Origin of the sequence: uncultured Polaribacter sp. (assembly GCF_947500975.1) — a bacterium.
Classification (GTDB): Bacteria; Bacteroidota; Bacteroidia; order Flavobacteriales; family Flavobacteriaceae; genus Polaribacter.
In genome coordinates this window covers 173,014-230,684 of sequence record NZ_CANMUE010000004.1, presented here as the reverse complement: position 1 = coordinate 230,684, position 57,671 = coordinate 173,014, and the positions used below count along the sequence as shown (strand labels likewise).

Genomic DNA, 57,671 nt, shown 5'->3' with positions numbered 1-57,671 from the left:
TAAAACCTAAACTAGAAGAAATTTTTGCTTACAGACAGAAAAAATTAATCGAACTTTTTGGAGTCTATAAATAATGAAAAAATCAATTAACGTTTTTTGGTTTCGTAGAGACTTACGATTAGATGATAATTGTGGGTTATTTCATGCGCTAAATTCCAGTAAAAAAGTATTACCAATTTTTATTTTTGATGAAGAAATTCTTGAACGACTACCAAAAGATGATGCACGTGTAACTTTTATACACCAAGAATTAAAAAAAATCCAAAATCAACTTTTAAAAATAGATAGTAGTATTAATGTCTTCATAGGAAAACCTTTAGATATTTTTAATCAATTATCTGAAAAATATAACATTGAAATTGTTTTTACAAATCATGATTATGAACCATTTGCAATCAAAAGGGACTTAGAGATAAAAGATTTTTTAGCATCCAAAAATATTAATTTTAAAACGTATAAAGACCAGGTAATTTTTGAAAGAAATGAAATTGTAAAAAAAGACGGAACTCCATATAAAGTATACACTCCTTATTCAAAAAAATGGTTAGAAGCATTTCATTATAGAGGCATTCAGTTATATCCTTCTGAAGAAAAACTAAATCATTTCATCAAAAATGATACACACACTTTTTTATCATTAGAAGATATTGGATTTAAAAAATCAACTATACAAATTGAATCTTATAAAGTAAATACTCAATTAATTGACATTTATGAAGAAACAAGAAATTTTCCAGCAAAAAATAGTACTTCTAAACTAGGAACTCACTTACGATTTGGCACTGTTAGTATTCGTAAAATGGTTGAAAAAGCTTCAAAAAGCAACAATATAACTTTTTTAAAAGAATTAATTTGGAGAGAGTTCTTTATGCAAATATTATGGCATTTTCCACACACAATAAAAGATAGTTTTAAACCTAAATACGACAGAATTATTTGGAGAAATAACGAGCAAGAATTTGATGCTTGGTGTAGAGGAAAAACTGGTTACCCATTGGTAGATGCAGGAATGAGACAGCTGAACCAAACAGGTTTTATGCATAATAGAGTTAGAATGTTGGTTGGGAGTTTTTTGTGTAAACATTTATTAATAGATTGGAGATGGGGTGAAGCTTATTTTGCAAAAAAACTGCACGACTACGAGCAATCTAGTAATATTGGAAATTGGCAATGGGTTGCTGGCTGTGGAGTTGATGCAGCCCCTTATTTTAGAATCTTTAATCCGACAACACAAATTCAAAAATTTGATAAAAATTTAGAATATATAAAAAAATGGGTTCCTAATTTTCAAGAACTTACCTACCCTACTCCAATTGTAGACCACAAAGTTGCAAGAGAGCGCTGTTTAAGCACTTACAAAAAAGCACTTTTAGACTTTTAATTTAAATAGAAATACACCTCAAAAAAAAGTTAAAAATGTTTAGGTAAATTTTAATTTTTGTATTTAATTTGCCAACTCTTAATTCAAAAAGCCGATGTAGCTCAGCTGGCTAGAGCAGCTGATTTGTAATCAGCAGGTCGTGGGTTCGAGTCCCTCCATTGGCTCTTTTAAAAAGTCTCAAAATTTATTTTTTGAGGCTTTTTTTTTATGGTAATATTATATTTATGAGAACAATAATTCGAGAGTTAATTCATTTTTCGAGAATAGTCGTATTACATTTATCCATGATTGTAAAACATAAAATTTAATACCAGTTTTAAAAATTAAATTTGTGTTTTATATTACTAGTTACTCTTAAACCACAAAACGTTTTGTATTTTTGTTAGATATATTCTTCATAGGCAAAAAAAGAAAAATATTTCTAAATTAGACATCTTAACATTGTGTATGAAATATAAACAGAACTTTTTTCGATTTATATAATTTAATATTCAATTTAAAAAGGAAATGAAAATTAACAATTTTATAAATTTGTAAAATCTTTACTATTTTAGTACAATAAATCACAAAAAAAATCAATTATATTTTATGTTAATTATAGGAATTGCAGGTGGTACAGGGAGTGGAAAAACTACTGTTGTCAATCAAATTGTAAAAGAATTGCCAACGGATGAAGTTTGTGTAATTTCTCAAGATTCTTATTACAAAGAAACTAATAGTCTCTCTTTTGAAGAAAGAACAAAAATTAATTTTGACCACCCAAGAGCTATTGATTTCGATCTATTAATAAAACACTTAAAAGATTTAAAAAAAGGAAAAATTGTACAACAGCCTGTGTATTCTTTTGTAACGCATAACAGAACAAAAGATACTATAAAAACACACCCTAGAAAAGTAGTTATTGTTGAGGGAATTTTAATTTTTAACAGTGAAAAGTTACGTGATTTATTTGATATCAAAATCTTTGTGCATGCAGAAACTGATGAACGTTTAATAAGAAGGGTTCGTAGAGATATTAAAGAAAGAGGAAGAGATATTGATGAAGTTTTAAACAGATATCAAACAACATTAAAACCTATGCACCAACAATTTATTGAACCTACAAAAAACTTTGCAGATATTATTATTCCTAATGATAGATATAATACGGTGGCAATTGATGTGGTAAGAAGTGTAATAAATGAGCGATTATAAATGGGGTTTTTAAAGAGATTAAAAAATAATTCATTCTTTAAAGTTCTTACAAATATTTTTGTAATTATTTTAGTTCCGTTTATAATTTGGATGCTTTTTTTTGATGAAAATTCTTATTTAGTACATAGAAAATTTAACAAAGAAATTGAAGGTTTAGAAAAAACAATTACCTTTTACGAAAAAAATATAGCTAAAGATAAAGAGACAATAAAAAAACTGCAAGACTCTCTAGAATTAGAAAAATTTGCGAGAGAAAAATATTTGATGAAAAAAGAAAACGAAGACATTTATATTATCGAATTTGATACAATACAATAATGAGTAATTTTATGTTTGATGAGTTTAATCCTATTACACCTGCTGCTTGGAAACAAAAAATTCAAGTAGATTTAAAAGGTGCAGATTATAATGAATCTTTACTTTGGCAAACTGATGAAGGTATTATTGTAAAACCTTTTTACACCAAAGAAGACAGCATAAGCTCTCAGATAAACTTACCTAAAAAAGGGTTTAACATTTGTCAAACTATTTATATTGGTAATGAAAAAATAGCAAACTCTTTAGCATTATCTGCATTAAAAAGAGGTGCAAACTCAATTCAATTTAAAGCTTCAAACCCTTTTGATTTTAAAACAGTTTTAAAAAATATTGATGTAAATAAATCAATAATTTATTTTCAGTTTTCATTTTTGAATGACAATTTTCAAATAGAACTTTCTAACTTCTGCAACTCTGATAAAGTATTTTTTCAAACAGATATTATTGGTAATTTAGCTGAAAATGGTAACTGGTTCACCAACCTAAGAGAAGACCATCAAAAATTAGAAAAAATTGTTTTAGCAACAAAAAATTGCATTTCTATTTCTGGTGATTTATACCAAAATGCTGGCGCAAATATTTCTCAACAGTTAGCCTATACTTTAGCACATGCTAATGAATATTTAAATCATTTTGGAAAAGATGTTGCTAAAAAAGTTCATTTTTCTTTTTCTGTTGGTAGTAATTACTTTTTTGAAATTGCAAAATTAAGAGCTTTTAGAGCTTTATGGGATGCTCTTTTAGAAGAATATAATATTAAAAATATAGATACTCAAATCTTTGTTCAGCCTAGTTTACGTAATAAAACTTTGTACGATTATAATGTAAATATGTTAAGAACAACATCAGAATGTATGAGCGCTATTTTAGGTGGCGCAAATACCGTTTCTAATATTTCTTATGATGCCATTTATCATAAATCAAACGAATTTGGAGAGCGAATTGCTAGAAATCAACTTTTAATTTTACAGCAAGAAAGTTATTTGCAAGAAGCTCAAAATTTTGCTGATGGAACTTATTATATTGAATCTATTACAAATCAATTAGCAGAAAAGGCATTAGTTATTTTTAAACAAATAGAAAAAGCTAACGGTTTTTTACATCAACTAAAAGCTGGGATTATTCAGAAAAAAATAGTAGAAAGCGCGTCAAAAGAAGAACAAAACTTTATTGATAAAAAAATTATTTTATTAGGTACAAATTTTCAACCTAATAAAAATGATACTATGAAGTCAGATTTAGAATTGTATCCTTTTTTAAAACAGCGACATAAAAAAACATTAATTATACCTATCAATAGAAAACGACTTTCAGAAACTGTTGAAAAAGAGAGACTAGAAAATGAGTAGAAAAGACGTTTCAAATATCACTTTAAGAAGTTCAAAGTCTAGAATTCTAAATTCTGATGAGCAGCTCATTGCTAATAACTCTTCATTTAAAAATAGACTAAAGCATGAAAATTTTATTGCAGGTATTGCTCCAAATTTAAGGGGACCATATTCAACTATGTATGTGAGAAGACCTTGGACAATTAGACAATATGCAGGTTTTTCTACTGCAGAAGAAAGCAATGCTTTTTACAGAAGAAATCTAGAAGCCGGTCAAAAAGGTTTATCTGTTGCTTTTGATTTAGCAACACATAGAGGTTATGATTCTGACCATGAGAGAGTGCAGGGTGATGTTGGTAAAGCTGGCGTTGCCATAGATTCTGTAGAAGACATGAAGGATTTGTTTGATCAAATCCCTTTAGACAAAATGTCTGTTTCTATGACCATGAATGGAGCCGTTTTACCCATTTTAGCTTTTTATATTGTAGCGGCAGAAGAGCAAGGTGTTTTGCCAGAACAACTTTCTGGAACTATTCAAAATGATATTTTAAAGGAGTTTATGGTTAGAAATACGTACATCTACCCACCTTCTCCATCCATGAAAATTATTGCTGATATTTTTAAATATACCAGCAAACTTATGCCTAAATTTAATTCTATTTCTATTTCTGGGTATCACATGCAAGAAGCAGGAGCTACAGCGGAAATTGAATTAGCGTACACACTTGCAGATGGTTTAGAATACATTAGAAAAGGAATTGAAGCTGGAATGGATATCGATTCTTTTGCCCCAAGATTGTCTTTCTTTTGGGCAATTGGTATGGATCATTTTACAGAAATTGCAAAGTTAAGGGCAGCAAGAATGTTGTGGGCAAAAATTGTAAAACAGTTCAATCCTAAAAATTCAAAATCTTTAGCTTTAAGAACACATTGCCAAACAAGTGGCTGGAGTTTAACTGAGCAAGACCCTTTTAATAATGTTGCAAGAACAACCATAGAAGCTTTGGCTGCAGCTTTTGGAGGTACACAAAGTTTGCACACAAATGCGTTGGATGAAGCAATTGCTTTACCTACAGATTTTTCTGCTAGAATTGCCAGAAATACACAAATATTTCTGCAACAAGAAACAAATATTACCAAAACAGTAGATCCTTGGGCAGGCAGTTATCATCTTGAAAAATTGACTGAAGATATTGCTAACCAAGCCTGGGAATTAATCAACGAAGTTGAAGAATTAGGTGGCATGACAAAAGCTATTGAGCAAGGAATTCCGAAAATGAGAATTGAAGAAGCTGCTGCCATTAAACAAGCAAAAATTGATTCTGGAAAAGATGTAATTGTTGGCGTTAATAAATATAAATTAAAAGAAGAAGACCCAATACATATATTAGAAGTTGATAATGAAGCCGTAAGAAAATCGCAGATTGAAAGATTACATCAACTAAAATTAAATAGAAATACTGAAAAAGTTAAAAAATCTTTAGTAGCTTTGACTGAGGCTTCAAAATCTGGAGAGGGAAATTTACTTGATTTAGCAGTAAAAGCTGCAAAAAATAGAGCTACTTTAGGCGAAATATCTGATGCTTTAGAAGTTGTTTTTGGCAGACATAAAGCCGTTACAAAAACCATATCTGGTGTGTATAGCAAAGAAATAAAAGATGATAAGTTATTTAAAAAAGCAGCAAATTTAACAAATAAATTTGCTGAACTAGAAGGAAGACGCCCAAGAATTATGATTGCCAAATTAGGGCAAGATGGTCATGATAGAGGTGCAAAAGTTGTAGCTACAGGTTATGCCGATTTAGGTTTTGATGTAGATATTGGCCCACTTTTTCAAACTCCAAAAGAAGCAACCAAACAGGCTGTTGAAAATGATGTACATATTTTAGGAATTTCTTCTTTAGCAGCCGGTCATAAAACGTTAGTACCTCAAGTTATTGCAGAGTTAAAAAAATACGGACGTGAAGATATTATGGTTATTGTAGGTGGTGTAATTCCTGCTCAAGATTACCAATTTTTATTTGATGCTGGTGCCGTTGGTGTTTTTGGTCCTGGAACAAAAATTGCTCAAGCAGCTATTGATTTAGTTACAATTTTAATTGATAGTGTTGCTGAATAATGATAAATAATTATGGGAAATATTTTTTTATCTGTTTACACTTTTAACGAATATAATAAACCTGAAAATATTATAAGAAAAACTGTTTTAAAAGATTCTTTTATTGACATTTTTTTAAACATTGATTGGAGTCAAGGTACCATACATACGTATCCCAATTACCCAAATGAACCACGACCTAAAAACCATTTATTCCTCTTTGATATCATAAAACAAACATCTTTAAGTTTTGATATTGAAGTAAGTAACGATTGGGCTTATGAATTTATATTAAGCTTTGGTAATTATCAAAAAGAAAGTAAATCAAAATATATTGGTAAAATAGAATCTTTTGAAACTTCCTGTTATGATGAAAATGAAATGTTAAATTATATTGAAGATTTTTTTAATAGAAAATACACAACTATTAAAAAATTAAAAAATGAAGCTGGTATTTATCACTCTCATAAATTCACTTTTGAATTGTAAAATATTGATTTTATCATTACATCAAAAATTTAATTAGTTTTCAAACAAAAGTACTTTTAATATTAAATGGAAAGTCAAAAATTACCTTAACAATAAGATTCTTAAAAAAAATCCAAATGCGGTTGTAAACGTAAAAACAGAATTTAAAGATGGTAAAGGTCTTAAAAATTTATAATTCACTTATCGCATAAAGATAAACTCCAATTCCTAAAAAATACTCATTAAATAAATAACACTAAAAAAAGAGCGGTTTAAAATCCGCTCTTTTTTACATATAATATTTTTCTCTTAATTCTTTATACTCTCTTTTTTTGCATTGATAGTATTTTTAAAATCTCCTGCATTTATAACTGACCAATTATTAAAAGTTTTAAAATATTTAGATATTGCTTTATTCACATCCTCAATAGTTAAACTACTCATTTTTGCCTCTAAATTTTTCTGAAAACTAATATCTCTTCCATAATATATATTATTATTTATTAAGCTAGAAATTTCATTGTCTTTTGCTCTAGAAACAGTTTGACTTTGTATCCAGCCATTTACTGCGTTTTTTAACTCTTCTTCTGTTATACCATCTTTAATAAAACGCTCTATTTCTTCTTTAAATCCTAATTGTACTTTAGCAGCATTTTGAGGTGCATAAATTGCATAAATTTGTGCAAAAGAGTTTTTATCTTCTTTTGTAGAATCTACTATTACACCACCACCTGCACCATAACTTACTCCGTCTTTTTGACGTAATCTATTGGCAATTCTAGAATTTAAAAAACCACCACCAAAAACTGAACCTGCAACAATTAATGCAGCATAATCTTCATCATATTGACTACATTCAAAACTTAGGGTACCTAAAGTAAATGCATTCTTTTTATCTGGGGTATTTATACTTTGATTTACATCTTTGTTAATTGCATATTTATCACTTATTGGTGTAAATGGTAAGTTTGATTTAAAATTAGCAAATTCTTTGTCGAAATAATTTTTCAATTTTTCTTCATCAATATTCCCAATTGAAACTAATGTTGCATTATTAGAAATACCATAAAAATCTTTATAATAAGATTTAATTTTATCAACGGTAACTTCTTTTACAGCTGCAATTTCTTCATCAAGAGTCATATTATATAATGGATGGCCTTTTTTATACTTTTGATTTACTTGTCTTAATTTTCTTGATGCTAAAAATGTTGGCTCAGTTTTATTTCGCTCTAAATTTGCTAAATCTTCAGTTTTTAGTTTTTCAAGTTCCGATTCATTAAAAACTGGGTTTTTAATAATATCATTCATTAAATCTAGTGTTTCTTGTAAGTTTTCTTGAGTGGTATTAATATTTACATAAGTTCTACCATTTGCACCTCTAAAATTTAGTGTAGATTTAATTGCACTAAGCTTATCTTCAATATCTTGTCTAGTTTTAGTTTTTGTGCCTTTATTTAACATTCTTGCAGTGTACCTGGCTACTAAACCTTTATTCATTAAATCATTTACTGTTCCATTTCTAAAAGCAAATGACAGAATTACTGTTTTACCACGATTATCTTTTTTAATAAACCCATAATCAATTTTACTTTTTTCTAACGTTCCAGAATCTAATCTGTTTTGTATATTATCATAAGAAACATCAAAAGCTTCACCTGAACTGAATCCTTTTTTACCTTTATAATTTTGAACTAAATCTTCTACACCTTCAGTATGAGGAATTCCAATTCTTACTGGTTTTTTTGTAGGTACAAAATTACCTACTGTCCTATTTGTTGGAATAAAATATTTTTGAATTGCAGCATTCACTTTATCAACTGTCATTGCTTCTATTCTATCTCTATGAATGTAAGACAGCCTCCAATCTCCAGCCCCAATAAATTCGCTCATATAAGTACCTAAATAAGATGAGTTTCTGTTTATTTGGTCTATCTGTTTTAAAATATTTGCTTTGGCTCTTTTTAATTCTTCAGATGTAATTGCTTTTGTAGCTGCTTCATCTAAAACTTTTAACAATACATCTTCTGCTTCTTTTAAAGGTTTATCTGAAGGCACATCAACATTAAAATACATAAATGAAGGTTCTTTAGTAAATGGTGAAAAAGACCACAAACTTGATGCTTTTTTTGCATCAATTAATGCTTTGTATAATCTTCCTGAAGGTTGGTCTGTTAAAATATTTTCTGCTACTGCTAATGCCGCATAATCTTCATGTGACCCTGCAGGAGTATGATACATCGTAGATAAAACTTGTAAATCCCCTACTCTATTTAACTCAACTCTTTTTTCTCCATCTTGAGCAGGTTCTATAGTTGGTACATCAACTAAAGGAGTTGCTGGATTTTTAATATTTGCAAACTTTTTTTCTATTAACGCTAAAGTTTTATCAATATTAAATTTACCCGTAACCATTAAAATGGCATTATCTGGACGGTAATATTTTTTATAAAATGCTTTTAAATTTTTAATTGGTACTCTTTCTATATCAGAACGATTTCCAATAGTAGATTGCCCATAATTATGCCAAACAAAAGCAGTACTAATAACGGTTTTCATCAACACACTTGTTGGCGAATTTTCACCAGACTCAAATTCATTTCTAACAACAGAAAATTCTGATTTTAAATCTTTTTCAGCTATATATGAATTTACCATTCTATCTGCTTCTAGGTCTAAGGCCCAATCTAAGTTTTCATCAGTAGCATTAAAAGTTTCAAAATAGTTTGTTCGATCATACCAAGTTGTTCCATTTGGTCTAGCTCCATGACTTGTTAATTCTTTTGGAATATCTGGATGATTTGGAGTTCCTTTAAATACTAAATGTTCAAGTAAATGTGCCATTCCTTTTTCTCCATAACCTTCATGTCTTGAACCAACTTTATAAGTAATATTAACTGTAATTGTTTGGGAAGAGTTATCAGGAAAAAGTAATACTTTTAGGCCATTATTAAGTTTATACTCTGTTATACCCTCTACACTAGCTGTTTTTGTAACCTGTGCATCTATTTTGTTACTAACAAATAATACTGCAAAGGTTAGCAGTAAAACTCGACTAATTAATTTTATTCTTTTCATTTAAGTTTGTTTATTATTAAATCAAATATAAGATTTTAAATTAATACTTAATACCCATTAATTATATTCTCTTTTTAAAATGAAATGACACCTTTTAATTAATGATTTATCCCTAAATTTGCATGACTTTTAAAAGTAACAAATTAGGATGAAAAATATTTTTAGTTTCCTCTACTCTACACGTTTAATGGCACTTTTGTTTTTTCTTTTTGCAACAGCAATGGGAATTGCCACTTTTATAGAAAACGATTTTGGCACGCAAACCTCAAAAGCACTAGTTTATAATACTTGGTGGTTTGAAGCAATTATGGTATTTTTTGTCATCAACTTTTTTGGTAATATTTTTAGATATCGTTTGTACAAAAAAGAAAAATGGGCGGTTTTAATGTTTCATTTATCATTTTTATTTATCATAATTGGTGCAGCAATTACAAGGTATGTTGGCTATGAAGGTATTATGTTGATAAATGAAGGTGAAACTACTAGTCAGTTTTTATCAGAAACCACTTATGTAAATGTTATTGTTGATAATAGTAAAGAGCAAAAAAAGATTCATAAACCGATTATGCTGTCTGCTTGGGGTAAAAATTCTTGGTCTTTTTCAGATAATTTTAGAGCAAAAGAATACCAAGTAAACTTAGTGGATTATATACCTTGGGCTGAGAAAAAACTAGTGGAAGATGAAAATGGGGTTGAACATTTATTTTTGGTAGAATCTTCTAGCGGGAATAGACATGAACACTATATAAAAGCAGGAACTGTACAAAACATTCATAACATTTTAGTTGGTTATGAAACAAAGGATAAAAATGCTACTATCAATATTTTTAAAAGAAATGATTCTTTAAAAATTGTTTCTAAATCCGAAGGTAATTTTCAAGTAATGGCAACTAGACAAACTGGAAATCTTAAAAAAGACAGCATTCAAGATTTTAAATTACGTTCATTATATAATATTGCTGGTTTGCCTTTTGTGGTTCCTCAATATCCTATCAAAGGAGCAATGAAAACTGTTAGTGGAGCTAAAGATGATAAAAAATTAGACGTTGTTGTTTTAGACGTTACAAGTGATAATGAAACTAAAAGAGTAGAACTTACCGGAGGAAAATTTAACAATGATAATTTTAAAAAATTCTCTATTAATGATTTAAATTTTAGAATGTGGTATGGCGCTAAAACTTTAGAAACACCTTTTAGTATAAAATTAAACGACTTTCAGTTAGAAAAATATCCGGGCTCCGAAAGTGCAGCCTCATATGCAAGTGAAGTTACTCTAATTGACGAAAACGAAAGTTTTGATTATCGCATTTATATGAACCATATTTTAGATCATAGAGGATATAAATTCTTCCAATCCAGTTATGATTTATCAGGCAAAGTAGAACAAACTCACCTTTCTGTGAATCATGATTTCTGGGGAACTTTTGTCACCTATTTAGGATACTCATTATTATACACAGGATTAATTTGTATATTATTTGCTAAGAACACTCGTTTTGACTATCTAAAGAAATCATTAAAAAAAATCAGAAAAAAGAAACTTACAATGTCTGTAATATTAGCGATTTTTTTATCGCCTTTTACTTACAGTCAGCATGCAAACATACATCAAGTTGATAAAGTTACAGACCAACAAATTGACTCCATTTTAAAAACTAATTTAGTATCTTTAGAACATGCGGAAAGTTTTAATAAATTAGTCATTCAAGATGCTGGTGGTCGTATGAAACCTGCTCATACTTTTGCTTCAGAACTGGTAAGAAAAGTTGCTCATACAGAAGCTTTCAAAGAAATGCAGCCTAGTCAAGTTTTACTTTCTATTATAGAGAACCCTAGATTATGGTATGAAGTACCTGTAATTTATTTAGAAAAAGGAAATAAAAAGATTCGTAAACAAATAGGCGTCTCAGATACTACTGTTTATGCTCGTTTATCAAATTTCTTTACAAATAGAGGAGAATATAAAATTAAAGAACAAATTTCTGAAGCACAAAAGAAAAAAATTCAAAATAAATTTGAGCAAGATTTAATTAAAATTGATAGACGTTTAGGCTTGCTATATAATGCTATTGGTGGTGGGATTTTTAATATATATCCAATACCAAATGACGAAAACAATAAATGGGTTTCTCAACCAGAAACCTCTACCACCAAAGGCTTTAAACCTGCTGACACTGTTTTTGTACAAAAATCTTTACCTCTTTATGTACAATTATTACAAAGTGCAAAAAAGACAAACGATTATTCAAAAGCAAATCAAATTTTAGATGGTATTAAAAAATACCAAAAAAAATACGGTGCAACTGTATACCCTTCTGAAAGTAAAATTAATTTAGAAATTTCTTATAATAAAATTCAACCTTTTTTGAAGCTTTCTAAATATTATGGTTATACTAGTTTACTTTTAATCTTTTTTGTGATTATTCAAATTTTTAATTCTAAAAAATGGATTAATTATGTTGTAAAAGGGTTAATTGGAGTTGTAATTGGATTATTTATTTTTCATATTTTAGGTTTAGCGTCGAGATGGTATATTAGTGGTAACGCACCATGGAGTAATGCTTATGAATCTTTAATTTTTGTTGCTTTTGCAGCAATGGGATTTGGTTTATTATTGGGTAAAAAATCTTCTTTAGTAATTTCTGCTGTTACCTTTATTTCTTCAGTTATTCTATTTTTTGCACATCAAAGTTGGTTAGATCCAGAAATTGCAAACTTGCAACCTGTTTTAAATTCTTGGTGGTTAAAAGTCCATGTATCAATTATTGTAGGTAGTTATGGACCTTTTGCAATTGGTCTAATTTTAGGAATTTTTTCACTTTTTTTAATGGTTTTTACTAATGAAAAAAATAAAAAGAAGATGGATTTAAATATAAAAGAGCTTACCATAATAAATGAAATGGCAATTACTGTTGGATTGGTAATGTTAGTAATTGGTACTTTTCTTGGTGGAATGTGGGCTAATGAAAGTTGGGGACGCTACTGGGGATGGGATCCAAAAGAAACTTGGGCGTTAATTTCTATTATGATTTATGCTTTTGTTTTACACATGCGATTAATACCTGGTTTAAGAGGAAGGTATACTTTTAACTTATGGTCAATAATTGCCTATTTTTCTATTATGATGACCTATTTTGGGGTAAACTTCTACCTTTCTGGATTACACTCTTACGCAAGTGGAGATAGAGTGATTACGCCAACATCTGTTTATTACTCTGTAGGTTTTGTTGTTATTCTAGGAACTTTAGCTTGGTTTAAACACAAAAAATATTATAAGAAATAACCTCAGATACTAAATTTCAAAAAAAACAAATTTCATACGAAGAAACCTTCTATTTTAAGAAGAAAATGTATTTTTGCTCTTCTTATTAATAACAAATAAAAAAATGTTTAATAAAAATATAAAATTAATTTTAGCAGGTTTAATAACCGCTTGGTCTGTATATCAATTTACTCAAGGAAATATTATGAACGGAATTTCTATATTGCTTTTGGCTGGAATTTTTGTGTTATTATATTTTAAAAATGAATTTATTTTATTGGCTTTTTTACAATTAAGAAAACAAAATTTTCCTGGTGCGCAAAAATGGTTAAACTACATAAAAAATCCTGAAACAGCTTTAATTACTAAACAACAAGGATATTATAACTATTTACATGGCATTATGATTAGTCAAACTAATATTACTCAAGCTGAAAAGTATTTAAGAAAAGCTATAAAATTAGGTTTGTCTATGGATCATGATTTGGCAATGGCAAAATTACAATTGGCTGGAATTGCAATGACAAAAAGACGTAAACGTGAAGCAACTAACTTAATGACAGAAGCTAAAAAATTAGATAAACACGGAATGTTAAAAGAACAAATGACAATGATGAAACAACAGATGAAAAAAATCTAACGTTTTTATTATTTATTTTCTGATACAAAAAAAATCCGCTAAAGCGGATTTTTTTTTGTATTAAATATCAATCTCTTTATTTCAACTTTGTAATTGTTAAGTCTTTATTATATTGTAATATAAATAAACCTTTATTTGAAGATACTTTGTTTTTTTTTGTATAATCAAATTTTGTTTCTACCCTAAAAGAAGCCCCTTCTTTAAACGTTGATTTTAAACTATTTCCTGATGCTAACCTTACTAAAATATCATAAGTTATATCAAATCCTTTTGTTGCGTAAAATGAAGGCAACGCATTGTTTTTATCTTTATATTGTCTAGAAAAAACTTTAGATACCAAAGAAGTTTCATCAACAAACTCATTACTCACAAAAGTAAATCCTACCCTTGCTAGTTTTTTATTATCAATTTCATCGTATACCTTTTCTTTATCCATTGCAAAAAGTTTTGCTGAAATATCGTTTGGTAAACCTATTAGACTATTTATAACATCTGCCACTATTACATTATTATCAGTTGCCATCACAACCCAATTTTTTTCATTAGGCTTTAAAACTTTTAAAAATCTACTTTTGTCTATAAAACCTTTTTCAGGACTTAATACGTGAATTTCATCAATATTACTACCAGCTAAAGAAGCTTGAAAACTACTGCTTTTTTCAATTGATTTATACTTATCATCAGTTATTATAATAAGAGTTCCTTGAGTTAAACTATCTATAAAGTAAGAAGCTAATTCTTCTCTAAAAATATTTTTATCTGGTGATGTTTTTACAACATTTGAAGAATTAAATTTCGATTGACTACTAGAATATACAGGAAATATTATTGGAACATTTACATTCTTTGCAATATTTTCTACTTCATCTGAATAAATAGGGCCAATAATAGCATCGTTTTTATTTAAATTTTCTTCACTAATTAAATTATTAATATTGGTATTTCTACTACCAGTATCGTACACATTAAATTCAATATTTACACCTTGCTGTCTTAAAGAATCTACAGCAATTTCTGCTCCCATATAAAAATCAGTAGTGATATTCATTAAAGTTGCGTTTTTAGTGAATGCTTTTTTTGGAGACAAAGAATCTCTGTAGGTATTTGTTTTAAAAGGTAATAAAAGAGCTATTTTTAAATCAATTCCATTTTGAATATAATCAGTATAAAAATCTCCAATTACTTCAACCTCATCAATCTTTTCTTTGATTTTTATGATCATTCCTACTTTTAACCCTTCTTTTAATTCAGGATTTAATAGTAATAATTCGTCTCTTGAAACATTATAATTTCTGTTTAGACTATAAAACGTATCTCCTTTTTGAACCTCATAGGTTTCAAATTTCTCTTTTAATTCATCTAAATGATTTTCTTTTTCAGATGTATCATCAATAATAATGGTATCTTTTTTATTACTATTATCAACATTTACTTTTATTTGATCCTTAAAAGAACTCATTTTATTTTCTGGAACAACAATAAAGGAATCAGTTACTGGTTCATTAGTAACATCTGGATTTAACCTAACTAAATCTATGGTTTTCATATTCAACTTATCAGCAATAATGCTCATAGTTTCACCACTTTTAACCTTGTATTGAATATATTTTTTCTGCTGCCCACAAGATATTGTAAACGTTAAAATACAGAGAAATATAAAAAATTTTAAATGCTTCATATGTTCTATTCCCATTCTATCGTTGCAGGTGGTTTAGAGCTAATATCATAAACAACTCTATTTACACCTTTTACTTGATTTATTATTTTATTAGATGTTTTTTGTAAAAATTTATACGGTAAATCTACCCAATCTGCAGTCATACCATCAGTACTTTCAACGGCTCTTAAGGCAACTACTTTTTCATAAGTTCTTTCATCTCCCATTACTCCAACAGAATTTACTGGAAGCAACATGGCACCTGCTTGCCAAACTTTATCATACAAACCATCTTCTCTTAACCCATTTATAAAAATAGCATCTACTTCCTGTAAAATACGAACTTTTTCTGAAGTAACATCACCTAAAATTCTAATAGCCAACCCAGGACCAGGAAAAGGATGTCTACCTAACAAATCTTTATCTATATTCATAGAAGCTCCCACTCTTCTTACCTCATCTTTAAAAATCATTCTTAGGGGTTCTACGATTTTTAATTTCATAAAATCTGGTAAACCACCAACATTATGATGACTTTTAATAGTTGCAGATGGACCACCATTTACTGAAACCGATTCAATTACATCTGGGTATATTGTTCCTTGAGCCAACCACTTTACATCTTTAATTTTGTTTGCTTCGTCATCAAAAACTTCTATAAATGCATTTCCTATTGCTTTTCTTTTCTTTTCTGGATCACTTAAATCTTTTAATGCAGATAAAAATCTTTCTGATGCATCAACACCTTTTACATTTAAACCCATTCCTTCATATTGCGCAAGCACATTTTCAAACTCATTTTTACGTAGTAAACCATTATTTACAAAAATACAGTATAGGTTTTCTCCAATTGCTTTGTGCAATAAAACTGCCGCAACAGAAGAATCTACTCCTCCTGAAAGCCCTAAAACAACTTTATCATTTCCTACTTTTTCTTTAATAGCTTCAACCGTGCTTTCTACAAAAGAATCTGGTGTCCAATTTTGTTCTACTTTAGCTATATCTAACAAAAAGTTTGCCAATAATTGCTTCCCATCTTTAGAATGATAAACCTCTGGATGAAATTGAATTGCAAATGTATTTTCACCTTCAACTTTGTAGGCAGCATTTTGTACATCTTTTGTACTTGCTAATAAAACGCCATTTGTAGGTAAATCTTTTATAGTATCTGAATGACTCATCCAAACTTGGCTTCCTACAGAAATATTTTTAAAGAAAGTTTCCTCATTTTTTATAAATGATAAATTTGCTCTTCCATATTCTCTAGTGTTAGAGGGTGCTACTTTTCCACCAGAAAAATGTGCTAAATATTGGGCACCATAACAAACTGCTAATAAAGGTTTTTTGCCTCTAATTTCAGATAAATCTGGATGTAAAACATTTTCTCCTCTTACAGAGTTTGGACTTCCTGATAAGATAACTGCTTTAAAGTTTTCTAAATTGTTTGGAATTTTATTATAAGGATGAATTTCACAATAAATGTTTAATTCTCTAACTCTTCTCGCAATTAACTGTGTGTATTGTGAGCCGAAATCTAAAATAAGTACGTTGTGTTGTTGCATGCGCAAAAATACTATTTCAGATTAAATTTTAAATACTGATTTTAAGATTTTTTAAGGATAAATTAGAATTCGTTAAAAGTTGGTAGAATTCGTATCAATTAGTACTTATAAACAATTGCATTAATATTCATACCAGCACCAACAGAGGCTAGAATAATTACATCTCCTTTTTCTACTTTTTGATTTTCAATTTTTCCTCTAATAACCAAATCTAATAATGTAGGCACAGTTGCAACTGAACTATTTCCTAATTTATGAATACTCATAGGCATTACACCATCGGGAACAGGTTTTTTAAACAATCTAAAAAAGCGTTTTATAATTGCCTCATCCATTTTTTCATTTGCTTGATGGATAAATATTTTTTTTACATCATCTATATTCAAACCACTTTTCTCTAATGCAGATTTCATAGCTAAAGGGACATTTGTTAAAGCAAACTCATAAATCTTACGTCCAAACATTTTTATATAACGTATATCCTTGTCTTCATTTTGATTATAAGAACCTTTAAAGTGTAAAAAATAAGCTTCTTCTTTTGAAAAAGTTTGAGAAGCATGACTTAAAATACCAGAATCTTTCTCAATAGTTTCCTCTACAATACATGCTCCAGCACCATCACTATAAATCATAGAATCTCTATCATACTTATCAATAACTCTTGATAAAGTTTCTGCTCCAATTACTAAACATTTTTTGGCAATACCCGCTTTGATAAAAGCTTGTGCTTGAATTACGCCTTCAACCCAACCCGGGCACCCAAATAAGATATCATAAGCAACACAATTAGGGTTTTCTATTCCTAATTTAAATTTGACTCTTGTTGCAATACTTGGCAGCATATCACTTTGAATTGTTCCTTTTTTAACATCTCCAAAGTTATGAGCTAAAATAATGTAATCTAATTCTTCAGGGTTAACTTTAGCATCTTCAATTGCCTTTTGTGCAGCAAAAAATGCTAGATCTGAAGTTGTATATTCATCTTTAGCATAACGCCTTTCTTCAATACCAGTTATTGCTTTAAATTTATCAATAATTACATCATTATTTGAATTAAATATAGAACCATCAGAATTTAAAAACTCATCGTTTAAAAAATCTGTATTTTCTTTTTTAATACTTGGTATAAAGGTTCCTGTTCCTGTAATTTTTGAAGAAATCATCTTAAAATATTTTATATCAAAACTATAAAACAGAAATTAGATTATTTGCTATGCGTGCATAACAATATTAAATCCAAATAAGTAAAATGATAATTTATTTTAAGTATAAAAAAGACTAACTATTATTATAAATATTCATTTTAAGCTGCATAACCGTAGCAATAGATTGGGCTCTGGATTTCATCATTTCTGAATTTTCTCCAATAAAAGAAGTATCAATTGTATCAAAAAAATACGATATCCAAATCGTAAAATGTTCTTTTGTAAAGTTTAAAAAAGAATTTTTATGAAGATGCTTTTGCATTACATTACTTTGGTAAGACATGGTATCGAAAATAATATCATTCCAAAAATCTGAAATAATTTCTAAATGATGTTCAAGTTGATTTTGAGTCACAATTTCTTCAAAAAAGGGATTCATTTTTTCATCAACCAATAATTTATCATAAAATTTACTAATTATTAATTTAATGTCTTTTCTAGAATTAATATCTTTTTTCATTATAAATATGAGCTATCAAAAGAAAAGGGTAATAAAGAAAGTAATGATTCTGTTTTTACAATTTCACCAACTTCTCCCATAAATAAAACTTGGAATGGTTGCTTCTGTTTGATTTCATATTCTGACAAAGATTGTCTACATGCCCCACATGGACCAATAGGTTTATCAACTTTTTTAATTAAAGAACTTGCAGTAATTGCTAACTTTAAAATCTTGACATCCGGAAATTCTGATCCTACTCTCCAAATAGCAACTCTTTCTGCACACATACCAGAAGGATAGGCAGCATTTTCTTGGTTATTACCTAAAATAATTTCATTATTTTCTAACAATATGGCAGCACCAACATTAAATTTTGAATAAGGAGCATATGCTTTTTTCCTTGCTTCAATTGCTTTATCCATTAATAATTTATCTGCAACAGAAAGTTCTGAAACATTACTAAACACAATTGCTGGTGTTGCTATGTTAATTTTTTTCATGATTTATGAGGTCAAAAAAAGCAGCCTTTATTTGACTGCTTTTATATTGTTATAAACTTACTAATAGTTTATCAAATTTAATAATTGTCATAGATTTCTCCTAAATCAAATGATAAAGAAAATCGTAATGAGTTTTCTAATGGGTTATTTACATCAGAAGAATTTATTAAATAAGATAAATCAACATTTAAAGCATTGGTTTTAAAACCACCTCCTAAAGTAAAATATTGCCTATTTCCTTTATCTTCACTTTCATGAAAATATCCTGCTCTTATTGCAAAAGCATTATTATATAAATACTCAGCACCAAAAGCATACGTAAATTCTTTTAACTCTTCACTAAATCCACCTGGAGCATCACCAAAAGAAGTGAAAATTCCGCTTATCCAACCTTGGTCTTCTTCTGAACCATCTAATTGTGGAGTTGGAACTAACAACTTTGTAAACTCAACATTTGTAGAAATAATGTTATAATCATCTAAAATAAAATCAAATCCACCACCAAACTTTAAATTTGTAGGAATAAAATCTGACTCACCTGTACCTGGTGTATAAGAAACTTTTGGTCCAATATTGGCAATATTAAAACCAATTCTATATCGCCCATTAAAATTTCCATAATTATCTTCTTCAGATTGATAATATCCAGAAATATCTACTCCAAAAGAATTAATTGGTTGCAAGGTATTACCTGCAGTACCATTAAAAGCTAAATTAGAACGTAAATATTTTAAACCTACCCCCATAGAAAAAGTTTCACTTAATTTTAATGCATATGATCCGGTAAAAACAAGCTCATTTGGGTTTATGGTTCCATTATCCAAACCAGTATCTGTTGTTAAATTTATTTGACCTAAAGAAAAATATTTAAAGTCTGCACCCCATGCTGCATTTTCGCTAAATCTATTAATATATGAACCACTTCCTATAAAAATATCATTTGTCAAATTTCGCAACCAAGGAGAATAAGTGATACCTGTTTTTATTTGACGATCACTAAAAGTCATTTTTGCTGCATTATGAAATAATGAAAATGCATCTGCAGATGTTGCAACACCCATATCTCCCATTCCACCTGCTCTAGCATCTGGTACTATTAATAAAAAAGGGGTTGCAGTAGTAATTCCACCAGTTTGTTGAGTATCTGTTTGTCCTACACATTTAATACTTATAAATGCACAAAGTGCAATAAATAAAATTACTTTTCTCATCTTTTATTGTTATTGTTAGTTTAGCAAATATCTAAATTTTATTGAAGAATTACTAATTTTTCATACTTCTCTGAAACTAGATTACTTATTGTTGATTTTACTTTTAATTTATAGATATAAACTCCTTTTCCTATTTTGTTACCAAAATCATCCAAACCGTTCCAATTTATACTTCTTGATAAACTACCTGTTGTTTGTATGTTTTGATTAATTGTTTTTACTAATTTACCTGAAACTGTAAAAATTTGAATTTGAACTTCTAATGATTCATTTGGCTTATTATGATTAAACCAAAACTCTGTATAATTAACAAAAGGATTTGGATAGTTAAGCACATTTTCTAAATTTAAAATGGCGTCACTTATAACTACAAAATTCAACGTAGTTTCTGAAGAGTTATTGTAAGTATCCCAAGCTTTTATTTTTATTGTATGGGGTCCAACTTCAAGATCTCTTAATCTATAAATCACTTTTCCGTTTGTATAATCGTTTAATTCTGTTTCATAAAAATCATTTAATACAATAGGATTTGATGTATCTCCATCTAAAACGGCTACAATATCATGATCTACAGCTGTTATGGAAGTATTTATTCCGCTTTCATCAGATAAAACTGCTATTAAATTTGGCGATGTATTTGTATTACCTCCATCAATAAAAGATTCATCATTCATAAATAATTTTATTTCAGGACCAACATTGTCTTCTGGAGCATCTTCATTAATACCACCAACAACTACATCAAAATTATAACCAGATTTATCAATTTCTCCATTTTCTGCATAAAAACTTAATTTTCCTTTTCCGTAAGCAACTTTTATATCTTTAGGCACAATAAAATCAAAACTAAATGTTCCGTTTACTACAGAAGATTTTCCTCTAAACAATTTACTATCTTGAGTATCAAAAGGCATTGTTATACCAAAACCATCATTATCTAAGGTTACTTTATCTATAGGTTTGTCAAAAACTGTTGTAGATAAAGAACCATTAAAATCACTTAAAATAGTATTTGAATTATCGGTAATTACCCCCTCAAATTTAACTTTTGACAAAGCTTTAATTGTATCTAAAGATTGTGTAATATCTTTATCATTCATTTTAGTAATTCTAATATTTGGCTTTGGTACTGCTAACTTCATTGCTGGATCTCCAAAGTGAAAAATAAAGAACTTCTGAGTACTTGAAAATTCGTTTTTAGTAGCCATTAATCCTTCTGCTACTGTAAGATCTTCATCATTAAAAGCCAATAAAACTCTAATCAATTCTTCGTTAAAACTTTGTCCAGTAGAAATATAAACTTCTCTTGTAGTAGTAATCATACTAGCTGAACCACCAGTTGCATTTTTTAAAGTTAACTCACCAGCAGTAATTCTATTTGGATTATCAAATCTAGAAAAATCACAAGTAACAGTTATTAAAAGTGGTAGTGTATTAAAATTATTAAAAGCTTGAATTTGAGTATTGTCTAAAATTCTTTCTGAAGCAAAACCATCCTCACCGCCATGTCCAAAATAATCAAATACCAAAGTACCTTTTTCAATAGCATTTGCAATGGCCTCATTTACTTCTGGATAACGTTCCCCTCCTGAAGAGTTTTGCTGTACATAGGCATCAGCATATATTTTATTGACATTAAAAATTGGTTTATTATTCTTAATTTCATCAGCAATAGATTCTACTCCTTGTTCTAAAACTTCTTCACCACTAGCATCAATATCATCTGCTAAAAGTGTTATTGTATTTCGCCAGTCTCCTATAGACTCTGCACCATAATAATTTAAAATTTTATCAACTACAATCGTTGCTTCTGCTATTGTTGAAACAGGTATTCTACTTGATGCTACATCAATTGTATGTGAAATAGACATGGTTCCTTCGTCATCTTCTAACATTACAAAAAAATCATCTGTAACATATGAGTTTGCTAGATTAAAACTAATGTCGGATAATTTTACAGGAACAATATTGTTATTACCGGTAATTCTGTCTTTATAATCATAAGATGCATCTCCAAAAAAACAGACATATTTTAGCTTTTTATCTTCGGATGAGTTTGTAGAATAAACATGCTTTAAAAAATCTCTAATTCCTGTTATGTCTTTAGAGCCAGAAGCAAATTCATTATAAATTTCATCTAAGAGAACAACTTTTGTGGTTAAGTTAGAGTTTATTTGATGATAATCTGCTAACCTTTGTGCTTGTCCAGAAAGTTCTGAATTTGTAATTACAATATAATTTATGTCTTTTAATGCATGTAAATTCTGATTTGTAATTTTTGAATTTTCAACAACTTCTGGAATGTAAAAGTCAGTTTCATTTAAAATAATATATTCTTTTAAAGCACCTGCATTATCTTTAAAAATAAAATTAGTATCGGTACTTTGATTTGAAATATTTTGAGGTGAAATTGGGTCGGTTACATCCCAAACTTGAAAGGCTGAACTACCGTTCTCAATTACATACTCAACATTTCCGGTAATTGATACTTGCTCAAAACTTCTGAAAGAAAATTGAAAGTCAGAAAATTTCAATTCCTTTTTCCCTACAACTTCAATAAAATCTAAATAAGCACTTGCTGAAGGATTACCATTGTTGTTATATGTAATTGTTAACTCAATAACATCAGAATTATTAATAAAACTTACATCTCTTTCTATAGCATTCGCTTTGTTTAAAGAACCAGAAATAACTGCAGAATAATCTAAAGTTAAAACATCTACACCTTGCGCATTAATTTGCATTGAAGATACAACTACAGAATTTGATACCCCTCTAACACTTAAACTTACTTCTGAATTTAGCAATGCATTTTTAAATGGAATATTAAAACTTTTAATATTTTCTAAATTAAAATCCTCACTAGAAAACCATTGGGTTCCAGCTCCCAAAAGATTTATTTCATCTTTTTCATAAAAAGTAAAATCATCAAAAACAGTAATTTGAGCATTTGAATTATTATTATTTACACTCTTATTTTGAATTCTTTTTCCATCGGTATCATTTACGGTAATAAAATAATATGCCTTATCAGAATAAATATTTTGCTGATGATCAACTGTATTGCTAACAGGGTCTATATCCCAATCATGTGGTCCTTTTGCATAAAAAAGTATATAATCATTTGAATCAAAAGATGCGTCATTTTCACCCTCGATATAAATAGCATTTTCTTGTAAATCATCATATCTAAAATCACTATTTAATACTGGTAATAGAGATCCTCCGTTACCATAAATATGAATTTTTTTTGGATTTAAACCATTTGTAGAAACACCAATTTGCTCTAGTAAATTTCTATCAATCTTAAAACCCCCTGTTGTATCAACAGAAAATTTAAACCAATCTCCAGAAGACAATACAGAATTATTAACCTGACTAAAATTAATTTGATGTATTGAAATTAAAAAAATAAATAAAAATAATTTCCTCATAAATTCAGTAAACAAATAACGCAAATAATTGCTGTATATTTTAGTTCAGCAAAGATAAATTATACTAAATTAAAAAAGGAATCGTTTATTATTTTATACAAGAAAAAATGACGAGTTAAAATTATTAATTTACTTGTTAGATTTTTTTTTTGTCGTAAATTGCATCATTATATAAAAAACCTATCAATTTTAAATTAGGAAATGAAAAACATATTTAAAATAACATTATTCGTTTTAACAACATTACTTTTTGCAAATTGTAATAAAGCTAGAACTGACACATCTAGATTAACGGGACTATCTTTTAACAATCCTAAAAGTGGCAACTATATAAAAGGTACTTCTTTTGAAGGAAAACCTCCTTTAGGAATGGTTGGTGTTGAAGGGGGTTCATTTACTATGGGACAAGTTCAGGATGATGTAATGTTTGATTGGAATACTACACCTAAAAAAATTCATGTTCGTTCTTTTTACATGGATGAAGCTGAAGTTACAAATTCTGAATATTTTTTATATGTCCAATACATGAAAGATGTTTTTCCTCCATCAGAAGAAAAATATAAACACATATACAGTTCAGTTTTACCAGATACTTTGGTTTGGAGAAAAAGCTTAGGAAATACAGATATTTTATCTGAAAACTATTTTAGACATCCAGCATATGCTGATTACCCAGTTGTAGGGGTAAGCTGGTTACAAGCAAACGAATATTGTAAATGGCGAACAAATGCTGTAAATTTAAAAACTTTAATTGATAAAGGACATATTTCAAATATTTTTGAAACAGATTCAATTAGCAACTTCTTTGACACAGATGTATTTTTAGCAGATGCTTCTAGATTATTTGAAGGTGATACAACGGTTTACAAAAAAGGAGTTGGAAGAACTTTGAGAAAAAAAGGAGACCCAAAACTAGCAAAAGGTGCCTTCAAAGGAAGAAAAATAACAAAAGCTGACGGTATTTTAACACAAAGATTTAGATTACCTACTGAAGCTGAATGGGAATTTGCTGCAAAAGCAAATATAGAAAATAGAGAATATAATAATATTAGAGGTAGAAAGAAGTATGCCTGGAATGGTAAATATTCTAGGTCTAAAGGTAAAAGGAATAGAGGAGATCAATTAGCTAACTTTAAACAAGGGCAAGGTCAATACAGTGGTTTACCTGGTTGGAGCTCAGATGGTGCTGACATACCAAATGAAATTATGTCATATCCTCCAAATGGTTTTGGTTTGTATGATATGTCTGGTAATGTTGCAGAATGGGTTTCCGATGTGTACAGGCCAATTATTGATAATGAAGCTAATGACTTTAATTACTTTAGAGGAAATCTTTTTACTAAAAAAATGATTGACAAAGATGGTAAACTTGTTTATGCTTCTAATGAGGAAGATGCTGAAGTTGAATACGATGTTTTACCAAATGGTAAATTAGTACCAAAACAATTACCTGGTACAATTAAATATGTTCCAATCACAAAAGATGACACAACTTTAAGAAGAAATTTTACAGTTGCTGACAATTCTAATATTTCTGATGGAGATTTAAATTCTTCTAGATTTTATGAAGATGACGAAGATCAATTTACATCAAGACCAAGTATGTATAATTCTCCACAAGAACCGAGCAGAGTAAGAGATTCTATTTCAGGAAAGGATATTATTATAAATGACAATAAAAAAAGAACAACTTTAATTAGTGATAACGCTAGAGTTTATAAAGGAGGATCTTGGAGTGATAGAGAGTATTGGTTAGACCCTGCGCAAAGACGTTATTTACCTGAATATATGGCAACAAATTATATTGGTTTTAGATGTGTTTCTGATAAAGTTGGCCCAATGGCAACGAAAAAAAGAAGAGCAAGAAACCCTTCTAGATAATATACAATCTAAAAATTAAAACCTCATTATCTACAAATAATGAGGTTTTTTTATATCTTTATTTTATGAAAATATCAAGTTTATATGCATTATACAGCAAACATTTTCTTGTAGATACTGATACAAGAAACATTAGAAAAAACTCTATTTTCTTTGGTTTAAAAGGAGATAATTTTAACGGAAATAAGTTTGCAGAAAAAGCTCTTGAATTAGGTGCAGATTACGCTATTATTGATGAAGAAAATTACCAAACTGATGCTAATATTATTTTGGTAGATAATGTATTAAAAACATTACAAGAACTTGCTACTTACCATAGACAGCAATTAAAAATTCCTTTTATTGGATTAACAGGTAGTAATGGAAAAACAACTACTAAAGAATTAATTAACGCGGTTTTAAGTAAAAAATATAAAACTTCAGCAACAAAAGGAAACTTAAATAATCACATTGGAGTTCCTCTTACCCTACTTTCCATGACACCAAAAGATGAAATTGGAATTGTAGAAATGGGAGCTAATCATCAAAAAGAAATTGAATTTCTAAGTACTATTTCTCAACCAAACTACGGTTACATTACAAATTTCGGGAAAGCTCATTTAGAAGGTTTTGGAGGTATAGAAGGTGTTATAAAAGGAAAAAGTGAATTATACAATTATTTAGAAAAAAATAAAAAAACTGCTTTTGTTAATTCTGATGATATTCTTCAACTCGAAAAAACAAAAAATATAAATAAAATCCTTTTTAATAAAGATAATTTAAAATTTGTTGAAGCAAATCCTTTTGTAAAAATATTTTATAAGGATATAACTATTCAAAGTAATTTAATAGGAAAATATAACTATTCAAATATTGCTGCTGCAATAACAATTGCCGAGTATTTTAAAGTTCCAAAAGAAGATATTAAAAATGCTATTGAAAGTTATATTCCAACAAATAATAGGTCACAAATTATAAAAACCAAAAACAATAACATAATTCTTGATGCTTACAATGCAAATCCTTCGAGTGTAAAAGTTGCTTTAGAAAGTTTTTCTTCAAACAATTCAAAAGAGAAAACTATTATTTTAGGTGATATGTTTGAGTTAGGAAAAGACAGTTTAAAAGAACATCAACAAATAGTAACGTTTGCAACTTCTTTAGGATTTAAAAATCAATACTTTGTTGGAGAAAATTTTTATCGAACATCAACAGGTAAAAACTTTTTTAAATCGTATTATGAATTGGAGAATTACTTGAAAAATAGCCCACTTAAAAACGATTCAATTTTGATTAAAGGCTCTAGAGGAATGCAGTTAGAAAGACTCTTACAAATAATTACTTAATGTGATTTTTATGGAAATCTACCAAACTATCAATAGGTCTTTGTAAAACATCAGTAACTTTTAAATTATTTTTAGTAGCTACTTTTTCTAATATATCTCTAAAATAAAATGCAATTGAACCAATAAAATAAAGAGGCGTTTCTATATTTTTATTATAAGGTAAAATTCGATGTTTAAAAAATTCTTGAAACCCTTTTTTGATTATTCTTTTTATATATTTTTCATCTTTAAATTCAAACATGAATTTTGCAAAAGAAGCTAAATACATATTTGGGTTTGGTTCTCTATATAAATTTCGTTTAATATAATCTGCGTCTAAATTAAATTGCTCTTCAAATTTTTTAGCAATAACTTTTGGCATTTTGTCATAAAAATATTCTTTTAATAATTTCTTACCAAAATAATTTCCACTTGCTTCATCCATTATAGTATACCCTAAAGATGCAACTTTCATATACATTTTCTCACCATCATAATAACAGCTGTTTGAACCAGTTCCTAAAATACAAACTAATGCTTCATTTTTACCAGAAGCTGCATAAACAGCAGCTAACATGTCTTCAGCAATAAAAATTTTAGCATTTACAAAAATTGATTGCAAAACCTTTTTTAATATTGATACTGGTTTTGGGGTTCCACATCCAGCTCCATAAAAATGAATTTCTGTAACTTCATTTTTTATATTAATAAGCTGAAACATATTTACAATCCTATTGGTAAGCTCTTCCTCACCCACAACCGCAGGATTTAAACCCAAAGTTCTTACTCTAAAAATTTCTTTTTTAAAATTATCTAAAGCAATCCAATCTGCTTTTGTAGAACCACCGTCTGCAATTAAAATCATTTTTTTTAATTTTTACCAAATATATTGTAAGGAAAACTGTTAAACAATAGCTAATAAAACTTCAATCGTTTTCGTTTATGAAAATATATGAATATATAAAATTGATTATTGTAAATTTGCATCTAAATTAATAAAACATGTTTTTTTTTAAGAAGAAAGAAATTCCTTTAATAGATTTTTTTCCTGAAGGGTTTGTAGATATCCATTCTCATTTATTACCAGGAATTGATGATGGTGCAAAAAATATTGATGATTCTATTGCATTAATTCAAAAAATGTCTGCTTATGGAATCAAAAATTTTATAACCACGCCGCATGTTTTGGGTGATGTTTATCAAAACTCCTCAGAAACCATAAAATCAAAACTAGAAGAAGTAAAGGCTGAATTAATAAAAAGAAATATTACAGATATATCTATAAATGCAGCTGCAGAATATATGATGGATGAACAGTTTTCTGAACTTTTAAAAGATGATGATATTTTAACTTTAAAAGACAATTTTATCTTAGTTGAGATGTCATATTTCAGTCCACCAATTAATTTATTTGATATTCTATTCGAAATACAATTAAAAGGTTACAAACCTATTTTAGCTCATCCAGAAAGGTATAATTCTTATCATAATAATTTTGAAATTTATTACAAATTAAAAAAAGCAGGCTGTCTATTTCAATTAAATTTATTATCATTAACTGAACAATATGGAAAACAAGTTACAAAAACTGCTGAAAAGCTTTTAAAAGAAAATATGTATGATTTTGTTGGTACTGACACTCATCATTTTAACCACTTACATCTTTTAAAAAAAATTGGAACTAATAAAAATAAAAACAATTTAGAAACTTTATTAGTTAACAATAAAAAGTTCTTATAATAAAAAAGGAAGCAAATTTGCTTCCTTTTTTAGATTTAACTAAATATTCTTTTATACCAAGGTTTCTTTACTTCTTCAACATAGTCGTTTCCATATCCGTAACCATAACCATATCCGTAACCATATCCATAACCTCTTTTCATGTCAGTATCATTCAATACAATTGCCATGTTAGGTAACTTCTTTTCTTTGTATAATGTTTGAACTATATTCAACATCCTTTTATCTAAGTAATTTGCTCTTGATACATATAAAAACATATCTGCATATTTAGAGATTAGTAAAGTATCGGTAACTAAATTTACTGGTGCTGTATCGACTATAATAAAATCATAATCTTTTCTGACCTCTTCAAAAATACTTTCTATTTTATTATGTAATAATAATTCAGCAGGGTTTGGTGGTATTACACCAGATGCAATAATGTCTAAATCTTTTATTTCAGGAATCGAAAACTTCACATCATTAAGTGTTAGTTTATCATCTGTAATAAAATTGGTGATTCCTTTTCTATCTGGTATTCCTAAATATTCTGTTACTTTAGGCGCTCTTAAATCCATACCAATTAATAATACCCTCTTGTTTGATAAAGATAAAGCTGCAGATAAATTAATAGAAATGAATGATTTTCCCTCTCCACTTGTTGTAGAAGTAATAAAAATAGTTTTACCAAGTCCATCATTATTTTCTGACTTTGGCAACATAAAGTCTAAATTGGTTCTAATCAGACGAAAAGCTTCCGCAGTACTAGTTCTAGCTTCTTTATTAATCACTATTTTCCCACCTGTTTCTGAATGAGGAACATCACCTATAAAAGGTACAGATGTTAAATCTTCAATATCCTTTCTCGAATGAATTTTTGTATCTAATAAATCTCTTAAATAAATAATTATAAAAGGAATTAATAATCCTAATAACATTGCTGCTAAATAAGTAATTCTCTTTTTAGGAGAAACAGCCATACCGGAGCCATAAGCAACGTCTATTATTTTAGCATTTGCTACAGCTACTGCTAAAGAAATCGCAGTCTCCTCTTTTTTCTTTAATAAATAAGAATACAAGCCTGAAATTATTTCTTGTTGTCTTGCAATATCTATAAAACCTCTTTCAATTAAAGGAATTGAAGACTTCTTATTATTAATTTTACTCTGTTCACTTTTAAGGCTATTTAATTGTAACTTCAATGAAGTTTCTAAATTTTTTAGGTTTTGTTTTAAATTTAATTTTGCAGATTTAATCTCTCTTTGTAGCTCAATTAATTGAGGGTTTTTATCACCTGCGGTAATTAGTAATCGATTTCTTTTGGTCACTAATTCATTATAATTTAGAATTGAAGCAGATATACTAGGGCTTTCAAAGCCTAAGTTAGCTGGTAATAAATCATCTTGATTGGTTTTACTATTTAAACTTTCTTTAATCCATTGAGACAACCTTAATTGGGTTTCTGAAGTTAAAATTTTTTCATTATTAACTGATAAATTAGTTAAGATCAATTCTCCTTCATTAGACACACCAGTAAAACCTGTCTTAGTTTTAAAGTTTTTGATTGTATCTTGAATAAAAGACAACTCCTTACCTACACTATTTAAACGAGCATCAATAAATTCTTTCGTTTTTCTAGATACCTCATTTTTATCGTTTATAGCATCAATATTATATTGTTTAACCAATTCATCTAAAATATCTTCTACTTTTTCTTTCACAGCATCCTTCAAACTTAATTTTAAAACACTTGATTGCTTATTAACAGGAGAAATACTTATACCTCCTTTATATTTACTAACGACGTGATTCCTTGGTGAAATTAAAATTTTGACATCGTTTTTTTTATCTTCAGCGCTTACATTCTTATTTTGGTCTATTTTAAAAACTCCCAGACTAGAAGTTAAAATCTCTCCAAATTTACCCTTGCCAATAACTTTATTTTTAATGTCTTTTAATTCAAAAGATTGATTATCTTTTATTAAAACAGAAATCAAAGTACCTTTTTTGAGTAAAGAAACTTCTTTTTTTATAAAAGTAAATTTTATGGGTGAATTAGTATAAACTTCCGTTTGCTTAACTCTTCCTTCAGTATAATAAGAAATAGTTAAATCTAAACTATCAATTACATTACCTATAATCTTACGAGATTTTAAAATTTCAATTTCATTATCTGTATTATTTGTTGAACCTCCTCCAACAATACCCATATCCTTAAATGCCTCTAATTCTTTTGATATGCCCGATTTTTGATTATCTTTAATCATAATCGATGCGGTCGCACTATACATTGGGGTACTATACCTCAAATAAACAAAAGCGCACACTAAAGAAATTATAACTCCCAATAAAAACCATTTCCAATGTATCAGAATTTTTTCTAATTCTTGACGAATGTTTATTGTATCATTTTCTCCAATATTATTTTGATTGAAATCTTCCATATTAATTTGTTAATAATGATACAATAGTAATTAGTAGTCCTGTAATTGATATAAATAAACTAGTACTTGAGTTTGAAGATGCAGATTGAATTCTTGCATAATTAGGCTTCACATATACCACATCATTTTGTTGTAAATAATAAACAGGTGATGTGAAAATTTCTTTTGATAAAAGATTTACTTTATATTCTACTTTTTTACCATCTTCTTCTCTTTGTACTAAAATATTATTCCTTTGTCCAGAAATATTTAAATCTCCTGCTAAAGCAATTGCCTCTAAAATTGTAATCCTTTCATTAGGTATATTATATCTCCCAGGTCTGGCAACATCCCCAAATACACTAACTTTATAATTGGTAATTCTAATATTAATATTAGGATTTTTAATATAGTCTGGCTCTAATTTATCAATTAAAAGTGCTATAACCTCATCCCTCCTTAAACCACCAATTTTTAATTTTCCAATAACAGGAAAATCTATCTCTCCTTTATTATCAACTAAATAGCTTTGTTGTTGAGCAGCTCCATTAGCAGAATTAGAAGAAGTTGAATAGGATACAGACGCCAAATTAAAAGGTCTTACAGCTTCAGTATCTAAAGCTGTAACGGTTATTTGTAATAAATCATCTGGTTTGATAATTGTTTTATAACTATTGGAAACTTTTGATTGATCTATTTCATCATTTTGAAAATAAATAATTTCCTTTTTTGAAACGCAAGAACATATCAATACTAAAACATATAAACGAACACTTTTATTAATCCAATTTTTCATAAAAAAATTTTTGTGCGAAATTAAAAATAAAATAAGCAATTAACTAAACTTTATCCAATTTTTCAAATGATGAATTATTAGATTTATATTCAGGAACAATTTCTTTAATCTTAGAAACTATTTGGTTATTTGTTAAACAATCATTTTCAATGCATATAGAATCAATTTCTTTTTTTATAGCTGCATAATCTAATTTTGGGCTTTTTGCAATCATTATTTTTTCATGGTAAGTTTTTGTAGTATCTTCATCATTCGCTAATAATTCTTCATACAATTTTTCTCCAGGTCTTAAACCTGTTATTTTAATATCTATATCATCAGGATATTTTAATCCAGACAAAGAAATCATTCTTTTAGCCATATTAAAAATTTTAACAGATTTCCCCATATCAAAAATATAAATCTCACCACCTTCTCCCATAGTACCAGCTTCCAAAACTAATTTACATGCTTCAGGAATGGTCATAAAATACCTTGTAATTTCTTTGTGTGTTACTGTTAAAGGGCCACCTTTTTCAATTTGTTTTTTGAATAAAGGAATTACAGAACCATTTGAACCAAGTACATTACCAAAACGAGTAGTTATAAATTTAGTTTTATTTTTTATGTCTCTACTTAAGCAACTAATATACAATTCAGCTACTCTTTTAGTTGCTCCCATAACATTGGTTGGATTTACAGCCTTATCAGTTGAGATCATCACAAAATCTTCAATTTTATATTTAAAGGATAAATCGGCAATATTCTTAGTTCCAAAAACATTTATCTTAACAGCTTCATAAGGACTTTCTTCCATCAAAGGAACATGTTTATAAGCTGCTGCATGAAATACTTTTTGAGGGGTATATTGTTCAAAAATTTCTTGCATTCTTTTTCTGTCTCTTACATCAGCAACAATTGCAATAAAATTGTCTTTGTCTTTTTGTAAAAGCTCTTGTTGCAAATCATATAAAGAAGATTCAGCTTGATCAATTAACACCAAAAAACTTAAATTATAAGAAGCTAATTGTCTAGAAATCTCACTCCCAATGGAACCGGCAGCCCCAGTAACAAAAATTACTTTATTAGTTACATCTCTTTTTACAATAGGATTATCTATAGTAATCTGTTCTCTTCCTAATAAATCATCAATATTTATTTGTTTTATTTGATTGGCTTCTAAATCCCCTTCTATCCATTTAGATAATTGAGGAACTATTTTAATATTTGTATTTAATTTTAATAAATTATCTGTAATTTCTAATAATCTACCGGATTTAATACTAGGAATTGATATAATGATCTCTTTAATATCATTTTTATCTAAAAATTCTTGATCGATTTTTGATGGACTATAAATTTTTATTCTATCTATTTTTTTATTCACCTTATTAGGATTATCATCAATAAAACCAAAAACATCATAATTATTTTTACGATCTTTATTTAAAGCTCCATAAGTAATCATACCAGAGTTACCAGCACCGTATATCAGAACATTTGTAATTGATTTTAAATCAGTAGAAATCACTTCATAAAATGCCTTAAAAATATATCTACTAGTTACTAAAACAAAAATTGCGACTAAATAATGAATTAAAATAATTCCTTTTGGAATTGTAAATGAAGGGTAGATTGAAAAAAAATGATTAACAATTAAGATAAAACCAGTACTAATACTAAAAATAGTAATGCCTAAAAATACGTTAAAAGCATCTTTAGTACCTGTATGCCTAATAATACCCTTATAAGAGCCTACAATAAGAAAACTAAACAGTGAAACTATTATAATAAAAGGGATTTGTTCTTTTAAACTAGAAAAATCAAAATCTAGCGTTATATTAAATCGGATGGAATATGCAATAATAAAAGAAATACACATTAAAAGTAAATCAACAAATAAAACAACCCATTTAGATGCGTATTTATTTAATACTTTTAGAAAAAATGTTCTAACCATTAGATTTTTTTATATCAAGTGTAAATTTACAATTTTTTTTTTATTGAGTAGCTCTATTCTATTTATTAGATTTAAAAGAATAACAAAAATTAAGCTATGGTCTTTTTAATTTTCTGAAAAATAAAAATATACAGGAGTGTAAAAAATATAATAAGACCAAAAAATATAATTAGTTGATATTTCAAGTCTAGTAAATATGATTTATAAATAATAAAATTTATGGTTAATTGAATAATGGCATACAGCATTGAAACCTTTAAATGTGATATTTTACAGATATGTACTAATTTTTGATATATATGATGTCTATGAGGTTCAAAAACACTTTCCCTAGTATAAAACTTGCGATATAATAAAGTAAAAGCAGCATCCGCTCCATATACTATTATCAAGAGTAATATTAGAGGAGAACTTAACTTTATATAGAATAACATCCCTAAGAAAAAAATTAACACCCCAATAGATATACTTCCAATATCCCCAGCAAAGAAAAGTGCTTTTCTTCTAAAATTATAAAAACCAAAAACAATTAAAGATATAAGAGCATAAATAATTAAATCTGCATTTACGATACTTTCATTTAAATTTATTAAATAAAAACCAATTAAAACAGAAATAGAATACAGGCCAGTTATACCATTAATACCATCCATGAAATTGAAAAAATTAACAATTCCAACTCCAATTATTAAAAAAATAATATAATTAAAATCGAATGATAACGAAACTTCCAATAACAATAAACAAGCAGATAAAACTTGGAATGGAAATCTAATTTTTGAACTTAACGTATATATGTCATCTAAAAAGCTAACAATTGAAATTAAAAAAACACCAATCGAAAAATAGGGATATGCAAAATCATTTAATACAGAAAATAATAAAATTGCAATCGTAAAAATTATTCCTCCGCCTCTAACAGTGATTTTTTTATGAGAACTACGCTCATTAGGTTTATCAATTATTTTAAACTTTATAGCTAGCTTTAAATAAATAAAAGAAGCTAAAATCAGGAATAATAAAACGATAATATATGAGTTCATAATTTAAAAAGATGAAATTGTTTTTTGAATTCCTTTTACCGTAGTCAACGGTAATTCTTTTTGGATTGCTTTTTTTATTTTATCGTTTGAAACAACATAATTTTCTGTGAGCTTTTGCAACCTCTCAGAATTTACAGGCAAAGGTAAAACATCTCCTATTTTGGCCAAAAAGTTTACCATAAACTTTGGAACCTGTAAAATTTTTGCTGATTTCCCTATCTCATCACCTATAACTTTCACTAAATCAGTTGTTGATAAAGATTCATCATCAGCAATATTGTATATACCTGATTTTATATTTTCATTATCAATTAACTCATTAATAATAAAACATAAATTCTTGACAGAGACAAAAGATCTTTTGTTTTTATATTTACCTAATGGATAAGGAATTCCTTTAGAGACAAAACTAAATAATAAGTTTAAATTTCCTTTATTATTTGGCCCATGAATCATACAAGGTCTTAAAATGTAAACTCTTTTTCCTTGAGGTATTTCTTTTGATAAAATGTACTCTTCAGCTGCTAATTTAGATTTTCCATAAACTGTTACTGGGTTAGGTTTTGTTTCTTCTGTTAAAAAACCTTCAACAGTATCTGCCGCAGCTTTTACAGAACTCATATAAATAAATACTTCACACTCACTTTCTAAAAATTGATTAAATAGTTTTTTTGTTAATTCTGTATTCACTTCAAAATACTCAGAATCTTTTGATGTTTTCTTTAAATCGTGAGCTTTACCTGCTAAATGAATAAAACTTTTAGCTTTGTTTAAAATATCTAAATTTAATTGATTATAAGATACTTCTTTCTCATTTGGACTTCTAGATAATCCTAAAATAGCTTTATTAAGTTTATTTAGATAGTTTGAAAGATTTATTCCAACAAATCCTTTGTTACCAGTAATTATATGTAATTTATTTTCCAAACTATTTTTTATTTAAAAACCCAATTACCTTCCAAAAACCCCTTAATTGTACTTTTAAATAACTAAATTTTATGTTATTTCTAGACAAAGCTTTCTTAATTTCTTTAGAAATTAGTTGATAACTACTAACACCTGAACTACTTAAACCACCAATAAGCATAGATGTAGTAGTAATGTTTGAAAATTTCCAAGGAATTTTATTTTTTAAGAAAAAGCGAGTTATTAACTCATAATCTGCACCAATGGTAAAATCTAAATGATAAACACCAAATTTATCAAACAATGTTCTTTTAAAAAAAATTGCAGGGTGAGCTGGCATAAAGCCAATTTTTAATTTTTCTGGATTCCAGTTCTTAGCCGAATACTTTCTTACCGTTTTTCCTTCTTCATTAAACTGTATAATATTTCCTACAGAAGCATCAACATTGTTTTGTAAATGAAACTTAGCTATATTTTGTAAAACATTTTTATCTGTAAAAATATCATCCGAATTTAAAATCCCAACAATATCTCCTGTTGCTAATTGTATTCCTTTATTCATTGCATCATACAAACCTTTATCTGGTTCAGAAATATGCTTAGAAATAATATCTTTATTATTTTCTATAATATCAAGAGTTGTATCTGAAGACCCTCCATCTACAACAATGTATTCTATATTTTTATAAGTTTGACATTGTACAGATTTAAAAGTCTTTTCAATTGATTTAGCACTATTGTAACAGACAGTAATTATGGAAATTTTCATTGTTTAAGATTCGATGTTTCTTTCTCTTATTCTTATTGCTGGGTTTCCTTGATAAATTGAATAAGCTTCTAGGTCTTTATTTGCAACTGACCCTACTGCTAAAATTGAATGGGATTTCAAAGTTACATCAGGACAAACAACCGATTTAGCTCCAACCCAAACACCTTCTTCTAAATGTATTTCACCAACAATCAAATCAAAAGTGGATTTTTTATAATTATGATTTCCACAAAGTAATAATGCCCCTTGTGAAATACAAACATTGTCTCCAATAGTAACTTTCCCTAAATTATCTACCCATACATTTTCACCAATCCAAACATAATCCCCTATTTCCAATAACCAGGGGTATTTAATATTTACATTTTGCTTGATAACTACACCTTTACCAATTCTTGTTCCAAATAATTTAAGTATAAAAACCTTTAAACTTGAAATTGGAATTAATGGATTCATAAAAAATAATATATTAACAAAATACCAAATTATTTTCTTCATCAATGATCCTGGCTGAAAACTACTATTATTAAATGTTGATAAATCCGTACCCATATTATTTCAGTATTAAACACATTGCATTCTTAGACCATTTTATGAGTCCGTTCAAAAAATTATAGTATCATTTTCTTCACTATAAAAACAAAAACCGGCGCCAAAAATTTGATCTCAATTGGTAATATACAAGAAAAATTTAAGCTGTTAATTCCCCTCTTTTAATCAATAAACCCTTAAAATAAGCAATTGTTTTTACCAATCCTTTTTCTAATGGTATTTTAGGCTCCCACCCATTTAATTCTTTAAAGGCTACTTCTATGACTGGTTTACGCTGCATTGGATCATCTTGAGGCAATGCTAAATGAATGATTTTTGAGGTAGAGTTTGTCAATTTAATCACATTCTCTGCCAATTCTAACATTGTAAATTCAACAGGGTTCCCAATATTAACAGGTCCTAAAAATTCACCCCTACTATTCATCATTCTTACCATTCCTTCTACCAAATCATCTACATACTGAAAACTTCTAGTTTGAGTTCCGTCTCCAAAGATTGTTATATTTTCTCCTTTTAAAGCTTGTACAATAAAATTAGATACCACACGACCATCTTCTGGATTCATATTTGGCCCATACGTATTAAATATTCTTATGATTTTAATTTTTACATCATTTTGATTATGATAATCCATAAACAACGTTTCTGCACAACGTTTTCCCTCATCATAACAAGATCTAATTCCTATAGGATTTACATTTCCCCAATAACTTTCTGGTTGAGGATGTACCAAAGGATCACCATATACCTCACTAGTACTTGCTTGTAATATTTTAGCTCCCACTCTTTTAGCTAAACCTAACATATTAATAGCTCCCATTACACTAGTTTTAATAGTTTTAATTGGATTGTGCTGATAATGTACAGGAGAGGCAGGACATGCTAAATTATAAATTTCGTCTACTTCTACTAAATATGGTTCTGTTACATCATGACGTACCAATTCAAAATAAGGATTATCTAATAGATGTAATACATTTTCTTTACTCCCTGTAAAATAATTATCTAAACAAATTACCTCATTTCCTTCCCTTAACAAACGCTCACATAAGTGAGACCCAACGAAACCTGCTCCACCGGTTACTAATATTTTTTTCATCTTATTTATTTATTGAACAATGTTCTATTAGCTTCTATAATTTCTTTACTATTACAAAATTTCTTTGCAAAATCAAATGCATTTAACGACCATTCTTGGTATTCATCTTCTTTCATCTTAGCAAAAACTTCAATCGCTGTTGTAAAATTCTTAGAATTACCCAATGGAATATCGTATCCTATTTGTTGCTCTTTTAATAGCTTCCAAGGCGTTTGATCAGATAAAATTACCGGGCAACCTTGTTGAAACGCTTCTAATATAACGTGCCCGAAATTTTCATGAAAAGTAGGCAACAATAATACGTGTTGCTCACTTAATAATTTTGGTAGTTCTAAATTAGGGATTGCGCCCACAACATGAATTGTTATATTGTTTGGTCGTTTTTTAATCAATAATTCACACTCTTCCCAATAACTCTCCTCACCAACCGGCCCTATAATTGTAAAAGTAATTTGATATTGTTTATTTACTTCTTTTAAAAAGTTTAGTGCTCCTATTAAATTTTTCTTAACTGAAATTCGAGATAAAAAAAACAATTTTAAATTATTTTCTTGCTTTTCTTTTTGAATGCAGGTTACAGCCATTTTTGCAGATAGATTGGGTGCTAAATGGGTGTGCACATCTTCCCCAAAACATTTATTGATCTCATCTATCTCAGAGACTGCCGTACCTTGCCAAGCTATTTTTTTGGGGATTCCTGTTAATTTTAACAACCAAATTACTACTTGCTTTTTTCTTTTACTTAATTTTAAAGCCCCTGCACCTAACATACCTCTAGGCGCTAAAACAACTCTCTTTTTATAGCGTACTGCAAACCATAAAGGCAATAAAGAAAAATAGACTGAGAATAAAGAATTAAAATAAACACTATCATACGCTTCTTCGTTTAATAATTTTTTATAGGTGGTCGTATTTATTGTTTTTGTGTCTAGGTATTTAATTCTATAGTTTTCTTTTTGCAACCATACATTGGGTTTAATGTTAGCATATGGCAATACTTCTCCCAAATCTTTGTTAGATGTAACAATAGAAATTTCAAACTCATGACCAAAATGACTTACAAAATTAGCAATTGATTGTATAGGGCCTCCTGCTTTGTATCCTGGCAAAAACCAATCGATAAAAATTAATATTTTCATTTTATTAAATTATTTTTCATTTTTCTTCTACTTAAATAAAACTTATTAATAATATAAAATATAATTAATGCTTTAACTAAATGATTTAAAACCATAAAGAATTCATTTCCTGGTCTTATTAAATAACTAAAAAAATAAGGTATCCAAATTAAATAAATATGATTTCTTAAAATAAATTTTTTATAGAAAAAAAGTAATAATCTAGATACTAAATTCCCAAAAATAAAGAGCGCAAAAAAAGATCCGAAATAACCAAAATTCAAATAAAAATCACCGAAAATACCCACGGACATAGAGGTTCCTTTTCTTAGCCCATAACCTGTATAATAATTGAATCGTTCGTAATCATTTACTTTTCTTTTATTTGGTGATAAAAACCGAGGTACTATAACAGCTTCAATATCACTTACAAATTCCATCCCATAAGCAAAATCTACATTGTCTGGAACATGCTTCATAACCATAGAGGTTTGCCAACCTTGATTTAATCTGCTCATCATCCCTAATATAGAATCATTTTGAAAGAAATTAGTATCAAATAATGAAACAAAAGAATTGTAATTAAAAAGGTTGGATAGTAAATTTACCTTAGTCATAAAACTCTGATCAACTGAACTCTGCCAAGTATCCTGTCTATAATCATTCTTAATACCTTGGAACATTATTAAAAATATAAAAGAAGAAAAAATAACAACTAATTTAATTTTACGAGATATTTTATACCTATAATTGATAAAAATTAAAAGAAAAACTGAGAAAATAATAAATTCAATCAAAAGTGCATTTAAAATTGAAGTAATTGCTATCACAGAAAAATACACTATAATTACTATTTTGTCGCTTTTTTTATTTGAAAAAACTAAACAATATAACCCAATTGTATTTAACATAACAAAAAAATTAAGGATTGTACTCAAAGAATTAGGCAAAAAAATCATTAGCAAACTACTTACAAGACTGATTATTAACAGTGTTCTCCCCAGTTGAGAAGCATCTCGACTTGAAATACTTAACTTTTCCAATTTAAAATTAAATTGTACAGAAAATAAACCGATGAAAAAACAAATACAAGAAATAATAGCATATGTTAAATAATCCTCTTTTTCTAATGCCATTAAATACACATTTTCACTGCCAGACATATACATATACATAGAAGCTAAACAATACTGCAATAGATAAAGCAATGCTACCAAATCAAACAAAGGAAAAGTTTTACCAAGGTTTTTCGCAAAACGAAAGCAAAAAAAAACAAATAAAAGTATTACCAAATAATCAACCATTACTTATTTTATTTAAAAAATCTTGATGTTTCATTTTAAATATTTTGTAAGAAAAATACTCACGCGCTATTTTTATTGAAGATTTTGACAGGTTTTCAAATTTTTTATCGTCTTTTACTATTGATAATAATATGTTTTCATGTAATTCAAGATTAAATGGTGAAATACAAAAACCATTTTCATTATTAAAAATAGCCTCTTGAGAGCCGTCTTGATTTCCTACGATAATTGGTGATCCGCATGCCATAGCTTCCAAAGGGGTTAAAGGAATTCCTTCTCCACGACCAACTCCTCTATCAGAAACTAAAGAAAACACACGAGACGCTCTATAAAACTTAACCAAATCATCCTCATGTACCATCCCTGAAAAAAATACACGATCTGAAACATTTAGTTTATCTGCCAATTTCTTTAATGCATCTATTATATCTCCTTTACCGGCATAAATCAAAACAGACTTATCGTCTTTCAAAACAACTTTTGAAAATACTTCTAATAGCCTTTCATAACCTTTATGTGAAGCCGTGTGAGTTAATCTTCCCAGCGTCAAAATCCAAGGATTAACACTCGGATCGGGTAAATTGTATTTTTTAAAAAATTGATCTTTTTCATTATTTTCTGAAGGACTAAACCGATCCAAATCAACACAATCCCAAATAACATCAACAGAATTGGAACTTCTAAAGCCTTCCTCTTCGGCATAATTAGCCGTAAAATGACAATCAGAAACTACATGTGAAACGCCCTTAAATCCTTTTTCTACGTTTGGCCTCAAACCGCTCCAAACTTCTAATCCATAGATATTTAAAACACTTTTAATCTTATTAATAAGCCCAGTTTTCACCAAAATCTCAGTTAGATTTATATGACCTAGCCAAACAATATCTGGCTTCCAAAAAATAACATTAATTAGTACTTTTATTGTAAATACTATTTTGCTCGATATTGAAGCACCCCAACCATTCCAAGAAATCTTAAATTCTTCCTCAAAATCACCTTTTTGTCGGCCAAATAAAGAAAAAACTTTAATATTTACTTCTCCTTCTAACTCACGTAAACTTCTTATTTGATATCGATTATATCTACTAATTCCTCCTTTATCAAAACACCCTGGTGTTAAATATAAAATTTTTCTCATATCTTTTTCTCATGTATCATTTGTTCTTGAAAATAAACAGTATCGTTATTGTATTTTTTTCCCTGAGCAGTAACACTTGTACCAATCCAAACACCATCTGGAATGACTGTACCTGGTAAAACAATAGAATTTAAACTTACAGCACATCCTTCTCCAATAGTTATTGGAGAAGCTATAAGTGATTGCTCACTATCTTTTACCATTGGAGTAAAAAAGTATTTCCTTTTATCAGATCTATCTAATAAATTTCTATAATGGTGAGATAAGGAATATATTTTAGATCCGGAGGCTACTCCAACATTCTTTCCAATAGAAATCCCACCATGAGCCTGTAAAACCACAAATGGAGCTATATGGGTTCCTTTACCAATATGTATTTCTCCAATATTAAACTTATAGCTTTCATTTTTCTTTATCAATACTTGTCGTTTAAGGTTTGGCTTTCCAGCCAAAATCAAAACATATTTATCTATCCAAACGTTATCTGAAATATGAATATCTTTAGGAGATTGTAATTCAACACCTATATCAATCCTCACTCCCTTTCCACAACTTCCTAGTCTTTTTTTATAATACCAATATCGCAATTTAATTCCGATTCTACCATTGAAATTTCTCAAAAACCCTTCAATACTCTCTAATATTAAACCCTTAATCATTTAAAACTTTTTTTATTACCCCACAAATGAATTTCACATCCTTTTCTTCTAGATCAAAATAAGTAGGTAAATTAATTCCTTGTTGATATACAATATCTGTAACTGGTGTATGAACAGATTCATTTATATATGGCATTTGTGACATTGGATAAAAAAACGGTCTAGAATCGACTCCTCTTTTCTTTAACTCAATCATAAACTCATCTCTACTTTCCAGATTCCACTCACTATTGTTAAGACAAATTAACCAATAAGCATTGGTTGCCCAAGTATCTGTTTTATTTAAACTTATACCTTCTTTTTTAACAAGGTATTTCTTGTACCAAGTAAATATAGTTTCGCGTTTATCCATAAAATCTTGAACTCTCTCTAACTGAGCACATCCCATGGCAGCTTGAACATTTGTCATTCTATAATTAAAACCCGGTGCAGTATGCCAATAACGTTTCTCCTTACTCATTGCATGATCTCTCAAATGTTTACATCGATTGTAAAAATCTTCATCATCAGTGGTTATCATCCCACCTTCACCTGTTGTTAAATTCTTATTTCCATAAAAACTAAAAGTACCACAATGCCCCCATGACCCTACTCTTTTACCCTTTACTGTTGCTCCATGTGCTTCAGCAGCATCTTCTATAACCCAAAGACCATGTTTATTTGCTATTTCGAGTATTTTGTCCATTTGTGCAGGGTGACCATATAGATGCACTGGCATTATTGCTTTCGTTTTAGGCGTGATTAAACCCTCTATTAAATTTGGGTCTATACATAGATTATTAGCATCAACATCTGCAAAAACAGGTGTTGCACCACAATGTAATGTAGCATTCGCGGTAGCAATAAAAGACAGATTAGGCATGATTACCTCATCACCTTTACCAATGCCATTCGCTGTTAGTGCCAATTGAATTGCAACTGTACCATTACTAACACATATGGCGTAACGAGTTCCACAGAAATCTGCAAACTCTGCTTCAAATCTATCAATATATTTTCCTAAACTTGAAATCCAAGTAGAACGGACAGCATCCGTAACATAATCTATTTCTTTTTGAGTAATAGATGGTTGTGAAATTGGTATAAACATTTATGCGTTTTTTAAATACGTTAATAATTCTTGTGTTCTTGCGACATAACTATATCCTTGAGAAACACTCTTTTTCCTTGCATTTTTTCTAATAATAGTTGCTTCTTCAAAACTTAAGTTCAAAACATAAGTCACTTTAGATACCAAATCATTAAAATTACTATATATAAAACAATCTTCGTTATTCTTAAAGAAGGCTTCGTGTTCAATACTTTTCGGAGCAAGCATTATTCCTCCAATGGCAGGAACTTCAAAAGTTCTCATATTATGTGAATTAATATTATGAGGCCTAAAAATATTTATCTGAACCCTATATTTCGCAAGAGTCTCCCAATAAGCATCACCATTAACTTGAGGATAAACTTCTATATAAGAGCTCGGTTTTAAAAATTTGTTCCAATTTTCACCAAAAACTACAATATGAATCTGTTTATCCGCTAAGCCATTAATGATCTCTGCTCTATTAGAATCTGGATTCCCAACAAAACATGCCTTTACCTCCTCATTCTTTTTATCCTTTAATCTTAATTCTTCAAATTTAGACTCCTCTAATTCATATCCGAATGGTAAATAGAGAGCTTTTATTTTATAAGTTTCCAACAATTGCTTTTGGATTTCTTTACTATATGTAATATGCTTATCATAAAATGGGATTGCTTTTCTAACAAACTTGTTTCCACTTCCTTTACTGAAATATTCAAACGGATGATCCAAGTTATAATTCAATAACTTAATTCCTTTATCTTTTATAATTTTTAAAGAGTCCAAAGATATTTCAGAACCTTTAAAAACAACAATATAATTTGGAGAAAATTCAGCGACCTGACTTACAAATTTTTTATTGTTTCTTTTTATCAAAAAATACGGAAAAAAATGAAATAATAATCTGTAAATAAAGCTTTTTCTAAGTTTATGATTATGAATATCATGAAAATTCAATTTTTCAACAACAACATTTTTACTATTAAATAAATGATTGTAGTAATAATTACCCAATACATTAGAATTGAGTTTTGAACCAGAAATTAATATCCTAATAGAATTATTTTTCATTTTTTAAACTTTTTAATATTTTAAAATAAACACTTAATTGTTTATTTATTCCAAAATTTTCTAGTGAATACAAACTTATCGATTCTCTATCAGGTAAACCGTTATTATAATCAAAACAACTTTTCTCTATTAAAGCTTGAAGTTTACTAAGATTATTATGATTAAACTTATAAAAATAGTCTTTTGGGAAAAACTCGTTTTGAGCACCTATATTTGAGATGATTACTCTATTGCCACATGCCATTGCTTCTGGAACTACTCTTCCATATTGTTCTACCCATTTATTAGTCGGTATAGAAGCTAACACCGAAATATCTGTAGCATTCATATACTCAGCAATTTCAGTATGGTCTGCTTTAAAAAAAATAGTTTTGTTTTTAATTTTTGAGTTTAATATTTTTTCCTCTATCACATTTTGATAACCGTTCTTATATCCCGAAAATTCGTCTATTAAAAAAACCCAATTATCAAACTTTAAATTATTAAGAGCATCAATTAAAATATGGACACCCTTCTCAAAAACAAGTCGACCAAAATAAGAAATAACAATTGTATCTTTAGAAATATTCAATCTAGATCTTACTCTTTTTCTAGCATCCAAATTAAGTTTAAAAACCGATTCATTAAAACCTAAAGGTATTTTAGTCACATTCTTAAATCCAATACTTTTAAAACATTTTAAACCATCATTATTAATTACTAATAAATGATCAATTTTTGACCTTGATAATCTTATTAACAAATACTTTAATATAGAGTTATGCAGTTGACCAATTCCTTCTCTTTTAATTACATCAAACGGTCTTTGTGATAAATTTTCGCATGAAAGAGCTATAAACTTAGAATGACTTCGTCTAGCGATAAAACCTAAAAATACAGACATTATGCTTCCTGGATCTCCTTCATAATAGATTACATCAGCTCGAAATTCATTTACTACTTTTTTCATTCCCTTTAAATAGTACAACCGATGATGATAGTTAGATGGTTTTAAAAAAGTTATGTCTGGGTCTTCACTAGTTATAATATCAGCAGGTTTAGCTCCTTTTCCAAAATCCCAAGATTCCGGAACAATTAATTTTAAATTAATTCCCTTAAGATTCAACCTTCTGTAAAACTCTCGGTTATTAGAATTCCAAGAACTTGTAGATATTGCTAAAACTCTCATTTATTTTTATAATTTTCAAAAAAATCTAACGTCTTTTCAATTTCAAGTTTATCGTATTCGGTATTTGGACTCCATCCAATATTCTTAAGTTTTTTATTTGAAAGACTTAAAGATTCTATTTTTTTACTTTTAATAACCTTATATTCAAACTCAATAGTTTCATTTAAGTAATCTTCCGCTATTCCCTTCACCCATAAACCAATAGAAAGTAATGTTTTACTTTTAGAACTAGAAATATTAAAAATCCTATTCTCTGTTTTAACAAAATCATGACCAATTAAAGCATCTAAAGCGGAACAAACATTTTTTAATGAAATAAAGTCACGTTCCTGCAGACTATTAGAATAAATTTTAAATTTTCTTTTATTTACTATATTTCTACAAATATCATTAATTAACAAAGTCCACCTATTTGCAGTTGAGTACGCAGGGTAGCCAAACGAATTAGAAAGTCTGACTACACTTGAATTTAAATTATGCTCATAAAAATAAGAAAGGACATAATCTTCAGCCGCTTTATGCGTTATTGAGTATGGGTGCACAGGAAAAGTAATTGAATTTTCATTAAATTTTCCGACTAATGGCTTTGCATAAACATGCGCTGTCGAAAAGTAAATAAATTGCTTTACTTGATTCTTATGTGCCCAAATTAACCATTCTAATGTACCCTTTATATTTACATCGATTGCTTCTTGAGGTAAATTAACACAATCATGTTCATTCATCGCTGCTAAATGAATAATGAGGTCTATTTTCACACCATCTAGTTTCCCTTCTTTTAACACATCATTATTCGTATAAACAATAGTGTTCTCAGTCTTATTCTTTAAGCTTTTATTTCTAGTTAAAGCATAAACTATATACCCTTCTTTGTTCCCAAAATGCGCTGTTAATCTACCACCAACGTACCCTAAGCCACCTGTAATAAGTATTCTTTTCTTTTTCATTAAAAATTATAGATTATATTATTAGAAGAAACAGGGTCGACTATACTTTCTAAAGGATCATGCGGAATGCTTGCTATATTCATTAATAGATTCAAATCTTCAGAGGCTCCTTGAAAAGCCATCCAAATACCTGGTTGAACTGTTAATCGTTGATAATTAGTAATTGAAAGTATAACTTCACAAAAGAAACCAAAGGTAGTACTACCTTCTCTATCATCGTAAAAAACAAATTTAACAGCACCAACAGGCACTATTAAATTCGAGACCATTCTTTTATGCTTCTTCCAACCTTTTACATCATTAAATACTACCGTTGAAAAATAAGATTCTCCAAAAGATTCAAAATTAACATCCGTACATTTAAGGGCATGCATCACATTTCCTTTTTCTCCCTTAATTATCTTTAAAGGAGTGAGTTCAATTCCTTGAAATAAATCAACTATTTTACCCATTCGTTATTTCTATTTCTTGCATTTGTTACATATTCAATAATTTGTTTATTTGTAAATGCAAGCATTTCTATATCTGTATTATTATAATAGTTATTATACCAAGTAGCCGTAAAAGCTACCGTTTCATCAAAATGAAGGGTGGGTTTCCAATTAAAATGTTGTAATGCTCTATCACAATTAAGTTTTAAAAGTCCTGCTTCATGAAAAGAATTATTTTCTTCTAGTTGATACATAGCGGCACCCTTTTGAATTTCCCAATATTTAGAAATTTCTTCTAGCAATTCTAAAACTGTTTTATTTTGATCTGAATTTGGACCAAAATTATAAGCATATCCGTTGTATTTTTTGTCTAAATATAGTTCTTGCCCACATTTAAGATAGCCACTCAATGGTTCTAGTACATGCTGCCAAGGTCTTGTAGAATGTGGGCTTCTTATAGGTACTGTTTCTCCTAATGACCAAGCTCTAAACATATCTGGCACCAATCTATTTGCTGCCCAATCTGCTCCACCGATTACATTACCTGCTCTTACAGAAGCTATTTTTATCTGAGAACTTGGGTCTTTAAAAAAAGATTCATAATAACTTTTAATAACAATCTCAGCAGCTCCTTTAGAAGCGCTATAAGGGTCTTTTCCTCCCAAATGATCCGTTTCTTTATATCCCCATTCCCATTCTACATTTTCATAACATTTATCACTTGTAATCATTATAGCAGTACACGGAAAATTAGCAAGTCGTAAAGCATCTAACACATTTGCTGTTCCCATAATGTTTGAAGACATAGTATATATTGGATCATCATAAGAAAGTTTTACAATGGGTTGAGCTGCCAAATGAAATACAAAATCAGGTTTTATTTCATGAATCAATTCTTTTATTTTATTCAAATCACGAATATCAGCAAATGTATGCTTTACCAACGATTCCATTTTTGTAATTTCAAATAGTGAAGGACTACTAGGTATATCTTTAGAGACCCCATACACTTCTGCTCCCAACTGTTTTAACCATAGACTTAACCATGCGCCTTTAAAGCCGGTGTTACCGGTTATTAGCACTTTTTTATTGTTATAAACGTTTCCAAACATAATTTTATTTATTTTAAGTTAATCCAAGGAGCTTTATCAGTATCCCAAAGTTCATTTAAATAATTTTTATCTCGTAAGGTATCCATACATTGCCAAAAACCGTAATGCTTGTAAGTATACAACTCTCCCATTTTCGCTAATTTTTCAAGAGGTTCTTTTTCAAAAACAGTAGAATCGTCCTTAATATAATTCAAAACTTCTGGCTGACACACAAAAAAGCCACCATTTATCCAATTACCATCTCCATTTGGCTTTTCTATAAAAGAGATAACACTATTATCATCTTTGATATCTAATGCTCCAAATCTACCTGCTGGTTGCACAGAAGTCATTGTTATTAACTTTGAGTGCTTTTTATGAAACTTAATAGATTCTGATATATTAACATCAGAAACTCCATCTCCATATGTTAACAAAAATGGTTCATTTCCAACATATTTAGCAGCTCTTTTAATTCTTCCTCCGGTCATTGTACTTGCTCCAGTATCTATTAGCGTAACTTTCCATGGCTCAGAAGAATTATTATGCACTTCCATTTTATTTGAAGTCATATCAATTGTAACATCACTTTGATGTAAAAAATAATTGGAAAAATATTCTTTAATTACATACCCTTTATACCCTAAAAGTATTACAAAATCATTTAGTCCATGTTCTGAATACATTTTCATAATGTGCCAAATTATTGGTTTTCCTCCAATTTCAATCATTGGTTTGGGTTTTAAATCTGTCTCCTCGCTTATTCTAGACCCAAATCCTCCTGCTAATATTAGTGTTTTCATATTTTAATTTTTTATATTATTTCCAATTATTTTTGTTATTCGTTCTGCACCTAAACTGTTTAAATGTCCATTATTATAAAAGTTTTCTTCAGAATAAATTATTTCATTATCTGTATAATCTATAACTTTTACATTTAACGTTGTACCTAATTCTTTAATAGAATCTATAAATTCATTATAATTTGAAAAGGAACTCCTTCCATTTATATGCATAGGCATAATTATTAAAATTGGTTCAATACCTTTTTTAGTAATTTTATTAATGATATTTCTATAACTAGTAATAGAAGATTGTGAAATTTCAATTCTATTTAAATTCACAGATTTTCTAGTATCAGAATAAACAGCATCGTATGGGCGAAAACCTTTTAATGAATCTATTTTAATCTCATTATTATTAATTAAATTTTTAAATCCTAAAACAGCATTCTTATAATATATGTGATTTGCCACAATAAAAGAATAAAAAGGCATATAGTAAAGTTTTTTGTAAAGTTTTGGTGCTATTTTTTTTATGTTATTTTTAACATTATTATTAGATGCATGCGCTAAAAACCTTTCCGAAGAAGTCATTTCTATAGACTCATTCATAGAAAAATAGGAAAGACCAATAACTATTTTTTTACATTTTTTAGAATAGCTTAAAAACTCATCTATTAAAAATTCACTTCTTATAATATTCGTTCCGTCAATAGCAGAATTATAAACACTATTTTCTGTAACTTCTTCTAATAAATTAGTATTAATAGCGACTTCAGCTACAGAAGACCCAAAAACCATAATATTTGGATCTAATTGATGAGAGAACATTAAATTAATTTTCCCTGTTTGAGAATTATTTGACTGCGAAACTAACTCAGCGATACCAAACTCTATAAAAGAAATCATTAAATAAAAGAACACTCCAAAACTAACAAAGTGTGTTAAAAACTTACGGTACTCTTTTCTTTCTTTTTTCATAAATTAAAATTGAAAGTAAATAAATTCATTTGTCTCAAACACTCCGAAAAATAATATTGTAAGGATAACCGTTAAATACACACACCATCTCACAAAAATACTTTTTTGAATTAGAATAATCTCATTAATTTTATTTTTTCGAATTAAATACTCTAAGAAAACTAATACAAGGATTAAGGTTGCAGAAGCCATTAATTTCCATAAAGGCTGGTTAAAATAGAGTTCTTGACCTCTTAAATTTGTTACTAGTGGAGTAGAAAAATCAACAAATTTGTTAATTATAAAAAAAGCCTCTTGTGTTGAATTGGCTCTAAAAAACACCCAAGCAAAACAAGTAATACTAAATGTAACTAGTATTTTAAAAATATTTATATACTTTAAATTTATAATTCTATTTTTAAACCTTACCGATGTAAATATACTTTCTAAAATAAGTATAATACCGTGTATTGCTCCCCATATAATAAAAGTCCAACTTGCTCCATGCCAAAACCCGCTTACTACAAAAACAATAAGAATATTGGTATACCAACGAATCTTAGCTACTTTATTTCCTCCCAAAGGAATATACAAATAATCTCTAAACCATGTTGATAATGAAATGTGCCAATTCCTCCAAAACTCACCTAAGGATTTAGAAAAATAAGGCGTACGAAAATTTTCCATTAATTTTATATTAAACATTCTTGCTGTACCAATAGCAATATCTGAGTAACCTGAAAAATCACAATAAATTTGAAATGCAAAAAAAACTGTAGCAACAATAAAATGTAAACCTCCGTAATCTTCTGGTGAATTATATGCAGTATTTACAATAATAGACAATCTATCTGCAATGACCACTTTTTTAAAAAGCCCCCACAAAATTCGTATAAACCCAAATTGAATATTTACAAATTTAAAATTTTTAGGCCTTGAAAATTGACTAAGAAGATTTTCTGCTCTTTCAATGGGCCCCGCTACAAGCTGAGGAAAAAAACTAACAAATGCAGCAAACATAATAAAATCTTTAGTTGGCTGAATTTTTCTTTTATAAATATCAATGGTATAACTTAATGTTTGAAAAGTGTAAAAACTAATTCCTACAGGTAATATAATGTTAAGATACCTTGCTTCTATTCCTATACCAAAAAATGAAAATGTAGAAACAAAACTATCAATAAAAAAATTATAGTATTTAAAAAAACCTAGAAACCCTAAATTAATGGCAATACTTAGTCCAAGTAATAGTTTTCTTTTAAATACAACCTCTTCCTTTGATAGTTTAAGGCCTATAAAATAATCTACTACAGTACTAAAAATTATTAATCCTAAAAATTTCCAATCCCAAGAACCATAAAAAAAATAACTTGCTATTACAATTAATAAATTTTGATATTTAAGATTCTTATAAACAACAAACCAATAGAGAAAAAACACTACTGGTAAGAAAATTATAAAATCAATTGAGTTAAATAACATTTTTTTTATTTATTATTAATACTTATTTATTCTTAGATTGATAAGCATCTAAAAATTAAGGTTGATTAATCGTTTAATTTATTTCCACTTTTTATTAATGAATATTTATGTTTTTTTCTTAAAAAAAACATCTCGAAATAATTATACGATAAATATGAAACTAAAATTGTACTTGAAATCACTAAACAATAGTAACTAAAAAAATTGAGTTGGTAATTACTCTTTTTAACAAAAAAAGCAAGTAAAAATATAATAATCATATGATAAACATATAATCCATATGAGATTTTACCTAAATAATTAAAAAACTTATTTTCTAATGAAATTATTGTCTTTGGATTACAAGATATATTAAGTATTATAAATAAATAAAAAATAGAATTTATTTCATTATCTATAAAAGAAAACACATGTAAAGGCTTATAGCTTATAGAAAATAAGAAAATCCCCCAAGATAGTAATTGAACAATTTTACTGTAAATAATTTTTAGATATTTATTCTTATTAATAAAAATTAAATATGCACCAAATGCACCAATACACATAATATCAAATCTAGCTAAAACAATAAAATGATATAAAATACTATTAGAACCTAGTAAAAAATAAATTGAAAGTTTTAAAACATTATAAAGTAAAAAAAACAAAATTAATTTATTATATATATTTTTTTTCGATTTAAATAAATGAGGCCAGATTATATAAAACTGTTCCTCAACTGCTACAGACCAAAGTGGAGTAATCGTAGCTATTGAAATAGATAAAACATAAGGAATATTGGCTAATAAAAAAGAATAGAAAATTACTGAATTCCAAATTTCATGTGGCTCTTTGATTATTCCAAAATAAATAAAGAATAACGATATTATTAAAACTAAATAATATAAAGGCCAGATCCTTAAAATTCTACGTATGTAAAATTTTTTAATATTAATCCCCGTGTTTAATTCACCTTCAGTTAACAACAAATATGTAATTAAAAAACCACTTAACACAAAAAACATATTTACTGCTTGGCCAGCCATTCCATTGTCACTTATACCAATCTTTTTTATATTTAATAAATATGAGAACTGATCTAAATGCCAAATTAATACAATAATTGCTGCTATTGCTCTTATTCCATTTAAACCTTTAAAATAAATATTTTGTGACATTTTATTGATTTATGAGACATCTAATTATTTTTGAACTACTCAAACCATCTCCGTAAGGATTCTTTGTAAAAACAGGAGGATTCGTTTTTAAATTATTATATTCTTTTACTATCTTTTCACAATCTGAGCCTACTAAAAAAGCAACTCCCTCAGTAACTCCTTCTGGTCGTTCTGTAGTCTCTCTTAAAACTAAAACAGGCGTATTAAAAGAAGGCGCTTCTTCTTGTATACCCCCCGAATCTGAAATTGCACAAAATGAAATATTTAACATTTTTAGCAAGTCTAAATACTCTAGAGGTTTTATCAAAATAACATTATCTAACTTACTTAGTTTAGAGTCTAGTACTTTACCTCTTACATTCGGGTTCGGGTGCAATGTCCAAACATATACTGTATCTTTATTTGACATTGCCAATTCATTTACAGCCTCAATTATATCTGATAAATTATCTCCATGATTCTCTCGTCTATGACAGGTAATTAATACTTTTTTAGAGAAATTTTTTGTTTTATCTAAATCTGAATTCAACCATTTTAAATTCTTAAAACTATCATTGTTAACAACTAAATTTAAAGAATCTACAACTGTATTTCCTATTACGAATATTTTATTTGCATCAATCCCTTCATTTAAAAGGTTTGTTTTTGACACTTCTGTAGGGCAAAAATGCATTTCTGCCGCGATTGAAGCTATTCTTCTATTCATTTCCTCTGGAAAAGGATTGTCAAAATCAAAACTTCTAAGACCTGCTTCTAAATGAGCAAACTTAATTTTATTATAAAAACTAACCAATGAAGCAGCCATAACTGTGGTAGTATCACCTTGAGCTAAAATAATGGTTGGTTTAACTTCTACAGTATCAATATAAGACTGAATTGCATTAATTGCCCTTTCTGTAAGAGATGATAAACTTTGGCCAGCAACCATAACATCTAAAACTAAAGTTGGTTCTATTTCAAATGTATCCCAATATGGGTCTAATAAGTCTTTATGTTGTGCTGTATTCACTATATCAAAATCAACATTATGTTTTTTTAATTCTAAAATTACTGGAGCTACTTTAATTAACTCTGGCCTTGTACCAATTATAAATGTTATTTTCATATTGTTATATTTTTAATTTTTCTTTTAATTCATTTGTAAAAACATCTAAATGATAGGTTGAATCAAAAAGTTTTTTTATTTGTTGAGATTTTTCTTTACTAAGTAGTCCTAATTGTTCAAATGCAAAACTTATTTGCTCTGAGACATTCATATCAACTAACAATCCTAAGTCTTTATTTATAAAAACAGACGCTAACCCAGGTAATTTATCACCTAAAACAGGAATTCCGTACGACCAATATTCATATAACTTATTTGGCGCGCAATATTTATAATTTAGACCTCTATCTTTATAAAGAACTACTCCTATATCAGTTTTTAAATAAATATCTGCTAATTGCTCATGCGGAATTTGCCCAGTAAGTATAATGTTTTTTAATTTTTTTTTCTTAATTAATTTTAAAGAATCCCTATCTAACATCCCTACAAACCAAAACTCAAATTCTTCTTTTGGTAATAATTCAATCGCTTTTAAATAACTTAATAGATGATGATTTGCACCAACAGCACCAATATGAGTAACTCTTACTTTTTTATTTTCTTTATGTATACGAATATTACCTGAATTGTTATTTGTATTTGGTAATATAAAAAACTGGTAATCCTCATAAATTTTCAATAGGTTTTTAAAATATTGCATTCTATTCGCTTCTGGAAAAATAGCTAAATCTATTTTTTTAAAATTTTTAAAAATTCTACTTAATAAAAAAGCATCTATCTTATTTATTTGCTCTATTTCTACAATTTCAAACTGGTGATAAATTATTTTTGTTTTTCTTGTTTTAAATAGAACACTTAAATAAATTGTGAAAAAATCAAAACTATAGATTATTATTTCCTTTTTTTTAAAACTATTTTTAATTATTGAAAAAAGCAAAAAGAATGTAAGTTTTAAATATTTAAAAACTTTTAGTATTACGGATTGATTGTTAAAATCTTTGCTCGAATTATAATGATGAATTGTATATCTGTTATTTGCTGTTTTTAAAAAATTAGTAAAATCATTAAATGTATTTTGTATTGTTGTTATTTCACCATAATCCTTTAAAAAGTTATGCAACTGCTTTACTGGAGGAAGTCCAATAAAAGATCCTATAGTAGCTAAAATAAATACCCTTTTAGTTTTCATCTATATGCTGAATTTTATTTAAATTACTTACATACCTATCTCCATAATCATCCCAAGAAAACCCCTTTGCAACTCTGTCTTTAGCAGCCGCACCCATTTTTTTTGTTTTTTCTGGGTTTTCATAAAGAAACAACAACTTTTCTTTTAATGCTTCAACTCCCCTAATTGGAATAATATAACCTTCTTTGCCATTTTCAGTAATAAGATCTTCTCCTCCAGTATTCGATGTACAGATCAAAGGTAATCCACAAGCCATTGCTTGTAATTGCACCATAGATAATCCTTCTTCTATTGACATCATAACAAATACAGATCCTTGAGAATAATATTTATACAATTCATTTTGAGGTTTACTGCCCAAATATTTAATATTAGACGACTCATACTTTTTAATAATGTCACTCATTTCTTCATTAATAGAACCCAAATGAACAAATTCACTATTTGGTAAATTTAGTTCTGAAAAAGCTTGTAAAAGATACACGACTCCTTTTCGAATATTAAAGCCTCCAACAAAAATGACTCTAAATACATCGTCATGTTTTTTAATTTGTTTAAAAGCGCTTAAATCTACCCCATATGGGTTCAATAATAATTTAGATGACGGAATCCCATATTCTTCAAAACTTTTTTTCACAAAGGTTGAAGGAATTGATACATAATCAGCCAATTCGTACTCTAATAATTCACGTTGCCATGTTTTGTAATCTGGATTAAAAGATTTTCCGAACTTAGAAAACTCTTCTTCTAAAATGTTCATTTGATACGAATAATGACTGCTTCCTCTCTCCAGAATAGTAATTGTTTTTTTATTTTTCTTTACTTCTGCAAAAGCCTCTAAACTTGAACCGCTCCAACCAATAAGTACATCCGTGTTTTTTAAATATTTAATATTGCTTTTTGCTTGTTTTGTTTTAACATAAATATCAATTTTTGATTTTAAATTATGTGGAACATATTTTTTAACAAATCTGTTTAAAAACTCTAAAAAAGAATTGCTTCTTATATTTTGTTTTTCAATACCCCATCGTTTTATAATAAATTTTGGGTACGTTGTATTTAACACTTTTAAAATTTTGCTTTTTTGCAGTTGTTTAGCCAAATCAAAAGCATGAAAACGACCTATAACAGAGATAATTACTTTCATAGATTTTATATACTATTTTTAATTTTAATCAAAATCATTTAATCTTCCTGAGCAATTCCCTTATTGCTAACAAGTTTTTAAAACCAATAATTCTTGCCATTTTCTTGAATTTTTCTCCTCCAACAGGCCACATTTTTTTAAACCCTAAATGGTAAAAACTTTCTTCAGACTTTTCTAATAAGTCAGGAAATAATGGATAAAACTGATATATAAAACTCAAATAATTATTTGCTAAAGATTTTTTCAATTTATTGCTATCTATATAATCTTTACAATTCTTTTCATATAAATGATAAGAATGCAATAATGAAATTGCCTTAAGTTCGCCAAAACTATTTTTACGAGTTATACTATTTAAATTACCAGACCTATAATACACTTTTGCTCCCTCACAAAATTTGATAGTTTTTGCATTTAATAGCACTCTTGAAAAAAACTCACCATCTTGGTTCAAAAGTAAACTCTCGTCCCATTCTCCTGCTTTTTCAATTAGAGTACGATGTGTTAACCAAATAGATGTTTGTCCCATTCCATTTCCATTCCAACTATCAATTAACCAATTTACAGGGGCGTCATAATTCTTATTTATTATTTGATTCCCCCATTTAACGGTATCAATACTATTATAAAAACGTCCCCAAACTCCACTACACAGAATTTCGTCTCCAAATTGTTCAAATAATTGAAGTTGATTTTCAATTTTTGAAGGGTGTAATATATCATCTGCATCTAAATATTGAATATAATCACCTGTACTTAATTCAAACCCATAATTTCTTGCTGCACAAGCACCTTTTGTCTTGTTTTTCTTAAGAATTACATTATATGACTGATACTTCTGAGCTATTTCAAAAGAACCATCTGTAGAAAAATCATCAACAATTATAATTTCAATTAATGGATAACTTTGATTAATTGCTGATAAAATTGTATCTTCAAAAAAACATTTGCTATTAAAAAGTGGGATGATTATTGATACAGTAGGCATTCTTTTAATCATATTCTTTTTATTAATTTAGCAGGAACCCCACCCCAAATTGAATTTTTCTCAATTGATTTAGTTACCACACTTCCAGCTGCTACAATTGCTTTTGTACCAATTGTAACTCCTGACAAAATAGTAACATTTGAACCAATCCAAACACCATCCTCTATATTTATAGGAGCACTAATCAAGCCTCCTTTCCAAGATGCTAATTTTCTGTTTTTATAATCATGATCATGAGAATATAAAGTACAATTTGGCCCAATAGCAACTTCTTTCCCTATATTAACATCATCAACTACATCAATAATGGTATAGTCACCAATATGAGTTCCGTCACATATTTTCAGTTTACCAAACTTATCTTTTTCTCTTGAAAATATTGAACAGTTAGATTCAATTTTTATATTATTTCCAAATACCCAATTATCAGAAATATTTAACCTTGAATTTTTTCCCAATAAAAAATTACACCCAATTTTTAAATAATTATTTTCGTTTATAACAATAGTAGAACCTTTATCTAAAAAACCACTATCACCTATTATTAGTAATCCTTTTTCATTTATTCTAATTTCTGAATTACTACAAATATGCGTTCCATCTCCAATTTCAATTTTCCCTTTACCAGATAATGATATTGGAAAATCTAATTTCAATTTTTTTAAATTATTAATTTGACCTAATTTAAACAACCAAGTAATATATCTAAT

General features: G+C 28.2%; 48 protein-coding genes and 1 tRNA gene (2 of these 49 only partly in view). 13 read left to right on the top strand and 36 right to left on the bottom strand.

Features of this window, described 5'->3' with window-relative positions:
* From Q0733_RS06450 to Q0733_RS06415, 8 genes are all read left to right on the top strand, one after another.
* A protein-coding gene (locus Q0733_RS06450; protein ID WP_298780361.1) for an SRPBCC family protein crosses the window boundary here: on the top strand, positions 1-74 show its final stretch. 391 nt of this gene lie to the left of the window's left edge; only the last 74 of its 465 coding nucleotides appear in the window; its start codon lies off the left edge, out of view; the stop codon is at positions 72-74.
* Positions 74-1,381: a deoxyribodipyrimidine photo-lyase gene (locus tag Q0733_RS06445; RefSeq protein WP_298780359.1), complete on the top strand. Its 1,308-nt coding sequence runs from the start codon at positions 74-76 to the stop codon at positions 1,379-1,381. Before Q0733_RS06450 ends, Q0733_RS06445 begins: the two co-directional genes overlap by 1 nt.
* Positions 1,382-1,471: 90 nt before the next feature.
* A tRNA-Thr gene (locus tag Q0733_RS06440) sits at positions 1,472-1,545 on the top strand.
* A 424-nt stretch (positions 1,546-1,969) separates the two neighbouring features.
* Positions 1,970-2,575 carry a uridine kinase gene (gene udk, locus Q0733_RS06435; protein WP_298780357.1) on the top strand — a complete coding sequence of 202 codons (606 nt, stop codon included), beginning with the start codon at positions 1,970-1,972 and terminating at the stop codon, positions 2,573-2,575.
* The gene (locus Q0733_RS06430) at positions 2,576-2,893 is read left to right on the top strand and encodes a septum formation initiator family protein (protein ID WP_298780355.1); all 318 of its coding nucleotides are present in this window, start codon (positions 2,576-2,578) and stop codon (positions 2,891-2,893) included.
* A complete protein-coding gene (locus Q0733_RS06425) occupies positions 2,893-4,242 on the top strand; it encodes a methylmalonyl-CoA mutase subunit beta (RefSeq protein WP_298780352.1) in 1,350 nt (449 codons plus the stop codon). The genes Q0733_RS06430 and Q0733_RS06425 overlap by 1 nt, the downstream gene beginning before the upstream one ends.
* Positions 4,235-6,340 (top strand): methylmalonyl-CoA mutase, encoded by a 2,106-nt coding sequence (scpA, locus tag Q0733_RS06420; RefSeq protein WP_298780349.1) that lies wholly within the window; start codon positions 4,235-4,237, stop codon positions 6,338-6,340. Before Q0733_RS06425 ends, scpA begins: the two co-directional genes overlap by 8 nt.
* Before the next feature lie 12 nt (positions 6,341-6,352).
* Positions 6,353-6,808, top strand: a complete 456-nt coding sequence (locus Q0733_RS06415; RefSeq protein ID WP_298780346.1) for a hypothetical protein — start codon at positions 6,353-6,355, stop codon at positions 6,806-6,808.
* A gap of 288 nt (positions 6,809-7,096) precedes the next feature.
* Here Q0733_RS06415 and Q0733_RS06410 read toward each other — a convergent pair whose 3' ends face one another.
* Complete coding sequence (locus Q0733_RS06410; RefSeq protein WP_298780344.1) at positions 7,097-9,865, bottom strand: pitrilysin family protein; 2,769 nt, start codon at positions 9,863-9,865, stop codon at positions 7,097-7,099.
* Positions 9,866-10,013: 148 nt separating this feature from the next.
* Between Q0733_RS06410 and ccsA the strand changes: the two genes are divergently transcribed.
* Both ccsA and Q0733_RS06400 read left to right on the top strand, forming a co-directional pair.
* Complete coding sequence (ccsA, locus tag Q0733_RS06405; RefSeq protein WP_298780342.1) at positions 10,014-13,148, top strand: cytochrome c biogenesis protein CcsA; 3,135 nt, start codon at positions 10,014-10,016, stop codon at positions 13,146-13,148.
* Positions 13,149-13,251: 103 nt separating this feature from the next.
* Positions 13,252-13,767 (top strand): DUF2892 domain-containing protein, encoded by a 516-nt coding sequence (locus Q0733_RS06400; protein WP_298780340.1) that lies wholly within the window; start codon positions 13,252-13,254, stop codon positions 13,765-13,767.
* 76 nt (positions 13,768-13,843) lie between these two features.
* Here the strand turns inward: Q0733_RS06400 and Q0733_RS06395 are convergent, their stop codons facing one another.
* The 7 genes from Q0733_RS06395 to porU all read right to left on the bottom strand — a co-directional run bounded on the left by Q0733_RS06395 (position 13,844) and on the right by porU (position 23,778).
* Positions 13,844-15,445, bottom strand: coding sequence for a LysM peptidoglycan-binding domain-containing protein (locus Q0733_RS06395; RefSeq protein WP_298780338.1), 1,602 nt, complete (start codon positions 15,443-15,445; stop codon positions 13,844-13,846).
* A 5-nt stretch (positions 15,446-15,450) separates the two neighbouring features.
* Positions 15,451-16,986 (bottom strand): glutamine-hydrolyzing GMP synthase, encoded by a 1,536-nt coding sequence (gene guaA / locus Q0733_RS06390; RefSeq protein ID WP_298780335.1) that lies wholly within the window; start codon positions 16,984-16,986, stop codon positions 15,451-15,453.
* Positions 16,987-17,084: 98 nt separating this feature from the next.
* Positions 17,085-18,149, bottom strand: a complete 1,065-nt coding sequence (locus Q0733_RS06385) for a 3-oxoacyl-ACP synthase III family protein (RefSeq protein WP_298780334.1) — start codon at positions 18,147-18,149, stop codon at positions 17,085-17,087.
* 115 nt (positions 18,150-18,264) lie between these two features.
* Positions 18,265-18,651 carry a group III truncated hemoglobin gene (locus Q0733_RS06380; protein ID WP_298780333.1) on the bottom strand — a complete coding sequence of 129 codons (387 nt, stop codon included), beginning with the start codon at positions 18,649-18,651 and terminating at the stop codon, positions 18,265-18,267.
* Positions 18,651-19,133 carry a cytidine deaminase gene (gene cdd / locus Q0733_RS06375; protein WP_298780332.1) on the bottom strand — a complete coding sequence of 161 codons (483 nt, stop codon included), beginning with the start codon at positions 19,131-19,133 and terminating at the stop codon, positions 18,651-18,653. Before cdd ends, Q0733_RS06380 begins: the two co-directional genes overlap by 1 nt.
* Positions 19,134-19,210: 77 nt before the next feature.
* On the bottom strand, positions 19,211-20,344 hold the full coding sequence (gene porV / locus Q0733_RS06370; protein WP_298780331.1) for a type IX secretion system outer membrane channel protein PorV: 1,134 nt from the start codon (positions 20,342-20,344) through the stop codon (positions 19,211-19,213).
* 38 nt (positions 20,345-20,382) lie between these two features.
* Entirely contained in the window at positions 20,383-23,778 is a 3,396-nt protein-coding gene (gene porU / locus Q0733_RS06365) for a type IX secretion system sortase PorU (protein WP_298780329.1), read from the bottom strand.
* Positions 23,779-23,979: 201 nt separating this feature from the next.
* On the opposite strand from porU, the gene gldJ reads away from it, so the two are divergent.
* Together gldJ and murF are read left to right on the top strand one after the other, a co-directional pair.
* Positions 23,980-25,659, top strand: a complete 1,680-nt coding sequence (gldJ, locus tag Q0733_RS06360) for a gliding motility lipoprotein GldJ (protein WP_298780326.1) — start codon at positions 23,980-23,982, stop codon at positions 25,657-25,659.
* 65 nt (positions 25,660-25,724) lie between these two features.
* On the top strand, positions 25,725-26,984 hold the full coding sequence (gene murF, locus Q0733_RS06355; RefSeq protein ID WP_298780324.1) for a UDP-N-acetylmuramoyl-tripeptide--D-alanyl-D-alanine ligase: 1,260 nt from the start codon (positions 25,725-25,727) through the stop codon (positions 26,982-26,984).
* Here murF and Q0733_RS06350 read toward each other — a convergent pair.
* Positions 26,977-27,828 carry an N-acetylglucosamine kinase gene (locus tag Q0733_RS06350; protein WP_298780321.1) on the bottom strand — a complete coding sequence of 284 codons (852 nt, stop codon included), beginning with the start codon at positions 27,826-27,828 and terminating at the stop codon, positions 26,977-26,979. The two genes, murF and Q0733_RS06350, sit on opposite strands and share 8 nt — an antisense overlap.
* 137 nt (positions 27,829-27,965) lie before the next feature.
* Between Q0733_RS06350 and Q0733_RS06345 the strand changes: the two genes are divergently transcribed.
* Positions 27,966-28,703, top strand: coding sequence for a CpsB/CapC family capsule biosynthesis tyrosine phosphatase (locus Q0733_RS06345; protein ID WP_298780318.1), 738 nt, complete (start codon positions 27,966-27,968; stop codon positions 28,701-28,703).
* A 35-nt stretch (positions 28,704-28,738) separates the two neighbouring features.
* On the opposite strand, the gene Q0733_RS06340 is transcribed toward Q0733_RS06345, so the two are convergent.
* From Q0733_RS06340 to Q0733_RS06210, 27 genes are all read right to left on the bottom strand, one after another.
* Positions 28,739-31,129, bottom strand: coding sequence for a tyrosine-protein kinase (locus tag Q0733_RS06340; RefSeq protein WP_298780316.1), 2,391 nt, complete (start codon positions 31,127-31,129; stop codon positions 28,739-28,741).
* Between the two features lies 1 nt (position 31,130).
* Positions 31,131-31,904: a polysaccharide biosynthesis/export family protein gene (locus Q0733_RS06335; RefSeq protein WP_298780313.1), complete on the bottom strand. Its 774-nt coding sequence runs from the start codon at positions 31,902-31,904 to the stop codon at positions 31,131-31,133.
* Positions 31,905-31,947: 43 nt separating this feature from the next.
* Positions 31,948-33,843 (bottom strand): nucleoside-diphosphate sugar epimerase/dehydratase, encoded by a 1,896-nt coding sequence (locus Q0733_RS06330; RefSeq protein ID WP_298780310.1) that lies wholly within the window; start codon positions 33,841-33,843, stop codon positions 31,948-31,950.
* An 89-nt stretch (positions 33,844-33,932) separates the two neighbouring features.
* Positions 33,933-34,886 (bottom strand): glycosyltransferase family 4 protein, encoded by a 954-nt coding sequence (locus Q0733_RS06325; protein WP_298780308.1) that lies wholly within the window; start codon positions 34,884-34,886, stop codon positions 33,933-33,935.
* Between the two features lie 3 nt (positions 34,887-34,889).
* A complete protein-coding gene (locus Q0733_RS06320) occupies positions 34,890-35,813 on the bottom strand; it encodes an NAD-dependent epimerase/dehydratase family protein (protein WP_298780303.1) in 924 nt (307 codons plus the stop codon).
* Position 35,814: 1 nt separating this feature from the next.
* Positions 35,815-36,561 (bottom strand): glycosyltransferase family 2 protein, encoded by a 747-nt coding sequence (locus tag Q0733_RS06315; protein ID WP_298780301.1) that lies wholly within the window; start codon positions 36,559-36,561, stop codon positions 35,815-35,817.
* Positions 36,562-36,564: 3 nt separating this feature from the next.
* Entirely contained in the window at positions 36,565-37,113 is a 549-nt protein-coding gene (locus Q0733_RS06310; RefSeq protein WP_298780298.1) for a WcaF family extracellular polysaccharide biosynthesis acetyltransferase, read from the bottom strand.
* Between the two features lie 139 nt (positions 37,114-37,252).
* Positions 37,253-38,212, bottom strand: coding sequence for a UDP-glucuronic acid decarboxylase family protein (locus Q0733_RS06305; RefSeq protein WP_298780295.1), 960 nt, complete (start codon positions 38,210-38,212; stop codon positions 37,253-37,255).
* Between the two features lie 5 nt (positions 38,213-38,217).
* Complete coding sequence (locus Q0733_RS06300) at positions 38,218-39,351, bottom strand: glycosyltransferase family 4 protein (protein WP_298780292.1); 1,134 nt, start codon at positions 39,349-39,351, stop codon at positions 38,218-38,220.
* Positions 39,348-40,013 (bottom strand): hypothetical protein, encoded by a 666-nt coding sequence (locus Q0733_RS06295; protein ID WP_298780290.1) that lies wholly within the window; start codon positions 40,011-40,013, stop codon positions 39,348-39,350. The genes Q0733_RS06300 and Q0733_RS06295 overlap by 4 nt, the downstream gene beginning before the upstream one ends.
* Before the next feature lie 613 nt (positions 40,014-40,626).
* The gene (locus Q0733_RS06290) at positions 40,627-41,772 is read right to left on the bottom strand and encodes a glycosyltransferase family 4 protein (protein ID WP_298780288.1); all 1,146 of its coding nucleotides are present in this window, start codon (positions 41,770-41,772) and stop codon (positions 40,627-40,629) included.
* On the bottom strand, positions 41,769-42,431 hold the full coding sequence (locus Q0733_RS06285; RefSeq protein ID WP_298780286.1) for a hypothetical protein: 663 nt from the start codon (positions 42,429-42,431) through the stop codon (positions 41,769-41,771). The genes Q0733_RS06290 and Q0733_RS06285 overlap by 4 nt, the downstream gene beginning before the upstream one ends.
* Positions 42,424-43,521, bottom strand: coding sequence for a DegT/DnrJ/EryC1/StrS aminotransferase family protein (locus Q0733_RS06280; RefSeq protein ID WP_298780284.1), 1,098 nt, complete (start codon positions 43,519-43,521; stop codon positions 42,424-42,426). Before Q0733_RS06280 ends, Q0733_RS06285 begins: the two co-directional genes overlap by 8 nt.
* Positions 43,522-44,574, bottom strand: coding sequence for a glycosyltransferase (locus tag Q0733_RS06275; protein WP_298780282.1), 1,053 nt, complete (start codon positions 44,572-44,574; stop codon positions 43,522-43,524).
* The gene (locus Q0733_RS06270; protein WP_298780280.1) at positions 44,564-45,742 is read right to left on the bottom strand and encodes a glycosyltransferase family 4 protein; all 1,179 of its coding nucleotides are present in this window, start codon (positions 45,740-45,742) and stop codon (positions 44,564-44,566) included. The genes Q0733_RS06275 and Q0733_RS06270 overlap by 11 nt, the downstream gene beginning before the upstream one ends.
* Complete coding sequence (locus Q0733_RS06265; RefSeq protein ID WP_298780277.1) at positions 45,739-46,689, bottom strand: SDR family oxidoreductase; 951 nt, start codon at positions 46,687-46,689, stop codon at positions 45,739-45,741. The genes Q0733_RS06270 and Q0733_RS06265 overlap by 4 nt, the downstream gene beginning before the upstream one ends.
* The gene (locus Q0733_RS06260; RefSeq protein WP_298780275.1) at positions 46,689-47,141 is read right to left on the bottom strand and encodes a WxcM-like domain-containing protein; all 453 of its coding nucleotides are present in this window, start codon (positions 47,139-47,141) and stop codon (positions 46,689-46,691) included. The genes Q0733_RS06265 and Q0733_RS06260 overlap by 1 nt, the downstream gene beginning before the upstream one ends.
* Positions 47,129-48,232: a CDP-glucose 4,6-dehydratase gene (gene rfbG / locus Q0733_RS06255; RefSeq protein WP_298780273.1), complete on the bottom strand. Its 1,104-nt coding sequence runs from the start codon at positions 48,230-48,232 to the stop codon at positions 47,129-47,131. The genes Q0733_RS06260 and rfbG overlap by 13 nt, the downstream gene beginning before the upstream one ends.
* Before the next feature lie 8 nt (positions 48,233-48,240).
* Positions 48,241-49,014 (bottom strand): glucose-1-phosphate cytidylyltransferase, encoded by a 774-nt coding sequence (rfbF, locus tag Q0733_RS06250; protein ID WP_298780272.1) that lies wholly within the window; start codon positions 49,012-49,014, stop codon positions 48,241-48,243.
* Positions 49,015-49,017: 3 nt separating this feature from the next.
* Positions 49,018-49,974, bottom strand: a complete 957-nt coding sequence (locus tag Q0733_RS06245) for a hypothetical protein (RefSeq protein WP_298780270.1) — start codon at positions 49,972-49,974, stop codon at positions 49,018-49,020.
* A gap of 3 nt (positions 49,975-49,977) precedes the next feature.
* Positions 49,978-51,435: an MBOAT family protein gene (locus Q0733_RS06240; RefSeq protein ID WP_298780268.1), complete on the bottom strand. Its 1,458-nt coding sequence runs from the start codon at positions 51,433-51,435 to the stop codon at positions 49,978-49,980.
* Between the two features lie 65 nt (positions 51,436-51,500).
* Positions 51,501-52,592 carry an acyltransferase gene (locus Q0733_RS06235; RefSeq protein WP_298780267.1) on the bottom strand — a complete coding sequence of 364 codons (1,092 nt, stop codon included), beginning with the start codon at positions 52,590-52,592 and terminating at the stop codon, positions 51,501-51,503.
* Between the two features lies 1 nt (position 52,593).
* Entirely contained in the window at positions 52,594-53,697 is a 1,104-nt protein-coding gene (gene wecB / locus Q0733_RS06230) for a non-hydrolyzing UDP-N-acetylglucosamine 2-epimerase (protein WP_298780260.1), read from the bottom strand.
* A 4-nt stretch (positions 53,698-53,701) separates the two neighbouring features.
* Positions 53,702-54,826, bottom strand: coding sequence for a glycosyltransferase (locus Q0733_RS06225; RefSeq protein ID WP_298780259.1), 1,125 nt, complete (start codon positions 54,824-54,826; stop codon positions 53,702-53,704).
* Positions 54,816-55,973: a glycosyltransferase family 4 protein gene (locus Q0733_RS06220; RefSeq protein ID WP_298780257.1), complete on the bottom strand. Its 1,158-nt coding sequence runs from the start codon at positions 55,971-55,973 to the stop codon at positions 54,816-54,818. The genes Q0733_RS06225 and Q0733_RS06220 overlap by 11 nt, the downstream gene beginning before the upstream one ends.
* A gap of 34 nt (positions 55,974-56,007) precedes the next feature.
* On the bottom strand, positions 56,008-56,973 hold the full coding sequence (locus Q0733_RS06215; RefSeq protein WP_298780254.1) for a glycosyltransferase family 2 protein: 966 nt from the start codon (positions 56,971-56,973) through the stop codon (positions 56,008-56,010).
* Positions 56,970-57,671, bottom strand: the 3' portion of a protein-coding gene (locus Q0733_RS06210) for an acyltransferase (protein WP_298780252.1). The gene runs 45 nt beyond the window's last position; only the last 702 of its 747 coding nucleotides appear in the window; the start codon falls outside the window, past its right edge; its stop codon occupies positions 56,970-56,972. The genes Q0733_RS06215 and Q0733_RS06210 overlap by 4 nt, the downstream gene beginning before the upstream one ends.

Coding starts and splice junctions, on each gene's coding strand:
- Q0733_RS06445 (WP_298780359.1), top strand. CDS start 74: ATGAAAAAATCAATTAACGTTTTTTGGTTTCGTAGAGACTTACGATTA.
- udk (WP_298780357.1), top strand. CDS start 1,970: ATGTTAATTATAGGAATTGCAGGTGGTACAGGGAGTGGAAAAACTACT.
- Q0733_RS06430 (WP_298780355.1), top strand. CDS start 2,576: ATGGGGTTTTTAAAGAGATTAAAAAATAATTCATTCTTTAAAGTTCTT.
- Q0733_RS06425 (WP_298780352.1), top strand. CDS start 2,893: ATGAGTAATTTTATGTTTGATGAGTTTAATCCTATTACACCTGCTGCT.
- scpA (WP_298780349.1), top strand. CDS start 4,235: ATGAGTAGAAAAGACGTTTCAAATATCACTTTAAGAAGTTCAAAGTCT.
- Q0733_RS06415 (WP_298780346.1), top strand. CDS start 6,353: ATGGGAAATATTTTTTTATCTGTTTACACTTTTAACGAATATAATAAA.
- Q0733_RS06410 (WP_298780344.1), bottom strand. CDS start 9,865: ATGAAAAGAATAAAATTAATTAGTCGAGTTTTACTGCTAACCTTTGCA.
- ccsA (WP_298780342.1), top strand. CDS start 10,014: ATGAAAAATATTTTTAGTTTCCTCTACTCTACACGTTTAATGGCACTT.
- Q0733_RS06400 (WP_298780340.1), top strand. CDS start 13,252: ATGTTTAATAAAAATATAAAATTAATTTTAGCAGGTTTAATAACCGCT.
- Q0733_RS06395 (WP_298780338.1), bottom strand. CDS start 15,445: ATGAAGCATTTAAAATTTTTTATATTTCTCTGTATTTTAACGTTTACA.
- guaA (WP_298780335.1), bottom strand. CDS start 16,986: ATGCAACAACACAACGTACTTATTTTAGATTTCGGCTCACAATACACA.
- Q0733_RS06385 (WP_298780334.1), bottom strand. CDS start 18,149: ATGATTTCTTCAAAAATTACAGGAACAGGAACCTTTATACCAAGTATT.
- Q0733_RS06380 (WP_298780333.1), bottom strand. CDS start 18,651: ATGAAAAAAGATATTAATTCTAGAAAAGACATTAAATTAATAATTAGT.
- cdd (WP_298780332.1), bottom strand. CDS start 19,133: ATGAAAAAAATTAACATAGCAACACCAGCAATTGTGTTTAGTAATGTT.
- porV (WP_298780331.1), bottom strand. CDS start 20,344: ATGAGAAAAGTAATTTTATTTATTGCACTTTGTGCATTTATAAGTATT.
- porU (WP_298780329.1), bottom strand. CDS start 23,778: ATGAGGAAATTATTTTTATTTATTTTTTTAATTTCAATACATCAAATT.
- gldJ (WP_298780326.1), top strand. CDS start 23,980: ATGAAAAACATATTTAAAATAACATTATTCGTTTTAACAACATTACTT.
- murF (WP_298780324.1), top strand. CDS start 25,725: ATGAAAATATCAAGTTTATATGCATTATACAGCAAACATTTTCTTGTA.
- Q0733_RS06350 (WP_298780321.1), bottom strand. CDS start 27,828: ATGATTTTAATTGCAGACGGTGGTTCTACAAAAGCAGATTGGATTGCT.
- Q0733_RS06345 (WP_298780318.1), top strand. CDS start 27,966: ATGTTTTTTTTTAAGAAGAAAGAAATTCCTTTAATAGATTTTTTTCCT.
- Q0733_RS06340 (WP_298780316.1), bottom strand. CDS start 31,129: ATGGAAGATTTCAATCAAAATAATATTGGAGAAAATGATACAATAAAC.
- Q0733_RS06335 (WP_298780313.1), bottom strand. CDS start 31,904: ATGAAAAATTGGATTAATAAAAGTGTTCGTTTATATGTTTTAGTATTG.
- Q0733_RS06330 (WP_298780310.1), bottom strand. CDS start 33,843: ATGGTTAGAACATTTTTTCTAAAAGTATTAAATAAATACGCATCTAAA.
- Q0733_RS06325 (WP_298780308.1), bottom strand. CDS start 34,886: ATGAACTCATATATTATCGTTTTATTATTCCTGATTTTAGCTTCTTTT.
- Q0733_RS06315 (WP_298780301.1), bottom strand. CDS start 36,561: ATGAAAATTTCCATAATTACTGTCTGTTACAATAGTGCTAAATCAATT.
- Q0733_RS06310 (WP_298780298.1), bottom strand. CDS start 37,113: ATGGGTACGGATTTATCAACATTTAATAATAGTAGTTTTCAGCCAGGA.
- Q0733_RS06305 (WP_298780295.1), bottom strand. CDS start 38,212: ATGAAAAAAATATTAGTAACCGGTGGAGCAGGTTTCGTTGGGTCTCAC.
- Q0733_RS06300 (WP_298780292.1), bottom strand. CDS start 39,351: ATGAAAATATTAATTTTTATCGATTGGTTTTTGCCAGGATACAAAGCA.
- Q0733_RS06295 (WP_298780290.1), bottom strand. CDS start 40,013: ATGTTCCAAGGTATTAAGAATGATTATAGACAGGATACTTGGCAGAGT.
- Q0733_RS06290 (WP_298780288.1), bottom strand. CDS start 41,772: ATGAGAAAAATTTTATATTTAACACCAGGGTGTTTTGATAAAGGAGGA.
- Q0733_RS06285 (WP_298780286.1), bottom strand. CDS start 42,431: ATGATTAAGGGTTTAATATTAGAGAGTATTGAAGGGTTTTTGAGAAAT.
- Q0733_RS06280 (WP_298780284.1), bottom strand. CDS start 43,521: ATGTTTATACCAATTTCACAACCATCTATTACTCAAAAAGAAATAGAT.
- Q0733_RS06275 (WP_298780282.1), bottom strand. CDS start 44,574: ATGAAAAATAATTCTATTAGGATATTAATTTCTGGTTCAAAACTCAAT.
- Q0733_RS06270 (WP_298780280.1), bottom strand. CDS start 45,742: ATGAGAGTTTTAGCAATATCTACAAGTTCTTGGAATTCTAATAACCGA.
- Q0733_RS06265 (WP_298780277.1), bottom strand. CDS start 46,689: ATGAAAAAGAAAAGAATACTTATTACAGGTGGCTTAGGGTACGTTGGT.
- Q0733_RS06260 (WP_298780275.1), bottom strand. CDS start 47,141: ATGGGTAAAATAGTTGATTTATTTCAAGGAATTGAACTCACTCCTTTA.
- rfbG (WP_298780273.1), bottom strand. CDS start 48,232: ATGTTTGGAAACGTTTATAACAATAAAAAAGTGCTAATAACCGGTAAC.
- rfbF (WP_298780272.1), bottom strand. CDS start 49,014: ATGAAAACACTAATATTAGCAGGAGGATTTGGGTCTAGAATAAGCGAG.
- Q0733_RS06245 (WP_298780270.1), bottom strand. CDS start 49,974: ATGAAAAAAGAAAGAAAAGAGTACCGTAAGTTTTTAACACACTTTGTT.
- Q0733_RS06240 (WP_298780268.1), bottom strand. CDS start 51,435: ATGTTATTTAACTCAATTGATTTTATAATTTTCTTACCAGTAGTGTTT.
- Q0733_RS06235 (WP_298780267.1), bottom strand. CDS start 52,592: ATGTCACAAAATATTTATTTTAAAGGTTTAAATGGAATAAGAGCAATA.
- wecB (WP_298780260.1), bottom strand. CDS start 53,697: ATGAAAATAACATTTATAATTGGTACAAGGCCAGAGTTAATTAAAGTA.
- Q0733_RS06225 (WP_298780259.1), bottom strand. CDS start 54,826: ATGAAAACTAAAAGGGTATTTATTTTAGCTACTATAGGATCTTTTATT.
- Q0733_RS06220 (WP_298780257.1), bottom strand. CDS start 55,973: ATGAAAGTAATTATCTCTGTTATAGGTCGTTTTCATGCTTTTGATTTG.
- Q0733_RS06215 (WP_298780254.1), bottom strand. CDS start 56,973: ATGATTAAAAGAATGCCTACTGTATCAATAATCATCCCACTTTTTAAT.